We start from the raw sequence: 57,671 nt of genomic DNA on the forward strand, positions 1-57,671 counted from the left end.
ACCAAGGGTGGCTTTGCCAACGAGAACGCATTGCTCAAGTTGCTGTATGCAGGTATGTTGAAGGCGTCAGAGAAGTGGACGCATCCGGTGCAGAATTGGAACCTGACATTGTCCCAACTGAGCATCCACTTCGAAGGGCGGCTCGACGACTACGTAGATCTTTAAACGTTGGGTGACACAGAACTATGAACACCCTCGTACCTGCTTGAACAGCAACTCCACCTTGTGACACCCTTYTTACTTCAAGAATTTAATATGGAAGTGAGCCCGTAAAAACAATCCCATCAGCTACAAGACTATATTTCTTCCCTAAATTATAACGTTCTAAATATCTCTTCTCATCTTGATTGTAAGAGCTCATTGCTTTAAACCCAGTAAAGCTTCCGATATAATCGTATCCATAGTATGTTCGGTAATCACCATAGACGACTGAATCAGTCAGTAGCTCCCAACCATATCTGTCTCTAATAGTTATTGTTGTCGAGATATTATGGGGAATAGGCCAAATGCTCCTTATCCGTACTGTTTCTTTAGAGTACTCGCCTAAGACAAAAGCTTTATCGTTGGGAATATCTTTACATTGATCAATTGTGACTGTATTGAAATCTCTGTGGGGTCGCTCATGAGTGAAAGGGAGTCTTTCTATCGCGTTCACTGGTCTTAGTTCGTGAGGCCCATTACGATTAGGTCCCAATTCAATATAGCCGCGAGGTAAGGGAGCTACTTCGAGCCAGTCATTATTATTATCGACAATTTTTATCTGTGGAGTCTCATGCGTCGCCACAAAATTTGGACTATATTCATAAGTAATTTCAAATAGATAGTCGTACATGGCAGGTGTCTGTACATTTGAGAACGCGTTACTTACTGATGCTTTTAACATGGAAATAGCTTTGGTATCAGTGAGATAGGTTTCAATAAGCTTATGTCCTGATATATCACCCTTATCACTTACAGTCGCAGTAAAGTTGGATTTGGGCACTGAGCCGATACCAGTTAACTGAAGACCGTTGATTACCAAGTCATTGCCAGAAAGAATATAGTCACCTTTAAGGAGCGGTGATGCAGGTGCAATATGAATTGCTTTTACGTTACTACCATCATATCCCTTTTGAGATGTCGCGTAGTCAAATGACCTATTCATCCAAAGGTTGCCTTGAGAGTGAGCGATATAGATCAGCTTTTTACCTTGCCAAGTCAGAGCATCATTGATTAAGCGATGATTCCTTTGTGTAATCTCGGTCTCAGGAGAGTCTACCATCTCATTAAGTCGTTCAAGAAAAAAACTGATAGCTTCTTGTTTTGACTTAGAGAAAAGATCATTGAAGAATGAGATAGGAGTTGAAATAATAGCACCGAGCTTTTCAGCGATTGACCCTTCCCCGCGCCCATTCATTAACTCCCAGAAGAGTTCCCATTTATCATTCAGCCTCTGGTCCATTTCTTCGGTACGCTGGTCAAAGGTTTCGGCTAAATCGGCAATAATATTAATACCGCTACTCTCAATGTTAGATTCATTATAAAAAAGCTGGTAATCGACCTTTTCGCCTTGGTATTGGTGATAATTCAAGGTAGTTGCAACCTCATCTAATGACTTTTTTGCACCTCGTTCTGTGTTAGCTACACCATTGAAAAAAGCAACAGTATAGCCCTCAACTTTGCATGAAGACGCCAGTGCCTGGTAGGGGTGCATAATAAGAAGGAAAATGATAAAGCATAGCTTTTTATTCACAGTACTCCTCCTTAGCGTCAAGCATTATTGAGGTCGAACCATCAAGTAAATGATTATACTCAAGGTAAGCCCTAGTTCTTTTTTTGGTATTGTATGTTAACGCTTCAATAGTATTAGAAGTGTTTGTTCTATCTCTAACTGGGATGCCGACAAATCGTTTACACGCCAAGACTTTGTTGTATTCTTCGCTGATTTCAAATGCTTTTTTTCGGTTCGCGTGAGTGTCTTGACTGAAATCATAATACAGGCTTTTCTGCGCCTGACGGGCATCTTGTTTTAGGGCGTTACGTACCGGCTCTTTAACTTCAAGCGCGTTAAGGAACGCTTCAATGTCATCTCTAATCCCGTCACCATTGTCATCTTTTCCTGCAACAGAGTCGCTTCTGTCTATCAGGTGTTCATACTTCTCGTACAATAAACCTAATTGCTCATCTATTGTCTCTTTCGATTGGAGCTCAGCGGTCAGCGCTGGGGTTTTCTCTATGCGCGTCGAATCACCAGGAGCAGGCGTCTCTATCGGCGATGACCCGTCAGCAATCGGTTTGCTGTCCTCTTTGCAGCCTACTAGGGTGAGTAATATAGCGAGTACGATGTAACGCATGGTTATATCCTTTTATGAGAGAGTTAACTATGAGATAAATAATGCTTAGACACTTTGCATGAAGACGCCAGTGCCTGATGGGAGAGCATAGCAAGAAGGAAAATGATAAAGCATAGCTGTTTATTCACAGTACTCCTCCTTATCATCAAGCATTATTGAAGTCGAACCATCAAGTAAATGATTATACTCAAGATAAGCCATGGTTCTTTTTTTGGTATTGTAAGTTAAAGATTCAATAGTCTCGGACGTATCTATACTATCGTCAACTGAGATGCCGACGAACCCTTTACACGCCAAAACTTTGTTGTATTCTTCGCTGATTTCAAATGCTTTTTTCCGGTTCGCGTGAGTGTCTTGACTGAAGTCATAATACAGGTTTTTCTGCGCCTGACGGGCATCTTGTTTTAGGGCATTACGTACCGGCTCTTTAACTTCAAGCGCGTTAAGGAACGCTTCAATGTCATCTCTAATCCCGTCACCATTTTCATCTCTTCCTGCAACAGAGTCGCTTCTGTCTATCAGGTGTTCATACTTCTCGTACAATAAACCTAATTGCTCATCTATTGTCTCTTTCGATTGGAGCTCAGCGGTCAGCGCTGGGGTTTTCTCTATGCGCGTCGAGTCACCAGGGACAGGCGTCTCTATCGGCGATGATCCGTCAGCAATCGGTTTGCTGTCCTCTTTGCAGCCGACGAGGGTAAGTAATATAGCGAGTGCGATGTAACGCATGGTTATATCCTTTTTACGGGGAAGCGACTTATGAGATAAACGAGTCTTCACCTTTCTTAAAAAGACCTGATACTTTTTCCAAAGAACCTGGCAAAGCGGCCATTGAAGACGCATGTTACACCGGAATAAGTTTTTTACTTGTCTCAAAAAAGATAATACTGATTATTTGGAATGACATCTCAGGTTATTTTGTGTGTTACACGAGTTTGCTTTTAGTAGTGCTAAGGCCAGCTTTGGCATGATGGTTCAGGGCAAGATCGCGAACGTTTTTAACCATAAAAGGATCGGTTTGACGATCATCTTTGGTAGCAGATCGCCAAATCCTGCTCAGATCAGTTAAACTGCCTGTATTCCCGACAGTTAGTGACAAGGCGTCCTATGTTTAACGGCAAATCCATTCTGATCACCGGCGGTACTGGTTCTTTTGGTAAAAAGTACGTCCGCACCCTGCTTGAACGCTATCAACCACGCCGCCTCGTGGTGCTCTCTCGCGATGAGCTCAAGCAATATGAAATGCAGCAAACCTTTAACGCCCCTTGCATGCGCTATTTTATCGGCGACGTGCGTGATGGCGATCGTTTAATGCAAGCGATGCAAGGCATTGACTATGTGATTCATGCTGCTGCACTTAAGCAGGTACCTGCCGCCGAATACAACCCGATGGAATGTATCAAGACCAACATTCACGGCGCAGAGAATGTGATTCGCGCTGCGATTGCCAACGGGGTGGAAAAGGTGATTGCGCTCTCGACCGATAAAGCCGCCAGCCCCAATAATCTCTATGGCGCCACCAAACTGTGTTCAGATAAATTGTTTGTCGCCGCTAACAATATGACCGGGGGCCAAAAGACACGTTTTTCGGTGGTGCGCTATGGCAATGTGGTCGGCTCGCGCGGCTCTGTGGTGCCTTTGTTTAAGAAAAAGGCAGCGGAAGGTGCGGATCATTTGCCCATTACTCACCCTGAAATGACCCGCTTTTGGATTACCTTGCAGCAAGGGGTGGATTTCGTGCTGAAAAACTTTTCGCGCATGTATGGCGGAGAAATATTTGTTCCTAAGATCCCATCGGTTCGTCTAACGGATCTCGCCAGCGCCTATGYCCCGAACACGCCCGTCAAGGTGATAGGCATTCGCCCCGGCGAAAAAATGCATGAAGTGATGTGTCCGGCTGACGATGCCCATCTGACGCTCGAATTTGCCGACCATTACGTGATTTGTCCCACCATCAAGTTCTACGATGCCGATGATGACTACCGAGAAAATGCGTTGGGCGAAAAAGGACAGTCCGTGCCAGAGGGCTTTGAGTATCAATCAGGCACTAACCCAGATGTGTTAACCGTCGAGGCCATTTTGCAACTCGACACCGAGCAGTAAAGGAGTATGGCGTTGATCCCATACGGAAAGCAGCATCTTAGTGAGCAAGACTATGCCGCTGTGCTTGAGGTGCTAAAAAGTGATTATCTGACGCAAGGCCCGCAAGTTCCGGCTTTTGAAGCCGCCGTCGCCGAACTCACCGGGGCGGCGCATGCGGTCGCTGTTAATAGCGCCACATCTGCCCTGCATCTCGCTTGTCTGGCGTTAGGGTTAGGCCCAGGCGATCGTTTATGGACCTCGCCCATTACCTTTGTCGCGTCAGCCAATTGTGGTCGATACTGTGGTGCCGAAGTGGATTTTGTCGATATCGACCCAGACACACGTAACCTATGCCCCCAGCAGCTCGCGAAAAAACTGGCGCAAGCGGCCGCTACTCACACCTTACCCAAAGTGCTGGTGGTGGTGCATATGGCCGGTGCCAGTGCGCCAATGGCCGAGATTGCCGCGCTCGCTAAGCGTTATCAGGTGGCCATTATTGAGGATGCGTCACATGCTATGGGTGCCCACTATCAAGGCGCGGCGGTGGGTGGATGCCAGTACAGCGATATTAGCGTATTTAGTTTTCATCCGGTCAAAGTGGTTACCGCGGGAGAGGCTGGGGTTGCCACCACCCAACATGCCACATTGGCGAAAGCGCTGCGTCAGTTGCGTAGCCACGGGATCACCCGTGATGCAGAAGACAGCCACGCTGCCCTGCCACCTTGGGGTTATGAACAGCGTGCATTGGGGATGAACTATCGCCTCTCGGATATTCATGCCGCGCTTGGCCGTTCACAACTAACCCAGCTTCGTTCCTTTATCACCAGACGGTTTGCACTTGCCGAGCGTTACCATCAGGCGCTGGCGGATTTGCCCGTTAAGCGACCCATTTTAGATCCTGAGTCGGCATGGCATTTGTATTTGATTGAGCTTGATCACGCCGACACACGCCGCACCGTTTTTGAGGCTATGCGTGTGCAAGGCATTGGCGTGAACGTGCACTATATTCCTGTGCATACGCAACCTTACTATCAGGCACAGGGCTTCCAGCCCGGAGACTTCCCGCTTGCCGAGCAGTATTACGCGGGGGCACTCACTTTGCCGCTTTACCCCGATTTAACCGAGCAACAGCAAGATACAGTGATTGCTGCACTACATAGAGCCATTGAGGATGCGTGACCGATGAATGTATGTATTATTCCCGCCCGCGGTGGCAGCAAACGCATTCCCGGCAAGAACCTCAAGCTGTTTAACGGTACGCCCATTATTACTTATGCCATTGCGACAGCACGTCAAAGTGGGCTATTCGATCGCGTCTTGGTTTCCACCGATTGCGAGGATATTGCCAGTGTGGCGCGCGATGCAGGGGCTGAGGTGCCTTTTGTGCGTCCCGCCGAGATTGCCGGCGATCACGCTACGACCTTGGATGTGCTTGAGCATGCGATCCAGTGGCTCAGCCCGTCCCCACAGCAAACGCCTTTGCACGCGGTTTGCTGCCTGTATGCGACCACCCCCTTTGTCACCGCGGATGACTTGCGCCAAGGCTTAGCGTTACTGGACGGCGACACCGTCAAATACAGTTTTGCCGCCACCCGCTACGCCTTTCCGATTCAGCGCAGTATTCATGTCGATGCCGATGGCAGTGTCAGCATGTTATGGCCGGAGCACTTCACTACGCGCTCACAAGACCTACAACCGGCGTACCACGATGCGGGAATGTTTTACTGGGGCACGCCAAGTGCGTTTTTAGCGCGCGAGCCGGTTTTTGCCCCCCACTCGAAAGCTGTGTTGATCCCTCATTACCGCGTGCAAGACATTGATGAGCCGGATGACTGGCTACGCGCTGAGCTCATGTATCAACTGTTGGAGCAACAGGCCTTGCTATGAGCCATATTGCCATTCGAGTCGATGCCTCCCAAGCGATAGGCACCGGGCACGTCAGCCGCATGCACGTGTTGGCTAGCATGCTACAAGCGTCGGGTCATCAGGTAACCTTGGTATGTCGCGACCTGCCCGGCAATTTGATAGCGGTCAGCCATGAACAAGGCTTAACGGTGGCGGTGTTGCCTGCCCCCAAAAACTCGCTCGGCAACACCGATTGGCTTGGTGTGAGCCAGCAGCAAGATGCCGAAGAGACAACCGCATACGTGGCTAACCAACCGGTGGATTTGATGGTGGTGGATCATTACGCCCTCGATGCCCACTGGGAACAATCGATTCACACCCAAGTGGGCTGTCCGGTGATGGTGGTTGATGATTTAGCCAATAGGCCCCACGATTGCGCGTTTTTGCTCGATCAAAACCCTTGGCCTGACCTGACTACGCGCTACGCGTCACAGCTTTTAAATCCACAGGCCCGATGCTTGTTGGGGCCTGACTATGCACTATTGCGTCCAGCATTTGCCGCCTTGCATCACTCTCCGCCGCCGCGGGAAGATAAGGTGATCGCCTTTTTCTCCGGTACGGATCCGACCGGTGAAAGCCGCAAGCTTGTGGACGCAGTGAAACACCTAGAAGCCGTTCAACACCTAGAAGAAGGGCAGAACCTCGAGAGGCTGCCTTTTTCGCTATTAATTGTCACCGGACGGCGTAACCCAGACCGCGAAGCATTGTGTAAAGCGCCTGTCCCCGATGGGGTTAGTGTGGTGGAAGCACTGTCGGACTTTGATACCCACCTGGCACGGGCACGCTACGCATTTGGAGCCGCCGGCGTCACTGCCATTGAGCGCAGCTGCTTGGGGGTGCCTAGCACCTTGGTGTGTGTGGCGGAAAACCAACACGCCATGGCCGAGTATCTCGCCGGACAGCCGGGCTATCAATACTTAGGACGCGGTGAGCACACCCGCTGGCAAGATTACGCGTCTGCACTGCAGCATCTTGCGGCAAACTGGCATCAGCTTCCTATCCTGCCAGCGATCACTGATGGAAAAGGCGCAGAGCGTGTCGTCGCGGCCTTGGAGCATGACTTATGCAACTGATTTTTAGAGCGGTGACTCACGCGGACAGTGACACTTTATGGCATTGGCGCAATCGTCCCGCTGTCCGCCAGTTTATGTACACCCAACATGAAATAAGCCATGATGAGCACAAGGCATGGTTCAGCCATACGCTCGCCAACACGCACCGTTATTTCTATATCGTTTACAAACGCGTAGACGGCCAACCGGACAAGCCTCTTGGCGTGGTCAACCTTGACCTCGATAGCGAGAATAGGACAAGTGCGACCTGGGCTTTTTACGCCGCCCCCGATGCACCACGTGGAAGCGGCGCGCTCATGGAGTTTGGCGCATTAAGCTTAACGTTTGAAACCTTGGGCGTGACCCAGTTGAACTGTGAAGTACTCAGTCATAATCAGGGGGTAGTTCGGCTACATCAACGCTTTGGCTTTCGTGAGACGCCGCAAAGTCGGCAACGCACCTGTTCCCTGCCTGAGGGAAAAACAGTCGAGATTGTGTGCCTGTCTTTGTCCGCTGATGAGTGGCAGCAAGGCGCCAGCGCCCTTCAAACCAAACTGAATATCGACGCGGTTTATGAACAACGACATTAAGATTGCAGGCCGTTTGATCGGCCCCCAGCATCCTCCCTATATCATTGCCGAAATGTCGGCGAACCATAATGGTAGCCTTGAGCTTGCCAAACAAACCATTTCCATGRCCAAAGCCTGCGGTGCCGATGCGGTCAAAATGCAAAGCTATACCGCCGATACCATTACCCTTGATTGCGACCACGATGAGTTTCAGATCAAAGGCGGACTGTGGGATGGTTATAGCCTCCACCAGCTATATCGCTGGGCACAAACCCCGTTTGAGTGGCACAAGCCATTATTTGATCACGCCAGAAAAGAAGGCGTCACCTTATTCTCCTCTCCTTTTGATTGCTCAGCGATTGACTTGCTCGAGGATCTTAACGCACCCGCCTATAAAATAGCCTCGTTCGAGGCGATTGATTTGCCTTTGATTCGCTATGCCGCGCAAACCGGTAAACCGATGATCATCTCAACCGGCATGGCTGACGAGACAGAGATCGCCGAGGCGGTGGCGACCGCCCGTGATAACGGCTGTCGTGAGCTGGTGTTGCTTCATTGTATCAGCGCCTACCCTGCGCCGATTGAACAAAGCTATCTGCGAACCATTCCAACCTTAGCCACCCGCTATCAAACCTTGGCGGGCTTATCCGATCATTCGCTGACCAACACCGCCGCGATCGCAGCCGTCGCACTCGGCGCGTGCGTGATTGAAAAACATGTGATGCTCTCTGAAGATTCGGGAGGCCCAGATGCCGCTTTCTCGCTTACGCCACCGGCACTCAGTGCGCTTTGTGAGCAAACCCACGCGGCGTGGCAAGCGTTAGGAGAAAGTGCCCTAACCACACGAGAGGCCGAGTCGAGCAACCGTCAATTTAGGCGCTCTTTGTATGTCTGTAAGGATATCGCGCCCGGTGAGCCACTGACGGCCGCTAATGTGCGCAGTATTCGTCCGGGCTTTGGTTTAGCACCGAAACACTATGATGCCGTGCTCGGAAAGCGCGCAACACGCGCGTTAACCAAAGGCACCCCATTGTCGTGGGAAGATATCGAAGACTAGCTGGAGCATATTCATAAAAAAACCCGGCAACTGAGCCGGGTTTCGTTTCTCACTGAGAATCAGTGATTACATCTGCTTGACCATCTCGTCAGCAAACTCAGAACATTTACGCAGGCTCGCGCCTTCCATCAAACGTTCAAAGTCATAGGTCACTGTCTTATTGGCGATGGTTTTTTCCATTGACTTGATCACCAAGTCAGCCGCTTCAAACCAGCCCATATGACGTAGCATCATTTCTGCAGACAGAATGAGTGAGCCTGGGTTCACCTTATCTTGACCAGCGTATTTCGGCGCCGTGCCGTGGGTCGCTTCAAACAGCGCCACACCGTCACCAATGTTGGCACCCGGGGCAATACCAATACCGCCAACCTGCGCGGCAAGCGCATCAGATACGTAGTCACCGTTCAAGTTCATGGTGGCAATCACATCATATTCCGCGGGACGCAGCAGAATTTGCTGCAAGAAGGCATCCGCGATGGAGTCTTTGATGGTGATTTGTTTGCCAGTCTTTGGATTTTTCATCGTCATCCAAGGACCGCCATCCAACAACTCGGCACCAAACTCTTTATTGGCCACTTCATAGGCCCAATCTTTAAACGCCCCTTCGGTAAACTTCATGATGTTACCTTTGTGGACGATAGTCAGTGAGTCACGGTCGTTATCGATGGTGTACTCGATAGCGGCGCGAACCAGACGTTTGGTGCCTTCTTCTGAGATTGGCTTAATGCCTACACCGCACTGCTCAGGGAAACGGATTTTGTTGGCACCCATTTCTTCACGCAGGAACTTAATCACTTTATCCGCTTCGGCCGTGCCGGCTTTAAACTCAACACCCGCGTAGATGTCTTCTGAGTTTTCGCGGAAGATCACCATGTCAGTATCTTCTGGCTTTTTCAGTGGGCTAGGAACGCCAGTGAAGTAACGTACCGGACGCGCACAAATGTAGAGGTCGAGTTCTTGACGAAGCGCCACGTTCAATGAGCGAATACCACCGCCAACTGGGGTCGTCAGTGGCCCTTTGATTGCCACTTTGTATTCGCGGATAAAGTCGAGGGTTTCAGCTGGCAGCCACTGATCGTCACCATATACCTTGGTGGACTTCTCACCGGTGTAGATTTCCATCCATGAAATCTTACGCTCACCGTTATAGGCTTTAGCAACAGCTGCATCAACAACTTTGATCATTGCAGGGCTAACATCCATCCCGATGCCATCCCCTTCAATGTAAGGGATCACAGGGTGGTTAGGGACTACCAGTTTTGTGCCGTCGAGTGTGATCTTCTGACCTTCCGCCGGTACAACTACTTTACTTTCCATTTTAATCTCCTAGCGTCCATTTGTTATCTTTGTGTAAGATGCGAGTCGAGGATACTCGAATTCATACAACACGCCAAACAGATTATTACGTGTATAATACGGAAGTCTCATTTGCCGTTTAATCTATTTGACAGCCCTCATGCCATATAAAGCCCGCCCCCAGCCAGCGTCAAAGGCTGTTTCAAACACCCAAGCTCCATCGGCCAAGGGTGGAAAGGCTCCCCGAGCGGCCGCCCTCGCCACAAAAGTGATACTTGTTAACAAACCTTATAACATGTTGACCCAGTTTAGTGGCGAACCAGGCGACAGTACATTGGCCGACATTGTATCGGTAAAAGATGTGTACCCGGCCGGTCGACTCGATAAAGATAGCGAAGGCTTGCTGGTGCTCACCAATAACGGGGCTTTACAAGCCAGACTCACCCAGCCTTCATCCAAGTCGCCCAAAACCTATTGGGTACAAGTCGAAGGCGAGCCTAGCGATGAAGCAATTCAGGCGCTCTGTAACGGTGTCGAACTGAAAGATGGTCTCACCCTGCCCGCCGATGTCACCAAAATGGCACCACCCGCCGTTTGGGAGCGCTATCCTCCGGTTCGTTATCGCGCTAACATTCCCACCACTTGGTTAAAGGTGGTGCTGCAAGAAGGGCGAAACCGGCAAGTACGCCGCATGACCGCGCATATCGGCCACCCGACGCTGCGCTTGATTCGTGCCCAACTCGGCCCATGGCAGCTGGATGATTTGCAACCGGGCCAGTGGCGTGAGGTTGCGCCCCCGAAAGGCTTCGAGCAGTTCACTCCTAAACCCAAAGGCGCAAAAGGGAAAGCACCGCGTGGGCGCACTCGCTCGTCCAAGCGCGCACCGTCGAAGAAACGAGATAAGCGCTAGGAATACCTGAACATACCATCGTCCGATTTTCGCACACAGACCCTCCGCGCCAAGGATGGCGCGGCGGAGCCCCCAGGGATGGGTATACGGCGTGTCTGCGTGCGGGAGTCGGTCGATAAACCTAAGGGGTTCACAAGTCTTTGCGCGGCACCCAATCACAGACTAGGTCCGCCATTGATATTTAATCTCATGAACATAAGCTGCATCGGTCGCCGTCCACGCGACCATCTACTCACTTTGGATAACGGCTAACATGTGAGCCCTATCACATCTGTATCCGGCGATTTGATTCTGTTAAACTCAGCGTCCGTTTATTGATAGCAGCATTTGTGATCACCATGTCAGATAACAGCAGCAAAAAAGTGATTGTCGGAATGTCCGGCGGTGTTGATTCCTCCGTTTCTGCCTACTTGTTGAAACAACAGGGTTATCAGGTAGAAGGCCTGTTTATGAAAAACTGGGAAGAGGATGACAACGAGGAGTATTGCTCTGCTGCAGAAGACTTGGCTGATGCGCAAGATGTGTGTGACAAGCTTGGCATCGAGCTCCACACCATTAACTTTGCCGCTGAGTACTGGGACAATGTCTTCGAGCACTTTCTAACCGAATACAAAGCAGGTCGTACGCCCAACCCTGATATTCTTTGCAACAAAGAAATCAAATTTAAGGCGTTTCTCGAGTTTGCCGACGAGGTGTTGGATGCCGATTATATTGCCATGGGGCATTATGTCCGTCGCACCTTCCCCGAAAACGGTGAAAAAGCGCAAATGCTGCGTGGCTTGGACAATAACAAAGATCAAAGCTACTTCCTCTATACCCTCAGCCACGATCAGGTGGCACGTAGCCTGTTCCCTGTGGGCGATTTAGAAAAACCGCAGGTACGCCAAATTGCGGAAGAGCAAGGCTTGGTGACGGCGAAGAAAAAAGATTCAACCGGCATTTGCTTTATCGGCGAGCGTAAGTTTACTGACTTTTTGTCGCAGTACTTACCCGCGCAGCCCGGCCCTATCGAAACCACTGAGGGCGACGTCATTGGTGAACACCAAGGTTTGATGTACCACACCTTGGGTCAGCGCAAAGGCTTAGGGATTGGTGGCTTAAAGGGGGGCAACGGTAGTGAAGCCCCTTGGTATGTGGTCGATAAAGATGTCGCGCGTAATGTATTGCTCGTCGGTCAAGGCCATGATCATCCTCGACTCTATTCAGAAGGGCTCATCGCGGCGCAATTGCACTGGGTCGATCGTGAGATTGTGACCGAGACCCGCCGTTGCACGGTAAAAACCCGATACCGTCAACACGATATATCGTGTACTATCACGCCCGTTGATGACGATACAGTGAAAGTTATCTTCGACGAGCCGCAAATTGCGGTAACGCCGGGGCAATCCGCTGTCTTTTACGATGGCGATGTGTGCCTAGGCGGTGGCATTATCGAGCAACGTATTTAAGGAGCCGTGATCAGTGGCAGAGACGATTTATGATCGCACCCTGGCTTTTGCCAGCATTTGTCAGGCAGCAAAACTGGTGCAAGACGTATCTCGAAATGGATATTGTGACCAAGACGCGTTAAATACGAGCCTGAGTAGCATTATCATCACTAACCCATCTTCTACCCTAGACGTCTTTCGTGGAGAAGTGGGGAATGTCACCGGTGGCGGTGAGTCAGGCCTTCATGTTGGTTTAGAAACCCTCATTGGCCAACTCGATAATAGCCGCAACGGTAGCGAAACCATGCGCTACCTGATTAATTTGTTGGCGCTGGAGCGTAAACTGTCCAGCCGCCGTGATGCCATGGCACAACTGGGCGATCGCATTGAAACGATTGAGCGTCAAGTAAGCCATTTTGATTTGCTTGATGAGCAAATGATCAGCAATCTCGCCAGCATTTATCTCGACGTGATCAGTCCTCTCGGACCGCGCATTCAAGTGTCTGGTGACCCACAACATTTACAGCAAACTGGCGTGCAACACCGTGTGCGTGCCATCTTGCTTTCCGGTATCCGCAGTGCTGTCCTATGGCGTCAAGTAGGCGGTAAGCGCCGGCACCTTATCTTTGGTCGCAAACAAATGGTTGAGCAGGCCAAACTCATTCTAGCCCGAAGCTAATCAGATTGAACTCAGGAGACAAAAAATGGAACTGTCAGCGCTGACTGCTGTTTCACCGGTCGATGGCCGATACGGTACGAAAACGATTGCGTTGCGATCGATTTTTAGTGAATTTGGATTGCTTAAATACCGCACCATCGTGGAAATCCGTTGGCTGCAAAAACTGGCAGCGACAGACAGCATCGCAGAAGTGCCTGTTTTTAGTCATGACGCCAGTGCCCAACTCGACCGCATTGCTGCTGAGTTTGATGAACAAGATGCCGCACGTATTAAAGAGATTGAGCGCACCACCAATCATGATGTCAAAGCCGTTGAGTATTTTCTAAAAGAAAAGATTGCCGATAACGCAGAACTCAACGCGGTCAGTGAATTCATTCACTTTGCCTGCACTTCTGAAGACATTAATAACCTGTCGCATGCACTGATGCTAAAAGAAGCACGCGATACGGTAATTTTGCCAGAAATGCAACGTCTGGCGGACGCCGTCAAAGACCTATCTCAACAATTCCGCGACGTACCCATGCTTTCACGCACCCACGGTCAGCCTGCGTCGCCATCGACCATGGGTAAAGAGATGGCAAACGTGGCGTACCGCATGGCACGCCAAATCAAACAGGTTCAAAGTAGCGAAATCCTAGGTAAGATCAACGGCGCTGTGGGCAACTACAACGCGCACTTGTCAGCCTATCCAGAGATCGATTGGCATGCCTACAGCGAAGCCTTTGTGACCTCATTAGGCATTGACTGGAACCCGTACACCACCCAAATTGAGCCGCATGACTATATTGCCGAGCTTTTTGATGCCGTGTCGCGTTTTAACACCATTTTGATCGATTTTGACCGTGATATCTGGGGCTACATTGCGCTGGGCCACTTTAAGCAAAAAACCATCGCGGGTGAAATTGGCTCATCGACCATGCCGCACAAGGTTAACCCGATTGATTTTGAAAACTCGGAAGGTAACCTCGGCCTAGCCAATGCCATTTTCTCTCACCTTGGGCAAAAGTTGCCGATTTCTCGCTGGCAGCGTGATCTCACCGACTCCACCGTATTACGTAACCTCGGTGTGGGTGTGGGCTACACCATGATTGCTTACGCGTCGACCCTTAAAGGGATCAGCAAGCTGGAGGTGAACCAAGCCGCACTCGAAGCGGAATTGGATCAGAACTGGGAAGTCCTTGCCGAGCCTATTCAAACCGTGATGCGTCGTTATGGGATAGAAAAGCCCTACGAGAAGCTCAAAGAGCTGACACGTGGCAAACGGGTTGATGGCGAGGGGATGCGTACCTTTGTTGATAGTCTTGATTTGCCTGAGCACGAGAAAGCACGCTTGAAGCAAATGACACCGGCTAACTACATTGGCGATGCGGTCAAGCTCACTGACAAACTGTAAGCAAAACGCATCCAATGCTCGCGGCCTCCATATTGGGGGCCGTTTTTTTATCCCACTCGCACCACCCCGCTCGTCACGTTATACTGCCGCAAATTTCGTAAACTAAGTCGTTATGTATCAGTTTCAGTTCTCGCTCGCCGAATTTATGGCCGCACATTGGCATCAAAGCCCCACCGTTATCCGCCAAGGGTTAGCCAATTTTAACGATCCCATTGAGCCTGAAGAGGTCGCAGGACTCGCGATGGAAGAAGACATTGACTCGCGTCTAGTGACCCAAGCCAATGGCCAATGGCAAGTCGCGAACGGTCCTTTCGAGCACTTCGATGATTTCCCAGCGACGCATGCACAACTGGTGGTACAAGCCGCTAACCACTGGCACCCAGGCGTGCGTGATCTCGCTGAGGCATTTACCTCGCTACCACAGTGGCTATTTGATGATGTCATGGTGTGTTATTCCCAGCCTCAGGGCGGCGTTGGGCCTCATATTGATCAGTATGATGTGTTTATTGTGCAAGGCCAAGGGCGTCGCCGTTGGCGTGTGGGGCCAAAAGGTGATTACCAAGAAGCTAACTTAGACACCGGGCTCAAGCAGATCACCGGCTTTGACGCCATTATCGATGTGGAGCTAGAACCAGGCGATATTCTTTATATCCCGCCAGGCTTTCCACACGAAGGCGATACCCTTGAGCCCTCGCTCAGCTACTCGATTGGCTATCGCTCACCAAAAGCCCGCGAGCTACTGAGCAGTTATGCTGACCAAGTGATTGTCGAAGAAGCCGGAGACAATCATTTCCATTGGCCAGCCATGCCAGCGCAAGCCGATGCGCCTGCGGCATTGGATCCACAACATCTCGCGCAAATGAACGAGATGATGATCGCACTCATGCACGACGAGACCCGCAAAAAGCGCTGGATTGGCGAGTTTCTCTCTCAAGCCCGGCATGAGCTCGACTTACTCAGCCCCGACCCTCAGTGGCAACCTGATAGTCTCAAAGCCGCGATGCAAGACGGGCTTTGTCTGGAAAAACTCAGTGGGTTGCGCGCGTTTTATCACCCAGACCAGCCTGAAATGATTTTTATGCTGGGTGAAAGCTTTGATTTACCCGCAGGATGTGAGTCACTCACCCCAGCGTTATGCAATCAACGCTTTATTGATTGGGAAATCCTCGGCGATGCCGCCGACCATAGCCTGTTTTGGCCGATGCTGACGCTGTGGGTCAATCGCGGCTACTGGTATCCTCTCGAGGAAGCGCCAGAGTAACCGCGCATCACCAAGATTAGACTTTAAACTGGGCCGTTAGCGCACGCTGACGGCCAGCCAGCGCCTCCAATTGGCTGGCAATACTCGCCGCCGATTCGGCATGCGACAAGAGTTCATCGCTGCGTTCACGAATATGGGTCACGTTTTGCGTCACATCGCCTGATACCGCGCTTTGTTGCTCCGCCGCCGCGCTAATTTCACTGTTAAGCCCCATCATGTCTTGCATCGCAGTACGAATCTGGTCCAAGCTCGCCACCGTCTCTTGCACCTTTTCAGCGGTGTCATCCGCTAGCTGATTCCCTTCATGAATCGCCGCTACCACTGACTCTGCCCCTAACTGCAACGAATCAATCACGGTACGGATCTGGGTGATTGACTGGTTAGTACGCTGTGACAGTTCACGGACTTCGTCAGCGACCACCGCAAACCCGCGCCCTTGCTCACCCGCACGCGCCGCTTCAATCGCCGCATTTAAAGCAAGTAAGTTGGTTTGCTCTGACATGGTGTCAATCACCGTCAAGATCTCGGTGATATCCTGACTACTCTTTTGTAAGGCTTGCGCATCGTGGGTCGCGCCATTCAGCGTCTCCACCAAACGCGTCATCGCTTGCGACGAACCAGTCACAATTTTTTCACCCTTCTCCGTCGCTGTATTCACCGCGGTGGCCGCAGTTAGCGCCGATTCGGTATGACTGGCAACCTGTGAGGCCGTTTGCGTCATCTCTTCTGATGCTGTCGCCACTGCATCCAAGCTTGATACTTGTTCACGGCTACCATCTCGGGTTTGCACGGCCACGCGTGCGGCTTCTTTGGCTGTATGTTCCGCTTCTTCAACGCTATTAATCACATTCGCCATAATAGGCTGAAGCTTATCGAGGAAGCGGTTAAAGCGCCCCGCCAGTACCCCAATTTCATCACGATTTTTAAGCTGGATACGCTGCGTGAGATCGCCATCGCCGTCGGCAATCTCTGCCAATCGTTCCGCCAGTAGCTTCAGGGGTTTAACGATTTGGCGCGCCGCTAATCCGGCGATCACCAAGGCAAGCAGGGTTGCCACAACCCCTAAGCTACGTTCTGTCCACGCGGCTTGACTGCGTTGCGCGGTAATTTGTTGGCTTAATTGGTTTGCCTCAGAGAGCAAGACATCTTCCGGCAAGGTGATAAGGGCTCCCCACGTGGTGCCTGGCAAGGCAATCGGCACGTAGGTCATCAACTGGCTTTTTTGCCATACAGTCTGTGGCTGTCCCTGCGTCAGCCAGGAGCTCATCGCATCAGGGCTGGTGGGTAAATCGTCGACAGTGCCGCCGCTCACTTGGGCGTTATCAGACGCCACTAAACGGCCACCTTGGCTCAATACACTGACATTGCCAGCGCCGCCAAATAGGGCTTTATCCGCCTCTGAGATCACTGACTGTAACCCGCCAAGCGCAATATCAATGCCCAGCACTCCCAGCACTTGTCCGTCGCGCATCAGCGGTGAGGAAATGGTGACACTCAGGCTACTGCCCGCTTGTTTGGGCGCAGATACACAAGCTGCGCCTTGGTTCAATGGGCACTGATACCAATGATTCGCCGCTTGCCCATTGCCATTTTTATTGCCGTTGTTAATTTGCTTCTCGCTCAGCACGGTACCTTGCAGCTCGCCATCCCGCTTTTGCCAGCGGCTGGCAAAACGCCCTGCGGCATTCGCGCCCCGTTCTGTATCGAGCTGATAAAAGTCATCTTCTTGGTCAAGTGCATTGGGTTTAAATACCACGAACGCGGCTTGAACCGTATCGAAGTTCTCCACTGAGCGTCGCACCAGCTCATTGATTGAGCCGCGAAGTTCACCACTGTCGGTAAAGTTTTGCTCAGCGTTATACTGTAGATACACCACACTTTGCGCCAGCATTTGCGCGCGGTACACCGCCTCATCTAAAGAACGTTGCACATGGGTCGCTTGAACTTGGGCCTGACTGGTCGCAAGACGTTGAGCAGCACTACGCAGCGTTTGGGTACTCGCCTGACCGACCGTTTGCTGAAACTGGTTATTGACGTAGGTTGAGAAGGTTAATAACGTCACCGCGGTCACAGCAACGCACAAACTGGCCACGAGGGTGACCTTCCATTGAATTGAGAGGGATCGCATGACAGCTCCTTTGTCACTCTATCGACAGCCACCACTGCTATCGATTCTCATCCTTGAAACACGCATTTAACAGTAACAAAAAAGCGCAGGAAATAAACCTGCGCTTTTCATATTATTGCGTTTTTTACGATGACAAAAAACGTCGCTTATCTGTCTTTTGGATCCAAGGCATCACGAAGCCCATCGCCGACATAGTTAAAACAGAACAATGTCATGACCATAAAGGCGGCAGGGAACAGCAGCTGCCAAATCGCAATTTCCATCGTTTGCGAGCCTTCTTGTAGTAAGGCGCCCCAACTGGTCATTGGCTCTTGCACACCTAAGCCCAAAAAACTCAAGAAAGACTCAAACAAGATCATGTTCGGCACTAGTAAGGTCGAGTAAACCGCAACAATCCCAAGTACGTTTGGCACGATATGGCGCGTAATGATATGGCGCGTGCTCACCCCTGAAACGTGCGCGGCTTCGACAAACTCTTTACTCCGTAAGCTGAGTGTTTGACCGCGCACAATACGTGCCATGTCTAGCCAAGCAATACAGCCAATGGCCACGAAGATCAGCACGATATTACGGCCAAAGAAGGTTACCAATACAATCACGAAGAACATGAACGGAATCGATTGGAGGATTTCCACCAAACGCATCATCACCGCATCGGTGCGGCCGCCAATAAAGCCTGATGTGGCACCATATAAGGTACCAATCAAGACGGCGACAAAGGCGCCCATGACGCCTACCATGATCGATATACGCCCGCCCATCATGGTGCGAGTAAAGAGATCTCGGCCTAACGCATCGGTACCAAACCAATGTCCGTCTACGCCCAATGAAGGCGCCGCATGAATGGCATACCAATCGGTCGCGTCATACGCGTAGGCACTGATATACGGCCCAAGGATCACGCTCAAACCAATCAATACCAGAATCACCAAGCTCGCCATCGCGGCACGGTTACGTTTAAAACGAATCGCCGCATCCTGCCAAAGGCTACGCCCCTTGACATCGACTTCTTCAGCAAAGTTTTCGAGGGCGTCAATGTTTTCTTTTTTCGTCAGCATCATGTCACCCCTAGTAACGAATCTTAGGATCGATATACGCCAGCAGGATATCGACGATCGCGTTGAAAAGAATGGTCAGCGTACCGATCAAAATGGTACAGCCAAGCACTAATGAATAATCACGGTTAAACGCGGCGTTCACAAACAGCTTACCGATACCAGGCAAGCCGAAAATGGTTTCGATCACCACCGACCCAGTAATAATGCCCACAAACGCGGGTCCCATGTAGGACACAACCGGTAGCATCGCAGGCTTGAGCGCATGTTTAACAATAATCTTAGGGTAACTGAGCCCTTTGGCACGCGCGGTGCGAATAAAGTTACTGTTTAGGGTTTCGATCATGCTACCGCGGGTCACACGCGCAAAAGTGGCCACATACAGCAAGGACATACCGATCATTGGCAACACCATGAATTGCCAACCACCGCCTTGCCAGCCACCGGCGGGGAACCAACCAAGATTAATGGCGAAGATATAAATCAGCACTGGCGCGAGCACAAAGGATGGCATCACCACCCCTAACATCGCCGTGGACATGATGGTGTAGTCAATCCAGGTGTTTTGTTTGAGCGCAGCAATGGTGCCAATCGTGACCCCAAAAATCAGCGTAAAGATAAACGCCAACGCACCGATTTGTGCCGATACAGGAAATGCGTCAGCAATCAGCTCATTCACCGTAAAATCAATGTATTTAAACGATGGACCAAAATCCCCTTGTAGGATATTGCCCAAATAGGTGGTGTATTGCTCAAACACAGGCTTATCCAGGCCGTATTTGGCATTAATGTTTTCCATTACGGCAGGGGGCAATGGACGTTCGCTTGAAAAAGGGTTGCCTGGCGCAAACCGCATCAAGAAAAAAGAGATAGTAATTAAGACCAACAACGTTGGAATAGCTTCCAAAAGGCGCTTGGCGATAAATTTCAACATAACTGTACCGTTTCGTTTTGAGCCTCACAGCGTCCGCTACCTAGGCGATACCTACATAGCGACAACCAGCCAAGGGAACCGCGTGGTGCGGCTCCCTTATCAGCTGTGAATCAGGCGTTACTCAGCCTTGATATAAAGATCTTTTGAGTAAATCTTCTCTTCGGCGTTATTGGCAGGGAAGCCACCGACTTGTGGACTAAGCAGACGTGCTTTTACATACTGGTAAATCGGCGCAATCGGCATGTCTTTTGCCATCTGGGCTTCCGCATCCAAGTACAGTTGTGTGCGCTTGTCGTCGTCTGTGGTGGTCATGGCGTTTTCCATGATCGCATCATAAGCTTGGCTATCATAATGCACACCACCTGATGAGTTGGAGCTACGCATCAAGCTGAGGAAGGTAGACGCTTCATTGTAGTCACCACACCAACCGGCGCGCGCGACATCAAAATTACCTTCATCTTTGGTGCTCAGGTAGGTTTTCCACTCTTGGTTATTAAGTGCAACATCAACACCCAGCTTGTCTTTCCACATTTGACCGATTGCGACGGCCAGCTTTTTGTGGTTTTCGCTGGTGTTATAAAGCAGTGAGAAGTCGAGCGGGTTGTCTTCACCGAACCCAGCTTCTTTGAGCAGACGCTTGGCCTCTGCATCACGCTCTTCTTGTGTCATCTTGGCGTACGCTGGCAGCTCAGGATCAAATCCAGCGGTAATTTCAGGCGTCAAGAAATACGCAGGCTTTTGCCCTTGACCCAGTAGCGCATCGGTAATCACGTTACGGTCAATCGCGTAAGACAAGGCTTTACGCACACGGACATCATCAAAGGGTTCGCGCTTGGTATTAAAGATGTAGTAGTAGCTACACAGGTTGCCCACGATAGACAAATCTTCTGGGTGCTCGTTTTTCAGGCGACGGAAATGCTCGTTCGGGATCTCATACGTCATGTCAATTTCGCCGGCCAAGTAGCGGTTCATTTCTGCGACTTGGTTTTCAATCGGCAAATAGGTCACTTTATCGAGCGTGGTATTTTCATTGTCCCAATATTGGTCGTTACGGATTAACTCAATGCGCTCATTAATCACCCAGTTGTCCACGACATAGGCGCCATTACCCACGAAGTTCTCAGGTTTGGTCCATTGGTCACCATGTTTTTCCACCGTTTCTTTGTGTACCGGCTTCATGGTGGTGTGACCCATCATCTTCACAAGATAAGGCACCGCGGTATCTAACGTTACCTGAAGGGTGTGATCGTCCAGCGCTTCAACGCCCAATGTGTCTTTATCTTTGTCACCTTTAATAATGGCTTTGGCATTCTCCATGTGGGTGTAGCCAAGGTACCAAGAGTAAGGTGACGCTGTCATCGGATCAGCCACACGCTTAAAGCTGTACTCAAAATCTTGCGCAGTAACAGGATCACCGTTAGACCATTTGGCGTCTTCACGGAGATAAAAGGTAAACACCTTGTTGTCTTCGTTTTCCCAGCGCAAAGCGACGCCAGGGATAACATTGCCGTCTGCATCCTGGTTGACCAAGCCTTCTAGCAGGTCACGAATAACATGCGACTCAGGCACGCCTTGAGTTTTATGCGGATCCAACGACGCCACTTCGGCACCGTTACCACGCACGAGCTCTTGCTCTGCCGCCAGTTGCGGCTCGCCTGTCGCGGACTCGGCTTGTTGTTTGGTTTCAGGGTTGGATTGTGAGGTCTGTTTTTGCTCTGGTTCGCTGCATCCTGCTAGAGCCAGAGAAAGGCCAGCGCCCATAAAGAGGGTTCGGGTGATCGTGTTTAGCTTCATCGTGTAACTCCATAACAATCGCTATTGCATCCATGACAATCGACGCCACGTGGCGGAGGAATCCGTTTTGCACAATCTAAAAAGATGTACTACGCCTCGCTGCGCGATTAGAGGCAAAACATTACCAAGCAACGCTGTGTTTTGCCATAAATCTGAAGTATTTTGCCATAGAATGAGATTAAAAACTCATCTTTCACTACTTAAAAGTCGCATAAAGGAATTTCAAGCTGGTAAGACGAGGCCGCGTTAGCGCTTTATTCACCACAAGAAACAAAATACGGAACAAATTGCTATTTATACTGAATCTGGGGGCATTGGCACTAATGCTGAACTAGCTTGCGGTCGAAAAAACACACAAGCCTCTCTCTATCTTCGCAATCTCAGTGACTTTGACTGCCAATATGCGTCAAATGTTACTTAATTGTAAAGCCGATACTAAACGTTATTTGTCAAAAAAACTCAACAGAAACACATGCACGTGATGTCAGACAGCTATCACGGTCACAAAATCTGAATTGAATAAGCGGTAATGGTGTCTGTCAGAGGAAACGCTCACCGCGAATAGATGCGGGGATCAGGCACGGATGTCGAACGGAGGGAGAACGTAGAAACGGCTGCTTCGGTAGGCTTGAGTGGTGATAATGTCGCAACAAAGCCAGCTTCGCAGGCTGGCTTTGTTCTATAAACCACTATTTTTTGGCATCGTCGGGACTAAAAACGGGGCCACTATCGGATGAACGATCACTGGCCTGATCGCGCAGAACACGGTTGTCCTCACGTGCTTTTTCCATTTCTGGCATGACCTCGTTAAGCATTTCTTTGATTTTCTTGTTGCTATAGCGCTTGTGTTTCATTGTGTCCTCCTGAACTCATCAGTATTTGGCACAGTCACTCGCGGAACAACGACCGAGTCCACTCGACTGTTACGCCAGTACAAACCGCTTGTGCAATTTTTAAGCTACACCTTCATCGTCAATAAAGCAAAATATTGCCGAAAAGGCACGCCAAACATCTTTGCCCCCCACAACATCTCGACGTCTCAACCCAGAGCCATAGCGGATATCGGCCCGCTCTCGGCTTAGTTTAATAACATTTGCTGATAATAAGCGGCTGTTTAGACGAAATACCAATATTGACGCTTTTTTAAACAAACGATATTGTTATTCGGCGCTCTATCCCCCATCATTGTGTTGTTGATGAGCTGTTCCCGATCATCAACCTAATTTTTCTTCCGACAAGAGAGTAAAAAGCAAGACTATGAGACCACAAAGCTCAACCTCGCGCCCTTTATGCGCACGCGTTCGCCATGGTTACAACCCAAATAAAGGAAAAAAACCACAGGTTAACCGCTAACGCGGTGTTGATGTTAAAAACACCTCTTTAATAGCCTCCAAATGGAGGCTATTTTTTTGTCTTTATATCGCGATACTGACGACGAATCAGGGCGTAATCCTACTCACGGGCGACCGCAAAGCGAGCAAGTTAGCGTTTGCACAATGCGTTATCGCGAGCGGATTTGCGTTGCAAATTGCGAGTTCTCGCCCTCAAGCGCTACGCAATCGCGACATCACGATGCCGAACCGCTGGTATACGGGCGTTTCAAAAAGTAGGCACCCCTTTTGCAATATCTAGATTACTAGACCAACGCCATTGCTTGTCAGGGGGTATCACATGGGACAATCCACACCAATTTTGTTTAATGATCGTCACATCTTGCCCGGGGGCCGGATACCTCTTCGGATCCCAGCAGGCGACTCGTTAGACACACTCGTATTCGCGTTAAAGCATGGACTCCCTATCGGAGTGTGTATGGCGGAAACACAAGCCCAGCGCTCTCATGTGGATATTGGCACCTTTATTGAAATTGAGGACTATACCCGAAGCCAAGAAGATGGCTGCTTAGTGATCACGGCACGGGGAACCGCACGCTTTGCGATTCATGCGTTTAACCAGCAGCACAACCACATCTTGTTTGCCTCGGTCAACGCATTACCTCGGTGGCCTGATTGCCACGTCGACAAACAAAGCGAGCCTCTCGTGGAGCGCTTACAGTCGATGTTTGAGCGCTACCCTGAACTACAACAAATGCACCGAGAGACCGAGTTCTCCAATTTGGCGTGGTTATGCCAGCGCTGGTTAGAGCTGCTGCCGCTCCCCACCGGGGAAAAACAACAGTTGATGGCGAACAGTTCCTGTGTCGCCACACGGGATTATCTGTTGAGCATGATGCAAGATCCCCATTAAACCGTTTTTATTGCTGCCTTGCTATTTGCCCTTTTTATTCATCTGCTTGATTGGGCGAGGTAACGCGACGCGTTACCTCTTTTTTTTGCCTTCACCCTTTTGTCCCACTTTCCTGACTTGCTCACACTTTACTGCTCCGGTAAATACCTAGTCGCTTGAGCTTCAGGTAAACTAGGCACATTGATTTTTTCTCAGGAAACGACGCAATGATCCAACAGGTTTCAGATCAGCATTCACAACGTATCGTCGCGATCGGTGGCGGGCATGGTCTGGGGCGCGTCTTATCGGCATTGGGAATATATGGCGAGCAGGTAACAGGCATTGTTACCACAACCGATAACGGGGGATCCACTGGCCGTATCCGTGCATGCCAAGGGGGGATAGCCTGGGGCGACATTCGTAACTGCCTCAACCAATTAATCACCGAGCCCTCGGTCGGCTCCATGCTGTTTGAATATCGCTTTAAAGGGAAAGGTGAGCTGAACGGGCATAATTTGGGCAACCTGATCCTTACGGCACTGGATAACCTCTCAGTCCGTCCGCTTGAAGCCATCCAACTTATTCGCGATCTGCTAGATATCCGCCCTAATTTACTGCCGATGTCCGAGCACCCTGCTGAGCTTGCCGCGTTAACGCCAGAGGGTGAGACGGTGTCGGGAGAAACACATATTGATGAGCTAAGCGCTCCCCCGACGCGTCTCTTTTTGTCCCCAACCGTCCCCGCGACCCGCGAAGCCATTGAGGCTATCGAGCAGGCTGACTTGATTTTGCTCGGCCCTGGCAGTTTTTTAACCAGTGTAATGCCGCCGCTGCTCGTCCCCGAACTCAGCCGTGCGTTGAAACATACACAGGCCAAACTGGCGTTTATTAGAAACCTTGGCAAGGAAATCGGGCCGGCGGGTGACATGTCATTAGCCACTATGCTTGCTTGGTGCGAGCGTGCAATGGGTGGGAAAGAAATCGATATTGTGATCGGAGAACAAAACGCGTCGCAGCTCGCCACACGTTACCAACAAAAAGAGGCCAGCTTGGCCTCCTCAAATCATCATTGGCGTCATGACAGGGATAAACTACGTCAAGCTGTTGATGAAGTTTTGCTCGACGGCCATTTCTCGGTAGGTAGAGGCCGTTCCTCGTAACATCTCGGTCAGCTCATCTAAATGATGTGTCATCCACTCCTGTTGCCCTTGCTTGACGCGTGATTCACACTCACGCGCCATCTCGGCCAGATCATCCGCCCCAAAACTGGCAGCACTGCTTTTGATCGCATGGCTGATCTCGCGAACTTGCTCGATCGATGGCGAACCAGACAATTGAGAATGGTATTGGGATAGCTCGTCGCTAAATACAGTGAGCAAAACCGTCACCGTATCCTCGCCTACTTCTGATTTCAGTCGACGTAATGTTTCAGTATTTACTGTGGTGGCCATACATCCATTCCTATCATTCATGCGCCGCAGATTTTTGCCAAGCTTGTAGTTTTCGGTACAAGGTTGAAGGGCTAACTTCAAGTAACCCCGCCGCTTGCGGGATATTGCCATTACACACGTCGATCGCGACTTCAATAGCACGTTTTTCCGTTTTCCATAATGGTTCTATATCGGCTTTCATCACCACTGGCGATGCTGGCTTGACGGGCTCGTGAGTTGCTGATGCGCTGTTCGCCGTTTCCGATCGCGTGTTATCCCCTGTAGATGCAATTTCAGCACCAGAAACGCGAGCGACTGGCGATGGTAGCATCTCTTTGCTGACTTCTTCGCCGTTATGCAACACCACTATGTTACGGATCACGTTTTGCAGCTGCCGAACATTGCCTGGCCAGTCGTATCGAAGGAGCTGAGTGGTCACTTCGTCACTAAAACGACAAAAATCTTTGCCTTCTTCAGCGGAAAACAGCGCGAGTAAGGCGTTGGCAATGGCGATCACATCGTCTCCACGCTCTCTTAAAGGCGGCAACTCGAGTGGAATAACGTGCAAGCGGTAGTAGAGATCTTCCCGGAATTTCCCCTGCTGTACTTGGAGCCAGGGATCGCGGTTAGTGGCACAGACAAACCGGACATCCACCGACTTTACTTGCGAGGAGCCGACCTTTTGAAAACTCCCCGTTTGAATGAAACGTAGCAGTTTGGATTGCAAATCCATATCCATTTCGCAAATTTCATCCAAGAACAAGGTGCCACCATTGGCCATTTCTGCGGCCCCTTCACGCTCAGACGCAGCGCCAGTAAAGGCTCCTTTCACATGACCAAATAACTCACTTTCAATCAAATCTTTCGGGATAGCCGCGCAATTCAGTGCAATAATTGGCTTGTTACTTCGCGTACTGGCAGCATGAATCGCTTCTGCGCATACCTCTTTACCGGTCCCGCTTTCACCGGTAATAAACACCGTGGCTTTACTGGGCGCAGCCGATTCGATCACACGGTACACCGCCTGCATCGGCAGACTGCGACCAATAAACCCGTGGTATTCACTTTCCTGTTTGGTCGCTTTCCCCGGATGACTCGGCTTGGGTTTGAGCGACTTATTGACCGTGACACGCAACTGATCGGCTTCACAAGGCTTGATCAAAAAGTCATTGGCACCATGACGCATGGCATCGACAGCGGCATCAATCGAGCCATGAGCGGTCATAATAATCACGGGTAAATCGGGCGCGACTGCTCGCACTTTGGCAAGTACATCAATGCCCGACATATCCGGCAGGCGTAGATCTAAGATCATCAGTGCTAACTGATCGCCTTCTTGCTCGAAAAAAGCCATCGCATCCTGACCCGTCCCTACAATGGTGACATCCACATCTAAGGGGTTAAGGTAGGATTTATATAACGCCGCAACCGACGCCGTATCTTCCACCATCAATATTCGTTTACTGGGTGATAGTGCTGGCATGTATCCTCCAAGAATCGCATCGCGGCGTGTAGCGATAACTCACTCAGTTGCACGAGCGTATGCGAAATGCGTTGCATTATGCAATTGTGCCCTCATTGTAGCTGGGCGAGTCCGTTAAAACCACACGTTTTGTCGATGTAATGGCTATCTTTTATTTTTGGCACGCCAAATGCATCTATTCCAGTGACCCTCAGGGGTCACCTAGCCAACTGACGTTGTTTGTGAGTTTTCACTCACTGAAACACTGTAGCCAACCTGTCATTTAGGTTGGCTTTTTTTTACTTCACGCGGTGCTTTTTCATCCCATTAGCTGTTTACAATAAACTGCTCGCGCAGCGCTTGTAACTGATCTCGCAATTGTGCCGCGGTTTCAAACTCAAGGTTCTGCGCTGCCTCAAACATCTGACTTTCCAGTTTTTTGATTTCAGCATCAATTTGTTGTGGTGACTTCAACGCATAGTCCGCATCAGGCTCGGCAACGGCACGCAACGATTTGACTGCTGGTTTCGCGGTTTTGCCCCGTTTACCCGTGCCTATCTCCATCACGTCCATCACTTTCTTATTCAGTTTCTGTGGCGTGATACCATGCGCCTCATTATGTGCAATTTGCTTCGCCCGGCGTCGCTCCGTTTCATCAATGGCGCGTTTCATCGACTTGGTGATCGAATCGCCATATAAAATCGCTTTACCGTGAAGGTTACGTGCTGCACGGCCAATGGTTTGAATTAATGAACGTTCAGAGCGCAAAAAGCCTTCTTTATCCGCATCCAAAATCGCGACCAAAGACACCTCAGGCATATCTAACCCTTCACGAAGCAAGTTAATCCCGACCAAGACATCAAACTCACCAAGACGGAGATCCCGAATAATTTCCATGCGCTCCACCGTATCAATATCAGAATGAAGGTAACGCACTCGCACATCATGCTCTTGCATGTATTCGGTTAAGTCTTCTGCCATACGCTTGGTCAAGGTCGTCACCAGCACGCGCTCGTCTCGCTCACGACGAGCACGTACCTCAGAAAGCAAGTCATCCACTTGAGTGGCGACCGGACGCACTTCTATTTCAGGATCGATAAGCCCCGTTGGACGCACCACTTGATCAATGATATCCGCGCCCGATTTCTCAGCTTCATAGTTACCCGGCGTGGCGGAAACATACACGGTTTGTGGCGCGAGTGCCTCAAACTCATCAAATTTTAGCGGTCGGTTATCCAACGCTGAAGGCAGCCGAAACCCATAGTCCACCAAGGTCTCTTTACGCGAGCGATCGCCTTTGTACATGGCACCAATTTGCGACACGGTGACGTGCGACTCGTCGATGATCAACAGTCCATCGGCGGGTAAATAATCAAACAAGGTCGGTGGTGGTTCGCCTTCTGCACGACCACTCAAATAACGCGAGTAGTTTTCGATACCCGAGCAATAGCCCAGCTCATTCATCATCTCAATATCAAACTGCGTTCGCTGTGTGATGCGCTGCTCTTCCAGCAGTTTATTATGCTCAAGCAGTGTTTTTTTACGTGCCGATAGCTCCGTTTTTATCTGCTCCACTGCTTCGAGAATACGCTCTCGTGGAGTGACATAGTGCGTCTTAGGGTAGATGGTGCAACGAGGCATGTCTTTGACACTCACCTGCCCCGTTAAGGGATCAAACACGCTGATGGTTTCCACCTCGTCGTCAAACAGCTCCACCCGTATGGCATCTTTGTCCGATTCAGCCGGAAAGATATCGATGACTTCACCGCGAACGCGAAAAGTTCCGCGCTCAAAGGCCATATCATTGCGGGTGTACTGCAACTCAGCGAGGCGTTGTAAAATGGTACGCTGGTCTAAAAAGTCACCGCGGCGAATGTGAAGCATCATTTTTAAATACGAATCAGGGTCACCCAAGCCGTAAATAGCAGAGACCGACGCCACAATCACCACATCACGGCGTTCCATCAACGCTTTTGTCGCCGACAAACGCATCTGCTCAACGTGATCATTAATCGACGCATCTTTTTCTATGAAGGTGTCTGTCGAAGGCACATATGCCTCTGGTTGATAATAATCGTAGTAAGAAACGAAGTACTCCACCGCATTGTCAGGGAAAAACTCGCGCATCTCCCCATAAAGCTGCGCCGCCAATGTTTTATTGGGAGCCAATATCATAGTAGGGCGATTGAGCTCAGCAATGACATTGGCCATGGTGAACGTTTTTCCCGACCCTGTTACCCCCAGCAGCGTTTGATGGGCAAGACCGGCCTCTAACCCTTCACACAGACGATGGATGGCCTCAGGCTGATCACCTGATGGTTTAAAAGCAGAATGCAGCGTAAATGTTTTACTCATGAACCTATCCTGTTTGGGGCTGACCACGATGTCCAGCTTGGGGCGCTAACGCGAAAAGTCTATTGTCCTGACTCGCCCTGCGGAGTCAACGATTGCGGTTAACTACTGACAAACTGCCAATTGCGATCTTTTTCGTCTTGGACGCTTGATCTCATGAAGGTGTCTAGGTAACCTATCGTTCCTCTTTTGGCATGCAGCCATTGCAGCCAGCTTGTCTAAGCGAAAACAAAGCGCTAAGCAACAAAGCTCTGAGCGAAGACGGGCTCTAAGCTAGAACAAAGCACTAAACGCATCGAGCACGAAACAAATCAAGTGCAAAGAGCATAGAGTGCAATAAAGATAAACCTCTAAATCATGCGTTTTCGCGCGTATTTCTATTGAATATCCTCTCTTATCACTTTTTTATCCCCGATACTCAAGGGTTGAACAAATAGCGACCTGTGCATAATCCACGATCTTTTTTTTTTCAAACTGATCGCATTAAAAAAAGCACAAACATTAAAAATCAATACCTTATAGTCATTCCCATGCCGACGATAGCTGCGTCAAGCTTGTATAAAATCAGTCACATAGTCAGTTGATCAAGATCCACACACATGGTTATCCACAGAATCTGTGGGTAACCGCTGAGAGCCCTTTCATTACCGGCCGTGTAAAAAGTCAAGAAAAAAATAGCCTCTATGCTCAATCACTCGCCACTATGATGCTTTTATCAGCGTCGCTGGCTAGCTTTTCAGCAGTCGATTGAAAAGACAGATTTTATTGCTTTTCATCAGTTGACACCTTTCGAGGTGCTCGCTAACATTCGCCCCGTTCTCAAGGCAATTCCCCCTTAGTTCAGTTGGTAGAACGGCGGACTGTTAATCCGTATGTCGCAGGTTCGAATCCCGCAGGGGGAGCCACTATCTTGAGATAAGATAGACATTGCAAAAGTGAGCACCCTTTCTGCTGCGCAGAATATGTCGCAGGACTAGGCGTCCCCGTCGAATCCCGCAGGGGGGAGCCACTATCTTGAGACCTCACAGAACACAATAGCGACACGATTCCCCCATAGTTCAGTTGGTAGAACGGCGGACTGTTAATCCGTATGTCACTGGTTCGAGTCCAGTTGGGGGAGCCAAATTTATGTCTCTGTTCTCCTTGACCTATCCTACTTTCTCCGTGATCTCATCACACACTCTTACCGTGATCGAACACGCTACGCTGCCACTACCCCTAGATTAAGGTGCGCGCGTAAAGCGTCACTAACAGCTTACAGCGAACCAAGCAAAAACCCTGCTTGATGGCGGTTGTTATAGCCGCCTCAAAGGTCGATAATAGGCAGATCACAAAAACATTAAATGATTAAACAGCATGGCTGAGTATTTGTTGCTACTGGTGGGCACAGTATTGGTCAATAACTTCGTACTGGTGGAGTTTTTGGGCTTGTGTCCATTCATGGGCGTATCAAAAAAACTGGAAACAGCAATTGGGATGGGGCTTGCCACAACCTTCGTGTTGACCTTGGCATCAGTGAGCTCGTATCTGGTTGAAACCTATATTCTTATCCCACTTGATCTCGGATACCTGCGCACACTGAGCTTTATCTTAGTGATTGCCGTGGTGGTGCAGTTCACGGAAATGGTGGTGCATAAGACCAGTCCAACACTGCACCGACTATTGGGCGTATTCCTACCTTTGATTACCTCAAACTGTGCGGTACTCGGGGTGGCCTTGCTCAATGTGAAACAACAGCACAGCTTTATCGAATCGATTATTTACGGTTTTGGGGCGGCCTGTGGTTTCTCGCTGGTTCTCGTTTTATTCGCTGCAATGCGCGAGCGCATTGCAGCCGCTGACGTACCCGCGCCTTTCAAAGGCGCGTCAGTGGCAATGATTACCGCAGGATTAATGTCGCTCGCCTTTATGGGCTTTACAGGACTGGTGACTTTATCATGAGTGGAATAGTGATAGCGGTGGTTGTGCTTACCGCGCTCGCCGCCATATTCGGTGCAATCCTAGGTTTCGCCTCGATTCGCTTTAAGGTGGAGGCGGATCCTATTGTCGATCAAATTGATGCCATTCTGCCGCAAACGCAATGTGGCCAATGCGGTTACCCTGGCTGTCGCCCCTATGCCGAAGCCATTGCCAATGGTGACGAGATTAACAAGTGTCCGCCAGGTGGCCAGCAAACGATTGAAAATTTGGCTGATTTGATGGGCGTCGAAGCGACCGAACTCGCCCACGATGAAGAAAAAAGTATCAAAACCGTTGCCTTCATTCATGAAGAAGATTGCATCGGCTGCACCAAGTGCATTCAGGCCTGTCCGGTCGATGCGATTGTCGGCAGTACCAAAGCGATGCATACCGTGATCGAGCAAGATTGTACTGGGTGTGATTTATGTGTTGCCCCCTGTCCGACCGACTGTATTGAAATGATCCCCGTTCAGGACACCCCTGAAACCTGGAAATGGAAGCTTGAACAAATTCCCGTTGTAGATGTCACTGAGAGTCAGAGAGCACGCGCCTGATGGACAGCCTTATAGAACAAATAAAACATGGCCAGATCTGGGATTTCCATGGCGGCATTCATCCGCCTGAGCATAAAACTCAGTCGAATCACGGCGCCATTTTAGAAAAGATACTCCCTACCGAGCTGGTTATCCCGCTAAAGCAACATATTGGCAGCAAAGGAAAATTATGCGTGAGCCAGGGCGATCGGGTATTCGCGGGGCAAGCCCTCACTGAGACGGATATTCAACAATGTGTGCCGGTACATGCGCCGACATCGGGCACCGTGATTGCCATCGAAGATAGAACCATCGCGCATCCTTCAGGCTTGTCCGACCGTTGCGTGGTGATTCAGCCCGATGGAAAAGATGAGTGGGGACCTAAACCTGCCCTACCGGCTTATCAAACCCAGCCGCCAGAGCAATTGATCGATCATATCCGCTCTATGGGCATTGCTGGAATGGGAGGCGCTGGCTTTCCAACCGCAAGAAAACTGCAAAGTGGCTTGGCGCGTACTGAAGTACTTATCATCAACGCCGCAGAATGTGAGCCTTATATCACCGCCGACGATCGGCTGATGCAAGATTGCGCAGATGAAATCGTCGCAGGGGTACAAATTCTTAATCACATTGTTAAGCCTAAGCTGTCCGTGATTGGCATTGAAGATAATAAGCCAGAGGCTATCGCTGCGCTTAAAGCAGCGGTGAAAGCCGCTGAAGAGGACATACTCATCCAGGTAGTACCTACCAAGTACCCATCTGGCGGTGAAAAGCAGCTGATTCAAATCATTACCGGCAAAGAAGTCCCAGCCAAAGCCTTTCCCGCCAGTATTGGTGTGCTTATGCAAAACATCGGGACCACTTATGCGATCAAACGCGCCGTGCTAGATGGCGAGCCGCTGATCAAGCGTGTGGTCACTTTGACTGGGAAAACACTCAAAACCCAGCAAAACCGGTGGGCACTACTTGGCACGCCAATTGGCGAATTGTTGGCGCATCATGGTTACAAGGCTGAGAAAAAACTGCCTCGGGTGATTATTGGTGGCCCGATGATGGGCTTTACCGTCCCACATACACAAGTGCCTGTGACTAAAACCACCAACTGTGTACTGGTGCCAACGCGCAAGGAAATTGCGCCTGCCAAGCAAGAGATGGCCTGCATTCGTTGCAGTGCCTGTGCCGATGTTTGTCCCGCTCACCTGTTGCCCCAGCAATTGCAGTGGTATGCCAAAGATCAGGACTACGACAAGTGCCAAGACTATGATCTCTTCGATTGTATTGAATGCGGCGCCTGTGCCTATGTGTGTCCGAGTGAGATCCCACTGGTGCAATACTATCGCCAGGCTAAAGCGGAAATTCGTGAAATTGAAGCGGAAAAAGAAGCCGCGGAGCGCGCACGTCAACGTTTTGAAGCCAAAAAAGCGCGAATGGAACGTGAAAAACAGGAACGAGAAGAAAAACATCGCAAAGCGGCCGAGCGTCGCAAGCAAGCGGCGCAACAAAACACTGGCTCGGGTGATGCGCTTAACGCTGCGGTAGAGCGCGTGAAGGCGAAAAAAGCCGCGCAATCGGCATCGAGTGATGTCAAACCTGCTGTTGCGGCGGCGATCGCACGGGCCAAAGCGAAACAAGCCGAAGCGGCAAAAACCGGCAGTGATGAGCCAGACAACAGTGAAATGATGAAATTGCGCGAAGAGCGTAAGCGTCAAGCGCGAGAGCGTAAGGCGGCCAAAGAGGCGCAAAAAGCTTCAGCAGCTGCTGATTCACAGGCAACATCCGACAGCAACTTGAGTCAAGACGGCAAGAAAGACGCAGTCGCCGCAGCCGTTGCCCGTGCCAAAGCACGCAAAGCGGCTCAGCAAAACGATGCCAAGGCAGAGCCAACACCGGCGGCCGAGCAATCATCCGCCGCAGAAAACACGACGGCACAAACGGATGACGCCGGCGACAAAAAAGCGGCCGTCGCAGCCGCGGTTGCCCGCGCTAAAGCACGTAAAGCTGCTCAGCAAAGCGATACCAAGGAAGAGCCAACACCCGCGGCCAAGCAATCATCCGCCGCAGAACACACGACGGCACAAACGGATGACGCTGGCGACAAAAAAGCCGCTGTCGCCGCCGCGGTTGCCCGCGCTAAAGCACGTAAAGCCGCTCAGCAAAGCGATGCCAAGGCAGAGCCAACACCYGCGGCCGAGCAATCATCCGCCGCAGAAAACACGATGGCACAAACGGATGACGCTGGCGATAAAAAAGCCGCAGTCGCCGCCGCGGTTGCCCGTGCCAAAGCACGTAAAGCGGCCCAGCAAGGCGACACCAAGGTACAACCTGAGACGGCTGCCGATACGCCATCCGACGCTGCAGACACCGCGCCTGCAACCGACGAAGCTAACGACAAAAAAGCCGCTGTCGCAGCCGCCGTCGCGCGTGCTAAGGCGCGTAAAGCCGCACAACAATCACAAGAAGATAAGGAATAACCCACGTGGCGTTTTTCATTGCAAGTTCACCACACGCCCACAACAAACGTTCCACCAGCCATATTATGCTGACGGTGCTTCTCTGTGCCCTGCCCGGTTTGGCCGCACAGTGGTATTTCTTCGGCTGGGGCGTACTGGTTCAATTAACCTTGGCGGTAATCACGGCATGGTCAACCGAAGCACTGGTCATGCGATTACGTCATCGCCCCGTGATGGCTTACCTTCGCGATAATAGCGCCCTACTCACGGCGTTTTTATTGGCCGTCGCGATCCCACCGATGGCGCCTTGGTGGGTGATCGTTATAGGTACCGCGTTTTCTATTATTGTTGCCAAGCATATCTATGGCGGATTAGGACAGAACCTCTTCAATCCAGCCATGGTTGGCTATGTGGTCCTCCTCATCGCTTTTCCGGTGCAAATGACCACCTGGTTACCGCCAGAGAGTCTCGCCACCCATAGTTTGACCATTACCGATACCCTCGCGGCGATTTTTGGCGGCTATACCTTAGATGGTTTTAGCGTCAACCAATTGCGTATGACCGTGGATGGCGCCACCATGGCGACGCCTCTGGATACCATTAAAACTGCGCTCGCAGGCGGTCAAACCGTCAGTGAAGCCTTGCAACAGCCCATTTTCTCAGCGCTAGGCGGTAAAGGTTGGGCTTGGGTAAACACGCTTTACCTACTCGGTGGTTTGGTGCTTATCCAACGTGGCATTATCAATTGGCATATTCCTGTCGCGGTACTCGTCGCCTTGTTTGCTTGTTCATTACTCGGCCACTTGGTCGCACCGGATCAACTCGCGTCGCCCCTGATTCATTTGTTGTCTGGCGCGACCATGCTCGGGGCGTTTTTTATCGCCACCGATCCGGTGTCGGCCTCCACCACCGACCGTGGTCGGTTATGGTTTGGTGGCCTGATTGGGGTGTTGGTGTATTTAATACGTACTTGGGGCGGCTACCCAGATGGTGTCGCGTTTGCGGTGATCATTGCCAACTTGTGCGTTCCATTGATTGATTATTACACCAAACCAAGAACGTATGGGCATGCCACAAACCGTGCGGAGAAGAAGTCAAAGTCATGATTGATACTATAAAAAAACATGGGGGCATTCTCGCGGTCGCAGCCCTCTTGTCGACAGCACTGGTGGCGGTCACTCACGCGCTAACCGAAGACACCATTAAAGAGCAGCAGCAAATTCAATTATCAAAGGCGCTCAATCAGGTGATCCCAGAAGAAAGGCACGATAATCCGCTACATCAAAGCTGCCGCCTTATCGAAAATAAGGATGCACTGGGCACCGATGACGCCCAGCCTTTTTATGTTGCCACCCTAGGCGGTGAGGTCAGTGCCGTTGCTATTCAAGCTATTGCCCCTAATGGCTACAATGGTGCCATTAAGGTATTAATTGGCATGGATGCGACCAACCATCAGGTGCTGGGTGTGCGGGTTCTCGAGCATAACGAAACCCCAGGACTGGGAGATAAAGTGAGTTTGCGGGTATCAGATTGGATCCGTAGCTTTAGCGGCAAAACCGTCACCAGCGAAGACGATGCGCGTTGGGCGGTCAAAAAAGACGGCGGGCAGTTTGATCAGTTTACCGGCGCCACCATTACCCCGCGCGCGGTTGTTGGCGCCGTCAAAAAAGCGGCTTGGTTTGTGAGCCAACACCAAGACGCGCTGATCAACCAACCGGTTAATTGCGGAGGAGCGTCATGAATAGCGCCCACAAAGAGCTAATGAAAAATGGCTTGTGGAGTAATAACCCAGCGTTTGTGCAGCTACTAGGTTTGTGCCCACTGTTGGCGGTATCCGCTACCGTCACCAATGCACTTGGCCTTGGGATCGCGACCTTGGCCGTACTCGTCGGCTCCAATTTGATTGTGTCACTGATTAGGGACTGGGTACCCAAAGAAGTGCGCATTCCTATTTTCGTGATGGTGATTGCTTCACTGGTGACCTGCGTGCAACTGGTCATGAATGCGTATGCTTACGGCCTTTATCAATCGCTCGGTATTTTTATCCCATTGATTGTCACCAACTGTATCATCATCGGCCGCGCCGAAGCCTTTGCCTCTAAAAACCCTGTCGGCTTGTCGGTGAGTGATGGTTTTTGGATGGGCACCGGTATGACAGTAGCCTTGGTGGTATTAGGGGCTATTCGCGAAATTATCGGCAATGGCACCTTGTTTGATGGTGCCGACCTCTTGCTCGGCGACTGGGCTGCCGCGCTTAGGATTGAGATTTTTCAATTCGACACCAAGTTTCTGTTAGCCATATTACCACCGGGCGCGTTTCTCGCGGTCGGCTTTCTTATCGCGTTGAAGAACATCATTGATACACACCTTGCCAGTAAAACAGAAAAAGACGACAAGCCGGTGATTGAGCGCGCACGGGTGACGGGTAATCAATGATCCACAGGATAGGGTAAATGAATAAAGAAAAACGACGACAAATTCTGGAGCGCCTGCGCGATAACAACCCGAATCCGCAAACGGAGCTCAATTGGTCAACCCCTTTCGAGTTACTGATCGCGGTGTTACTGTCTGCGCAAGCAACCGATGTGAGTGTCAATAAAGCCACCGATAAGCTGTATCCGGTGGCCAATACGCCCGAAGGGCTACTGGCATTGGGCGTGGATGGGGTGAAGTCATATATCAAAAATATTGGCTTATTCAATTCCAAAGCGGAAAACGTGATTAAAACCTGCCGCGCCTTGATTGAGCAACACCATGGCGAGGTACCAGAAAGTAGAGAGGCGCTAGAAGCCTTGCCCGGCGTGGGACGCAAAACCGCCAATGTGGTACTCAACACCGCGTTTGGTTGGCCCACCATCGCCGTGGATACCCATATTTTTCGCGTGTCCAATCGTACCAAGTTCGCGATGGGTAAAAACGTCAATGACGTGGAAGAAAAACTGATCAAGGTGGTGCCTAAAGAATTTAAGGTCGATGTGCACCACTGGCTAATTCTGCATGGACGCTACACCTGCCTCGCACGAAAACCTCGCTGTGGCAGTTGTATCATTGAAGATTTATGTGAGTACAAAGAAAAAGTTTATCCAGATAGCTAACGCCGTCAACGGCGAGCACTGGCAAGCCAAAAAGGAGCAACGTCATGTCAAACGGCAGAATTCTACACACCATGATCCGCGTCGGTGATCTAGACCGTGCTATCAAGTTTTATACCGAAGTAATGGGAATGCGTTTGTTACGCACCAATGAAAACGAGCAGTACAAATATAGCTTGGCGTTTGTCGGCTATAGCGATGAATCAGAAGGCGCCGTGATTGAGCTGACCTACAACTGGGGCGAAAGCGAGTACGATCACGGTAACGCCTTTGGTCATATCGCGATCGGTGTGGATGATGTTTACGCGACCTGCGATCAAATTCGTCAAGCGGGCGGCAATATCACCCGCGAGCCAGGCCCTGTCAAAGGCGGTAGTACTGAAATCGCCTTCGTGACTGACCCTGATGGCTACAAATTGGAGCTTATCCAAAACAAAAGTGCCTCTGCGGGGCTGAACGGCTAACACAGCAAGACACGTCAYAAAAATAAGCCCGGCATTCGATGCCGGGCTTTTTCGTGCTGTCTATGTTGTATCGGAGGCATACACTGTCTGTGATAACCTCTGTGGCTGTCGCCTATAACAAGGTTCTTCCTAACGAAATCACCACACGGCGGTTTTTACTGCGCCCAATTGGGTCGTCGTTGTCAGCAATTGGACGGCGTTCGCCATAAGCCTCAACGGTAATCCGATCTTCAGGTAAGCCCAGCGAGGTAAAGTAGTCGCGCAATTTCTTCGCTCGTCGCTCTGACATTTGCTGATTGGCTTCACGGGTGCCACGCGCATCAGAGTAGGTCGCCACTAGCACCAAATCGATATCATCGCTGTAACGAACAAACTCGGCTATCTGCGTCAATCGTTGGCGGCTTGCTTTGGTCAACTCATCGCTGTTTTCTTGATAACGCAAGACGGTAAAGGAAATGTCCTCAAACGCATACGGCAATAACTTATTCAGACACCGGCTAAATTCATTATATGGCGAGCCAAATGCCACCGCCGATAACGCCACATCCACCTGTCGCTGCTGACGCTGCCAGTCTTTAAAGCTAAACGTGGGGAATCGTCCCGCCTCTAGCTCGCTCAGCATCGCCCAAGCCGTTTGACCGCCCACATAGCCATCAAATTGTTTGAAGAACTGGAGTTGGTCCATATAGCGTGCCGGCTCTCCGGGCATCCAGTCAGCGGGCATGGAAAGCAGTGACACCTGCGCGGTCTCACCCATGGGCCGCTGCATATCGAGTGAGAAATCGAGATTCATGTCCTTACTGGCTCGTGATGTGAACGATGCTTGCCCGTACCCTGGCACGTCATGCTCTAGACGGCACTCAATGGGCGTATCAATTGTCACGGTCCAGCTCGACTCCCCCAACGATGCCACGTATTGCTTGTTAGCAGACGCCTGGTTGGGCAAAAGAAGAGCAACACATGACACCACCACTGGGATAAAGCGCCATTTCATTAAATCAACAGGACAAAACGCCATTACAGACTCCGTACGTCGCGTGATTCTGTCTTCACGCACAGTTTACTGCTTGAAAGGTTGCGCGAGTCACCGCTGCTGCAGTGACCAAAACATGGCTTAGACAAAAACAAATGGTTATAAAGTTATCGACACGTTACACGCCGACTTTAGCTTAACGCCACTATTTGCGATAATCATCCTTTTCTTATTATTCGTAAAGTGACATCAGCATGAGCCAAGCAAGTGATCCAAATAGTCTCAAAGCCCGATTCCGTGGTTATTTCCCTGTCGTTGTCGACGTTGAGACAGCCGGCTTCAATGCCCAAACCGATGCACTGCTAGAGATTTGTGCTGTCACCTTAAAAATGGACGAGCAAGGCTGGTTATCGCCAGACAAAAAGCTGCACTTTCATGTCACCCCGTTTGAGGGCGCTAACCTTGAACCCGCCGCCCTAGAGTTCACCGGTATCCGTGACCCATATAGCCCACTACGCGGCGCGGTTGATGAAGGCGAGGCCTTGCGGGAAATCTTTAAGCTTATCCGTAAAGAACAAAAAGCAGCGGAATGCCAACGCACCATTATGGTCGCCCACAACGCTAATTTCGATCACAGCTTTGTGATGGCCGCCGCCGAGCGGGCACAATTAAAACGTAACCCGTTCCACCCTTTCGCCACCTTTGATACCGCCGCCCTGAGCGGACTGGCGCTCGGGCAAACAGTGTTGGCGAAAGCTTGCCAAACGGCGCAAATCCCGTTCGATAATAAAGAGGCGCACAGTGCGCTCTATGATACCGAGCGCACCGCTGAGCTATTCTGTGAAATCGTCAATCGTTGGAAACGCTTGGGCGGTTGGCCCCTGCCTTCCACCTCGGAGAGCACAGCGTCCCCCTCTACCTAATCACGTTGGTGTAAAGACCGTATACGCACAGTCAGGTCGGCAACAACGCAACCTTTGCGTTGCTACCGACCCTGCATGCTTGACGCCAAACGTGTTCACAAATCACAAAAAGTTCAGCTTATAGTTGTTAACAATTTGTTTGCGGTCACATTTTTGTGATCTTATTTTGGTCTTTATTTCGTTATCAGACTAACCACTATTAAACAGGCACATAAGGAGTGAGCGACAAAAAACGAGTGTAAGAATCATGTTAAATAGGGGCTGAGCATAAGTATAACTCAAATAGAGTTTTTACTTAAAACAACTGATAGAAACATTGTCAGCCCAACCAGGTGAAATATTGTGTTACCCGTTTTGAAACCAACCTTTAACAAACGTGAAATTGGTGCCACTATTTAACCTGTAGAACATCCGACCACTTCTCATGCCCACGTAAGATGGGCACTGAAGCGGCGGCCCCAAAGAACAAGAAGCTAATTAACAAAGGAGTGAGGCGCGTTATGTCATCACTATTTAAGAAATCGCTCGTGGCAACCAGTTTATCTTTGTTAGCCGTGCAAGCACACAGTGCCGGCTTCCAAGTATCAGAAACCTCGGTATCCGGTTTGGGGCGTGCTTTTGCCGGTGAAGCCGCTATCGCAGATAATGCCGCAGTGGGCGCACGTAACGCCGCTGCCCTAACCCGCTTTAACACCACCGCTTTCTCGGGCGGCTTAACCATTATTGATCCTGATGTCCACGCGAGTGTTGGAAGTGGCGGGGATGGTCTTCTTAATAAACAAGCACTACAGGCTGCAAATCTTTCAACCGAAGAAAAAGATCTTGCTCCGACCGAGTATGTGCCCAACTTCCACTTAATTCAGCCAATTGACGAACGGCTCGCCGTTGGTTTCTCTGCCTTCTCTAATTTTGGCCTATCAACTGAATATTCAAAAGATTTTGCCGCGGGCCCGGGGGCGGGAGATACCGCTCTAGTAACGATGAACTTTAACCCCAACATAGCCTACAAACTCAATGAACAATGGAGTATCGGCGCAGGGATTAGCGCCATTTATGCAGACGCGGAGTTGAATCGGTTTGCAGGGGCAGGCGCAATTGATTTTGACGGACCCGGTCCAGGTTCTGCAACTCTATCATCATTTAACATAACCGAGCCCACAGCGAGAATAGCTCACCTCAAAGGGGACGGCTGGGGCTTTGGCTGGAACTTAGGAGTTCTTTGGGAGCTAGATGAGGATAACCGTTTTGGTCTTTCCTATCGCTCGCAAACAGATATAACACTTGAAGGAGATTACGAGGGTTTGTCAACTTATGGCACCGGGACCCCTGGACAATTCGATAAGGTTAGTGGTGAACTAGAGCTTAATTTACCAGAGGTTATCGAGTTTTCTGGCTTCCACCAGCTTAACCAACAAATCGCAGTGCACTATAGTGCCATGTATGTCGGCTGGGATAGCTTCCAAGAGCTCAAAGCTACTGGGGAACAATGTAATGATTTAGTAAACAACGTTGACAATCAGTGTCTACAAAAAGACGAAAACTGGGATAACAGCTGGCGTTATGCACTGGGTGCCACCTATACCATGGACGATCACTGGGCATTCCGTGCCGGTTATGCATACGATGAAAGTCCAGTGGATGCCGAAGATCGCACACTCAGCATCCCTGACTCTGACCGTCACTGGTGGAGCCTGGGTACGACCTACACTGCGAATGAGAACCTCTCTGTTGACGCGGGTTTCGCTTACCTAGATGGCGACCAAGTTGACGGCACTGAAGACGGGTTTGCGTTCTCAGCCGGTGGCGATGCGTACATCTATGGTTTGCAGCTGAACTACTTGTTCTAATCCCGACTGCTTAACCTAAACCCAAAGAGCCGGCCTATTAAGGCCGGCTTTTTTCGATCTATGTTCCGACCTGAATGACATTAGAAGCGATGGCTGGCCGCTATGATGGAATAACGCGACCAAGCCCCGCACACAGACATGCCGTGAACCCATCCCTGGGGGCGCCGCCGCGCCCTTTTTGCCTACTTTACTGGTCGCGACTTTCAGCAACACTGACAAGCATGAAAGAAAGTAACCAAAAAAAACCGATTACCCCTCGACACGGACAAAATTTTGCGCAAACTGGGTAGCTTAATTACAAAGCCATAGATAATTACTGCAGTGAAGCTGCAGTCACCACACCCATAACAGGAATGTTTAATGAACCCGGTAGTCATTTCAGTCTGCGTCATGCTGGCATTGGCGCTTATGCGTGTAAATGTCGTTGTCGCGCTCACGTTCAGCGCCGTCCTTGGCGGCTTGGTCGGTGGCCTTAGTATTTCCGACACCATTAGTGCCTTTGAGGGCGGACTGGGTGGCGGTGCCACCATTGCCCTGAGCTATGCGATGCTCGGCACCTTTGCCGTCGCTATCAGCCGTTCTGGGATCACGGATGTGCTTGCGCACTCGGTGATCCGCAAGTTAAACGCGCGTCCAACCGATGCCAACACCGCCACCTTTAAATATGTTGTTTTAGTCCTTTTAGGCCTGTTAGCAATTTCGTCGCAAAATGCGATTCCGGTCCACATTGCCTTTATCCCTATTGTGATCCCCCCACTATTGCATGTGTTCCAACGCTTAAAGCTCGACCGTCGTCTGGTCGCCTGTGTACTCACCTTTGGCTTAATCATGCCGTATATGGTGTTACCGGTCGGCTTTGGCGGCATCTTTTTGAACAACATTTTGCTCAAAAACCTCAATGACAATGGCTTAGATGTGGTCGCGAGCCAGGTTCCTACAGCCATGTTATTGCCTGCAGCGGGTATGGTGGTTGGCCTGTTGATCGCCACCTTTATTAGCTACCGTCAGCCGCGCCAATACAGTGAAAAAGACGTCTTGAGCGCTGAGCCGGAAAACCAAGGCATTCAATCGCGCAACTTGTGGGTCGCCGCGATTGCCATTGTCGCCGCATTAAGCGTGCAACTAATGGCAGGCTCAATGATTGTGGGCTCGTTGGCTGGTTTTATGGTGTTTACCTTTGGTGGCGTGATCCGCTGGAAAGACACCCAGGATGTGTTTACCAAAGGGGTGCACATGATGGCGATGATTGGCTTTATTATGATCACCGCCGCGGGCTTTGCTGCCGTCATGAAAGCCACGGGGGGCGTCGAATCCTTGGTCGCGTCCCTATCGGGGTCAATTGGTGAGAACAAGCCGCTTGCAGCCTTTTTGATGTTAGTGGTGGGGCTTTTGGTCACCATGGGGATCGGCTCGTCATTCTCAACCATTCCCATTATTGCCACTATTTATGTCCCCCTCTCACTGGCATTTGGTTTTTCACCGATGGCGACAATTGCCCTGGTAGGCACGGCAGCCGCATTGGGCGACGCGGGCTCACCGGCATCTGACTCCACCTTGGGTCCCACATCGGGGCTGAATGCCGACGGTCAGCACGAGCATATTTGGGATACTGTGGTGCCCACCTTTATTCACTACAACTTGCCATTAATTGCGTTTGGCTGGCTCGCGGCCATGGTGCTCTAAGCGGATACGCTAAACAAACGTCACGCACAATGTCAGACATAGATGAATACAAAAAAGCCACGTCTTGGACGTGGCTTTTCAATGTTTGTCACATCAATAACCGCGTTATTCGTTGTCACTCGCATCACGGCGCTCAGCCGCTTCTTTGACCAATGGCTGTAGCTCACCTTTTTGGAACATTTCCAGAATGATGTCACAACCGCCGACCAATTCACCTTCAATCCAAAGTTGTGGGAAGGTCGGCCACTGCGCGTATACAGGCAGCTCTGCGCGGATATCTGGGTTTTGTAAGACATCCACATAAGCAAACTTCTCGCCACACGACATAAGCGCTTGAGAGGCTTGTGAAGAAAAACCACAGCTTGGCAGTTTTGGCGACCCTTTCATGTAAAGCAGAATCGCATTTTCTTCGATTTGCTGCTTGATTTTGTCCGTTGTTTCCATTGCTTCCTCGAACACTGTCTGTGAATCTTGCCTTGATTCTACTGGTTAACAAGCCGGAAAAAAATGCCTAAATCTTTTGTGGGATTAGGCATAAAAATTTTACTGCGATCCTTTTAATAAAGTAAAAACTTGCTAAACTACACTCAGCAAAACGAAAATAGTAGCCACACCCGATGCTTAGATGGTGAGTTGTTGATGTGACCATTGATGACAAACGACACGCTTGAGCGGCCGGTGATGGACTACAGGAAGCACTCTCACGATAAAAACGGAGATATAAGCAATGTCATTCCAACTACCTGAACTCCCTTTCGCAAAAGATGCGCTAGAGCCACATATCTCAAAAGAGACGCTGGACTATCACTATGACAAGCACCACAACACCTATGTAGTGAAGCTCAACGGTCTGATTGAAGGCACTGACTTTGAAGGTAAATCACTGGAAGAGATCATCAAAACCTCTTCAGGCGGTGTATTTAACAATGCTGCGCAAGTGTGGAACCACACCTTCTACTGGCACTGCCTAAGCCCTAACGGTGGCGGCGAGCCTACTGGTGACGTTGCAGAGGCAATCACTAAAGCCTTTGGCTCTTTTGACGAGTTTAAAACTCAGTTCACCAACGCCGCGGTCACTAACTTCGGCTCAGGCTGGACATGGCTGGTGAAAAAAGCAGATGGTTCAGTGGCGATCGTCAACACATCAAACGCTGAAACCCCACTGACTCACGACGGTGAAACGCCACTACTGACCGTGGACGTGTGGGAGCACGCTTACTACATCGACTATCGCAACGTGCGTCCAGACTATCTGGCTGCTTTCTGGAAGTTGGTCAACTGGGACTTTGTGGCGAAAAATTTCGCAGGCTAAGTCAGCTTACGAAAAAGTATGAAGTTAAGGGGGCGTCTATCGCCTCCTTTTTTATGCACGCTTGATACGCTAGGACTAAGCGATACAGAACATCGGACACAAAAAAGCCGCCAACTCCGTTGACGGCTTAATATGGCTATTACACGGCCATTAGCCTTGCTCTTTTTCCGACAAGATAATACGCAACGTACGACGTAGAGGCTCTGCCGCGCCCCACAGCAGCTGGTCACCCACGGTAAAGGCATTAAGGAAATCGTCCCCCATGGCCAGTTTACGCAAACGACCCACAGGCACAGACATGGTGCCTGTCACCTTCGCCGGGCTCAGATCCGTCATGGTCACATCGCGTTCATTAGGGACAACACTGACCCAGTCGTTATGAGATGCAATCATGTCTTCAATTTCATCCATTGGCACTGCTTTTTTCAGCTTAATGGTCAATGCCTGGCTATGACAGCGCATCGCTCCCACGCGAACGCACGTACCGTCGATAGGGATTGGGTTATTGTCTAACCCCAATATTTTATTGGTTTCAACCGAGGCTTTCCACTCTTCCTTGCTCTGACCATTTTCACGCTTCACGTCAATCCAAGGGATCAGTGAACCGGCAAGCGGCACGCCAAAGTTGTCACTTGGGAAGTCACTCGAGCGCATGGTTTGCGCAACTTTGCGGTCAATGTCCAAGATAGAAGTGGCAGGGCTCGCCAAATCAGTGTTGACAGCATCATTGATCACGCCCATTTGGCTGATCAGCTCGCGCATGTGCTTGGCGCCTGAGCCTGACGCAGCTTGATAAGTCTGGGCGGTCATCCACTCGACTAGGCCATTTTGGTATAGGCCACCCAAGCCCATCAGCATCAAACTCACGGTGCAGTTACCACCAACAAAGGTGCGCGTACCTTTATGAATTCCCGCTTGGATTTGTTTGAAGTTAATCGGATCCAAGGTGATGATACTATCATCTGCCATTCGTAATGATGACGCCGCATCAATCCAATAGCCTTTCCAACCTGATTCACGCAGCTTTCCGTAAACATCGTTGGTATAATCTCCGCCTTGGCAGGTGATAATAGCATCGAGGGTTTTTAGCATCTCAATGTCGTAAGCGTCTTTTAGAGTGCCCGCATCCTTACCGTAGTTCGGAGCGTCAATCCCAACCTGAGACGTACTAAAAAACACAGGTTCGATATGGTCGAAATCTTTTTCTTCCACCATACGCTGCATCAGCACAGATCCCACCATGCCACGCCAGCCAACTAAACCTACTCGCATCATAATTTTCACACTCCATGTTGTGTGACCGTCGTTTAAAGTTCGACAGTCAGTGAAAAAACGTTTTTGATACTAACACGTCTTTTCACAGTCGTCAGGTTAGCCCCTTTTTCTGCTCAATTATCCACCATTTTTTAACCGTTCCATCACTGGTACCCACCTTGATTTAACGTACATACGCCGACAAACACCGCCTCCAGACACATAAAAATCATCAACATAAAACAGACAATTAACCTTAAAGCCACAAGAAAAAAACATCTAACAATGGCAATTAACCTCGCTCGCGTTCGACTCACATAAGCGACAAAAATGTTTCCCATCTCATTGTTCTGTTAGCTAGAGTATGACGCCTCACAAATGGAACAAAGGATACTGACACACGGACAGTGATGTGAGTTTGGTTGTTGCTAGTTGCATCGCTAAATCGCGCAGGGAGTAGTCGCGCAATCACAGACGATCCACCTTCCGATAATGATATTGATACGTTCGCCCTATCGGTTGTCACCGAGTGCGACGTGAAGAAGGTTCAGTTATGACAACACATCAAATTCGATTACCATCCATCGTTCWGGTCATTCTGGCGCTTGGTGCATTTTTGGCGCTCGCGTTTTCGTTTACCGCAAAACTCGATTTACCTATCCAACTGGCATTATTTATTGGCTGGTTTGTGATCATGGGCTTGGGGCTCAAATTAGGCCACCAATACAAAGACCTTGAATCGGCAGCAACCAAAGGTATTTCCAACGGTCTTGGGGCGGTGTTAATCCTCCTGTCCGTGGGCGCTCTCGTTGGTACCTGGATTGCAGGCGGCATTGTCCCCACCATCATTTATTATGGTCTGAAAGCTATACACCCTTCTATCTTCCTTTTAGCGACCATGTTGATTTGTTCATTAACCGCTTTGGCGACAGGAACCTCTTGGGGCGCAGCCGGTACCGCGGGGATTGCAATGATGGGCATTGGTCAAGGCCTAGGCATTCCAGCGCCAATGACTGCGGGTGCGGTGCTGTCAGGGTGTTATTTCGGCGACAAAATGTCTCCGTTGTCTGATTCGGTGATCCTGGCATCATCGATGTCAGGGGTGGAAATTGTCGAGCATATTAAAGGCATGCTTCCGATTGCGCTTATCAGCTACATCATTACCGGCATTCTGTTTACCCTTGTTGGCTGGCACTATGCCGGCAATGTGGATATGAGCCAGGTAGAAATGGTGAAACAAGCGATGCAAGATCAGTTTGTCATCACCCCGATGTCATTTATTCCTGTCCTCATTGTCCTTGCCCTGCTCGCCATGCGCCTTCCATCCTTCCCGGTGATCAGCTTTGGCTCGTTACTGGGCGTGGTGTGGGCAGTCATGCTGCAAGACATGGCTCCTGTTGCGGCGATTAATACCGCCTGGGCCCCCTTCTCTGTCGCGTCAGGGGTGGATTTCATTGATGCCATTCTCAATCGCGGCGGTATGTCATCCATGCTTGGTTCTGTGGCCGTGATTGTGTTTGGTCTCGGTTTCGGTGGCTTGTTGGAAAAAGTGGGCGTACTCCATACCATCGCTAATCTCTTTGAGCGTCGCGTTAAAAGCGCGGGTAGCTTGGCCACCTCAACCATTGGTACAGCCTTTATGGGGAACATTTTTGGCTCAGCGATGTATGTATCACTGATCTTAACCCCCAAAATCTGTGCGAAAAACTACGACCGCTTGGGTTATCAGCGCAAGAACTTATCCCGTAACGCCGAGTTCGGTGGCACACTGACATCTGGGATGGTGCCTTGGAGTGACAATGGTATCTACATGGCAAGCATCTTGGGTGTCGCGACCTTGTCGTATGCGCCGTTTATGTGGCTAAGCTTTGTTTGTATCGCTGTAACTATCGTGACTAGCTACATGGGTTGGTTTGTCGACAAAGTCGAGCCAGCACAGAACGCGCACACTGACGACGCAGCGACCCTAGACGCCGCGCCCGAGCGCGCATAAAAACGCAGATCACATATTGTGGTCAATGTGTCGCTAAGCGAAGTAAAGAAAAAGCGGGACACCATCAGGTGTTCCGCTTTTTATCATATAGATCACACTGACCCAGCCATGGTCAATGGTCTGGACGCTAGTCATCATCTCGGTTCGATAAACGACGCTGAAGCTGGTCGCGCAAGTTCGGCGGCGTGCCTTTAATGGTCAGCGTATCTGTCTCTGGATCATAAAACACACGCTCTCCTAACAGCATGGCGTCAAAGTTGACCGACAAACCGCCACCGGCTCCGACAAACTTAGTGAGCTTTCGCATCGTGGTTCTATCAGCCGGGAACTGCGCTTCAAGTTCATATCCTTGCTGGTTAGCGTACTGATAAAAGTCAGTGCCGTCAGGCGTCGCTGGCAGTTCACCGGCCAGCTCTTTCACCACCACCTCATCGCCCGCTTTAAGCTGATCATTGCAATAGTCAAACACTTGCTTACGGGTATTATGCTTTTCTTCCTTGTCGAGGCGGGCATCGTCGCAGTAGTCTTCTACCGCTTGCATCAGCACCTGATTTTGCTGCTTACTATCCATTCCCACTTCCGCTTGCAGAAAGTCGAGGAAGAAATCAGCGACTTTGCGCCCCACGCGGCCTTTGATAAAGGAAAGATAGCGATTTGATTCGGCATCTGTCTCCCACGTCGATAAGTCAATGCGCGCAGCGATATCCATCTTGCTCACATCGAGATACTCGGTGGCATTCACCTCCAGTTCATCAGTGACACGTAAACTGTGCTTCGACTCGAGCACGCCGATAAACAGATAGTCCGTCGCGAGCGCTCGGTAGTGCGCCATCACTAGGGTACCGTTGTCGGCAAAAGGGTATTTTGCTAATTCAGCGCGCAAGCGCTCCACCGCTTTTTCTGACAACGTTTGAAAGTCGAGCGTGTCGGCGCGATAGGCCTTTAACCACTGCTGGAAGTCACTCTCGGTGTCAAACAAAGCAAACCCTTTGCCYGCTTTTGCATGATAAACCCGATGAATGTCTCCCATCAGGTTTTCCGTCTGCTCGGTGAGCGGCAACGGGCCGTCTCGAAGGTGAACGTTAAGCGAATCATCATCTTGCTTAACGATTTGATGCAATATTACGTTAGAAAGCGTGAGGGTCATGATTGAAAAGATTTTCAGTAAGACTAAAGTGTGAGTTATTATACGCTGCTTTGGTTTTAAGAAGAAAAGACGAATTTATGCCTGTAACTTCAAAATATGACGACGAGCAAGTGGAACGTATTATCAGCGATGTTGTCAACGTGTTAGAACAACACGATGCCTCTACGGATTTATCGCTGATGGTGATCGGGAATGTCGCCACTAACATCCTTAATCACAATATTCCTGCCGCCCAACGCCAGGCATTTGCCGACAAGTTTGCCCAGGCATTAATGGCATCCATCGATAAGCAATAATGCAAAAAGCAGCAGTCGCTAATAAGAGAAGAATAAATTTGTATGGTTGATAGCGGAACATCGTATCGTGACAAAGTATCCCAGCTAATCAGTTGGGGGCATTGGTTTAGCTTTTTTAACATCATTGCCGCTATGTTGCTGGGCACGCGCTACATCAGCCAATCAGGATGGCCTGAAACGCTATTAGGGCAAAGCTACTTGGTGTTCAACTGGGTTGGGCACTTTGGCTTTCTGGTGTTTGCGCTTTATATTCTGATTATTTTCCCGGCCAGTTTTCTTATCCCCTCCCAGCGGTTAATGCGGCTGTTTGCCGTACTGGTTGCCACCATTGGGATGATGGTGCTGCTGCTTGATATTTACGCTTACCAAACCCTGCACCTTCACCTTAACCCATTGGTGTGGGAGCTGCTGTTAAGTGGCGAAAAAACCGATATGAATGCGCATTGGCAGTACTTGTTTATTGCCGTGCCTGCTATTTTTATCTTAGAGCTGATTATTGCTGAATGGGTGTGGCGCAAACTGCGTAAACTGACGCGTAAACGTATCGGTATCCCCGTGGCTGCCGTCTTTGCGCTTTGCTTTATCTCTAGCCACCTTATCCATATTTGGGCGGATGCCTTCATATACAGCCCGGTCACCGCACAGCGCTCTACCTTCCCCGTCTCCTATCCGATGACCGCGAAAACCTTTATGGAAAAGTACGGCTTACTCGACAGGCAAGAGTATCAACGTTTGCGCGAACAACGTGGGCAGGAAACCAGCGAAGTGATCCGCTACCCTCTCAAACCACTTGCGTTCGCCCCGGATGCCAATAAGTATCAGAAAAACTTACTGATGGTGATGGTAGAGGGGCTGCGTGCGGACATGGTAAACCCGGTGACCATGCCTCACCTCCACCAGTTTGCCAATCAAAACCTGTGGTTTAAAAATCACTTTAGCAGCAGTAATGATGACATGGCGGGGTTGTTTGGCTTTTTCTACGGCTTGCCTGGCAGTTATGCGCAAAGTGCCCGTACCGAGGGACTGCGCCCCGTACTGATAGAAACACTCAAACAGCGAGACTATCAATGGGGATTGTTTAGTGGCGATCATTTTGCCAACCCCATTTATTATCAAAGCATTTTCAGCCAAGCGCTTGAACGCGACAGCCAATCGGATCAACCCGCTTGGCAGGCGGACGCCAACGCGGTTGCCTCGATGCGCAACTGGCTGGTGCACCGCGAAACCGACAAGCCATGGTTTGGTTACCTAGAACTGGCAACGGTGAATGAATACGAGCAAGGTGGGGACTACCCACAGCCTTTTCAGCCGGCGCTTGACAGTGCCATGGCAGGCGTCGATACCCAGACAAGCTTGGTGCTAAAAAACAGTTATAATAACGCCGCACATTACGTTGACGAGCAGCTTGGCCGCTTGCTTGAGCACCTAGACCAGTCAGGGCAGCTAGACAACACCGTGGTGATGATCACCGCCAATCACGGAATGGAGTTTAACGAAACCGGACTCAACAGCTGGGGCTCAAACTCAAACTACAGCCGATATCAGTTACAAGTCCCTATGATTATGCATTGGCCCAACCAAGATGCGGAGCAAATTGCGCATTACAGCAGCCACCTAGACGTGGCCCCTACATTGATGGAGTCAATGCTATCGGTCAGCTCTCCGGCGGAGACGTATAGCAGTGGAACCAACCTGTTCGAGCTTAAAAACCGTCCACGCAAGTGGGTGCTTGCCGGCGATAGCCGAGATATCGTGGTGGTACAACCGCAAAAAACCACTGTGGTGGATAAGTTTGGCAATTATAAGGTGTTTGATAAGCACTACACCCCGCTGCCAGAGGGGAAACCGCAGTTGTCACTGCTGATGCAAGTGATGCATGAACTGAAACGCTTTTATTATCCCGAAGAGCCGTCGTCGTGATTAGCAAGGCGCAGAGGAAAACGTCACTTCGCCATGCTATGTTGACGCTTTAATAGCCAAACGGTTGAAAAACCGAAAAACAATCCCCCTTGGCAATTGACACCCACTAGGCCGATTCGTAATATAGCGCTTAGTCGGTCTGTAGCGCAGCCTGGTAGCGCACTGTCATGGGGTGTCAGGGGTCGCTGGTTCAAATCCAGTCAGACCGACCAATATTTAAGCCCACCGTTCATCGAACGGTGGGCTTTTTCGTACACGGCTTTTTCTGTACACGTATGTATACTGTGCAGGCTATTTATCGGCCTGTCGCCCGATAAATGCCGCAACCACGGTATCTTCGCCTAGTTGACGAGAGAACACATAGGCACCCGCTTGGGGGATGGCTTGATGCTTGCCTGCACCAATAGCCGGATGATCTTGCCTAAACTGGCCCACTTTACGCCAATGGTTCAGCAAGTCAGCTTGCATAGCGTTGCGCTGCCATATCATGTCTGAACGAGTGCCTTGATGGAAATCGTCCCCGTAAGGGCCCAAGTCACGCCCGACTTCATCACCATAGAACACTTGTACCGCACCGGGCGCTAGCAACAGTGCGTTGGCGGCACCACGCTGCATGCTGGCGTCTTTAAAGCGACTGAAAAAGAGCTCAGTATCATGGGAAGACATATAGCTTACCGGAATGAAATCCGCCTCTTTTGCCATGGTGTCTGCATACGCTTGATAAGTGTCTTGCATTTCACTCAAACAGTACGCTCCCTTATCCATTTGCTTTTGCAAATCAAAATTAATCAACGCATCAAAGCCTTGGTCAAAGTAAGGGCTGCGATAAGCACGGTGGCCCCATACTTCTCCCATCATCCAGAACGGCTCTCCCGTTTTGTCATGCTGACGCCGCCAAGTCTCTAGCGCCGCCGAAGCTTGCGATTTCAATGCTCGCCAAACCTCGCCATCGACATGCTTGACCGTATCCACCCGAAAACCATCAATACCGAAACGCTCTACCCATTGGGTTTGCCATTCAAGTAAGTAATCACTCACGGTATAGTTATCGCGCGCTTCAACGCGGGTACCTGGGTTGTTTAGCAACCATTGCGGTGGCGTCACTGGCTGATCGGATTCCGTTTTAAAATCCGGTAGCCCGGCCAATGTCAGGGTTTTATCACTGCTCCCGGGCTGATCATAACCCGGTAACCCCGCACGCACCCAGTCTTTGCCCCACCATTGGTGCCAGTGGGTGCTCTTGTAGTCAATGGCCTCATGAAAGTCATGCCAACTTTGCCCCTTATCGGGCTGCCAATCTTGCCATTTCTCTGGCAACTCAGCGCCATTGACGACGTTAATCCCATCTTGCTGTAAGTCCGCGAGCGTGGCATAACCTGGATGGTTGACCACAGCGTCTAGGAACACTTTTAGGCCGCGCTGATGCGCTTCATCCACGAGGGTTTTGAGCACGGCATCATCACCAAAGTTGTTGTCCACTTGAGTAAAATCACGTGACCAATAACCGTGGTAAGCATAAAAAGGAAAACTGCCTTGGCTACCACCGCCGACAAAGCCATGCACTTGCTCGACAATCGGGGATAGCCAGATCACATCTGTGCCGAGCGACTGGATATAATCCAGTTTATCAATCACGCCTTGCAAATCCCCACCATGAAAAGTGCCGATGTTCTGTGCATCATCTTGATGACGCCCATAACTGTGATCGTTGCTCGGATCGCCATTGTTAAACCTGTCTACCATCACAAAATAGATATTGGCATTCCGATAACTAAACGCAGAAGAAGGCACGTCAACGGGGGCCAGCAGCACCAAGCCACCGCTGTTCGCTGCCGGTGTCAGCGTGACACTGTGATCCTTTACACGCACCACTTGGCCACTGAGTGTTTCTTTTAGCTGAGTGCCTTCAGCAAAGCTATCGCCAAGCTGCAAAGTGACAGGTCCGCCTTGATACTGCTGGCATTGCACATCCGGCAAAGGCCGTTTAAAGGTGGAGGCCGTCTTTTTCGGCTCACGTTTTACGCTTAATGTGCGCGTATCCGCTTGATAATAAAAGCCATAGTCACCGGCAAAACGAATAGTGAGGTCAAAAGTGCTGGCCGTGCCGCACCCCAGCGGTATCGGCGTATTAAACTTGGCGCTCGAGGGTGTATTCGCTTGGCACTCGCCATCCACACCGTCCACCGTGATTTGGTAAGTGTTTTTTCCCAATGCAAAGACCGCCGGTGCGTCTGCGTTGAGTGGCTTATCGGCTTGTGTGGTTGAGGTCGTCACCGTGATATGGGGAGAGGCTGCGGCTGTCATTGACAGCGAAGCGGCTATCGCGATAGCGAGCCGCTGCCAAGTAAAAACAGGGGTCATGATCGTGCTCCTTGCGATTTTCTTTTAGGGTAAAAAAAACGCAAGCGATTGACATCATTCCTGCTTCTGCGCCCTAAAACTGTGAGCCATGACAATCAAAGGATGAGCCAAGCCAGTTATCCCTTGCGCGCGTGATCGGCAATAGCATAGTGAGACATTAATCATTATCCACCCCCAACAGCTCGCCAATATCGGCAGCAGGGGCTGGACGACGATATAAATAACCTTGCCCAAAGGTGCAGCCTAGCTCTTGCAGTATGTCTTGTTGATGTAGCGTTTCTATTCCTTCTGCCACCACGCCGATCCCGAGACTATCCGCCATCGCTATCATCGCTGACACAATCGCGACTTCTTCTTCGTCGGGAGACTGGCTTTGAATATCTTTGATAAAGTGACGGTCAATTTTTAGTTTCGAGATCGGATAACGTTTTAGGTACGCCATGGACGAGTAGCCCGTCCCAAAATCATCGATCGCTATCCCGACACCTTTCTCACGCAATTGTTCGAGAACACGCAGCGCATTGGCTTGGTTTTCGATCAAGGTGTTTTCCGTGATTTCCAGCTCTAAAAAGCGTGGATCGGCGCCGGTGCGTGCGATGGCTTCGGCTACCACTTGGGTGAAAGTGACATCCGCGAGGTTACGCGGTGAAATATTCACGGCCATGGAGATCGGCGCCCCCGCATCATGCCAAGCCTTTAGTTGGCGACAGCCGGTTTCCACTACCCATCGCGTGATATCATGAATGATTGAACGCTCTTCGGCGACCTCGATAAAATGAATGGGAGACAGCAAGCCGCGCTCAGGATGATGCCAGCGCAATAATGCCTCGACACCCACAATCTGCCCCGTCACCAGATCCACTTGCGGCTGGTAAAAGAGCTCCAGTTCTTCATTTTGCACACATTGGCGTAACTCCACCGCCAAACGTAGCTTGTGGTTGGCATCAATGGTCAACGCATCATCATAGAACGCATAGGTGTTGCGGCCCGATTTTTTGGCGTGATACATGGCCGAATCGGCGAATGTGAGGAGCTCTTCCGTACTCGACGTATCGTCTGGGTATCGCGCAATACCAATGCTTACCCCGATTTGCGCATCAATGCCGCCATCGAGGACAAACAAACGGTTCATGGCATGGATCACGTTTTCAGACAAGCGAATACACGCGGTGTCATCAGTGTGAATCAAACGAAGAATGACAAACTCATCGCCCCCCAAACGTGCCAAGGTGTCACCTTCATCAAGCAAACCATGCAGGCGCTCACTGACCAACTTCAATAGTGCGTCGCCCACCGCATGGCCATGGCTGTCATTAACGAATTTAAACTGGTCGAGATCCAGAAACATCAAGGCTATCTGATTGCGCTGAACGGACTGCATGTTCATCGCTTGACGAACACGGGATGTTAGCAACAGACGATTCGGTAACCCAGTCAGCGCGTCATAATGGGCCAAATCAATCAACTTTTTCTCCGAGTCCTTAAGTTTAGTGATGTCAGAGAAGACACCAATATAGTTAACGACCTCCCCGCTATCGTCTTTCACCACGCTAATAGAAAGCAATTGGGGATATACCACGCCATCTTTACGTCGATTCCATATTTCGCCTTTCCAACGCCCTTCGTCGGCGATTTGTTGCCACATCTCACTGAAAAACGCGTGATCATGACGCCCTGAGTTCAAAATGGCTGGCGTGGCACCCAGCACTTCTTCCTCTTTATACCCAGTAATCGCGCTAAATCCGCCATTTACCGTGACAATCCTTCCCGCCGCATCGGTAATCAGCACCCCTTCACTGGACTGCTCAAATATTTTTGCATTCAGCATGAGCTTTCTCTCTACTTCAAGACGTTCTGACACATCATGAATGACAGAAAAAAGCAGCTTGGCATGGCCAATGGTGATCGGTGAAGAATGGACTTCCACTTGCCGCACCTCACCACTTTTAAGCCGATGCGAGAAGATAAAACAATTTTTCGCACGCTGTTGCGCCTGAGAAAGGCTTTCTTTAAGGGTACTATCGGTTTGAGTATTGATATCACTGATCCGCATCGACGTCAGAGCAGCATGGTCATAGCCATAAAACTGCTGCGCGCTGTCATTGGCATCAAGAATGTCGCCCGTTTTCGCATCGAGGAGCATCATCACCGCGTCGTGACGTTTAAAAATGCTTCTGAAGCGGTAACTATCATCCACCACACGCCCTATTGATTGGGCAAAACTACGCCCCGCGTTGTAGCGGCCATACAGGCCACCCAGCCAAAAAAGCAAAATAATCGTACCGACAACCCATACCGTGGGGTGAGGATGCAGCCCTTTCCATCCCGATTGCGGTACCCCCAGTAAACGCCAATCCCCCGAAGGCAAATTGACCGTGACCGCCTCAGGCGACTGGCTTAGTACCGACGTGTCACCATAAACCGTGGTAAATACCTGGTCAGATTCGCGTTTTTCCTGTAATACCGCGCGGACAGGATAGTTTTCTCCTTGCTTAAAACTGGCGGAGAACAAACCATCGATATCTAATACCGTGGATAACACCCCCCAAGGCAGACCGGAGTTTTGGTTGACTATTGACTGCCTGGCAATCAACGCCGTCCCACCTTGTATGAGCTCAACAGGGCCCGAAATGACAGGCTGTCTCGACCCATAAGCCGCACGAACACTCTCTAATTGCTCGGGAATATCATGATAATGAGTGCCCAATAAGGAGGACTCTAACGTGTTAGGGTAGACGTGGCTGATCACCCAGTTTCGCGCCGCGCCAAAATTAAGAATATAGGGGGTTTTGTCTTTGAGCTGGCCCGCAAATCGGGAAAAATCCTTTTGGTCCAAATCAGGGTTAAGGCTGATGTAAGTAGCGAGTCCGTGACTTAAATCCAAATTCTGTGTCACTTTCAGCTCAATACGCGAGCGATAAGCCAGCAGCGCCCGTTGCACCTCTTTCACTTCTTGGTCATGCGCTTGTTGGTAGAGCCAAAACTCCACTGAGGCCACTGAGAAAGCAAAGACCAAAATGGAAATAAGCACATTATAAACAAACCCCACTCGCGCGGAGCGGCGTGCAACTTTATCAAGCGCTGAGGGAACAGCTTGCTGCATGACGTGATATAACCTTATTTCGCGCGGCTAGCGGAGCGAAAAATAACCAAATTTCAGATGTAGCACGTGATTATAAAGGGCGTGAATAGTTTCGCCAGTATTACTATTAGGTTTCACAACATTGCGCATAAACAGTATGCTTGATGGGGCTTTTCTATCAAGCGGTTACGCCTCTCACTTAACGTAACCACACCAACGCCGATGGCAAACAAGGAGTGTGCATGGCAATCACCATCGAGTACGGCGTACTATTGGTCAGCTTAGGACTGATCGCAGGGATTATTAATACGCTGGCGGGCGGCGGCTCGAACTTAACCTTACCCGCGTTGATGGTGATGGGCATGCCGGCTGATGTCGCTAACGCCACCAATCGTGTAGCGGTTTGGTTACAGTGTGTATCTGGCATGTCAGGCTTTCGCCAACACAATAAGCTAGAGACACAAGACATTATCCCCGTTTTGATCCCCAATTTACTCGGTGGCCTTTGCGGTGCATTAGCCGCCGCTTGGCTCCCGACCAGCTGGGTGAAACCCTTGTTGCTTGGTACCTTACTGACCATGACGCTGGTGATGCTGATTAAACCTGCGACCTTTGGCCCCCCAGAGGGAACACCGACAAAACGCGTGAAAGATACGCCCATGGCTTGGTTGGGTCTCTTACTGGCTGGCTTCTATGGCGGCTTCGTGCAAGCCGGGGTAGGATTTGTACTACTGGCAGCGCTGTGCGGCACACTGCACTACGACTTAGTGCGTGGCAATGCGCTCAAGCTGGCCTGTACGCTCGCTTTTACGACGTTATCCTTAGTGGTTTTTATTGCCGATGACCTGGTACGCTGGGTTCCCGGATTAATATTGGCATTGGGCGCCATGCTAGGGGCACGGGTTGCGGTACGCTTTGCCATTTCCGCCAACCCCAAGGTGCTAAAAATCTTCTTATTTGTGATGACCTTGATCGGCTGCATCGCCGCCTATGCGTTCTAACGCCCGGCCTGTGTGTCAGGTGGCCGCATGACCAGGCGC

At 50.4% G+C, this 57,671-nt stretch carries 47 protein-coding genes, 3 tRNA genes and 1 pseudogene; 33 read left to right on the forward strand and 18 right to left on the reverse strand.

Annotated elements, in window-relative coordinates; genetic code table 11:
* Window positions 1-165: pseudogene (locus tag BZG23_RS16490) on the forward strand (IS256 family transposase); the annotation flags it as partial.
* An 85-nt stretch (window positions 166-250) separates the two neighbouring features.
* Here BZG23_RS16490 and BZG23_RS10355 read toward each other — a convergent pair.
* From BZG23_RS10355 to BZG23_RS10365, 3 genes are all read right to left on the reverse strand, one after another.
* On the reverse strand, window positions 251-1,732 hold the full coding sequence (locus tag BZG23_RS10355; RefSeq protein ID WP_241837206.1) for a hypothetical protein: 1,482 nt from the start codon (window positions 1,730-1,732) through the stop codon (window positions 251-253).
* On the reverse strand, window positions 1,725-2,333 hold the full coding sequence (locus BZG23_RS10360; protein WP_077606870.1) for a chromosome partitioning protein ParA: 609 nt from the start codon (window positions 2,331-2,333) through the stop codon (window positions 1,725-1,727). The genes BZG23_RS10355 and BZG23_RS10360 overlap by 8 nt, the downstream gene beginning before the upstream one ends.
* Before the next feature lie 120 nt (window positions 2,334-2,453).
* Window positions 2,454-3,062, reverse strand: coding sequence for a chromosome partitioning protein ParA (locus BZG23_RS10365; RefSeq protein ID WP_077606871.1), 609 nt, complete (start codon window positions 3,060-3,062; stop codon window positions 2,454-2,456).
* 378 nt (window positions 3,063-3,440) lie between these two features.
* Between BZG23_RS10365 and pseB the strand changes: the two genes are divergently transcribed.
* From pseB to pseI, 6 genes are read left to right on the forward strand one after another with little or no spacing between them, the layout of a single operon-like run.
* On the forward strand, window positions 3,441-4,436 hold the full coding sequence (gene pseB, locus BZG23_RS10370; RefSeq protein WP_077606872.1) for a UDP-N-acetylglucosamine 4,6-dehydratase (inverting): 996 nt from the start codon (window positions 3,441-3,443) through the stop codon (window positions 4,434-4,436).
* A 12-nt stretch (window positions 4,437-4,448) separates the two neighbouring features.
* Window positions 4,449-5,594 carry a UDP-4-amino-4,6-dideoxy-N-acetyl-beta-L-altrosamine transaminase gene (pseC, locus tag BZG23_RS10375; protein WP_077606925.1) on the forward strand — a complete coding sequence of 382 codons (1,146 nt, stop codon included), beginning with the start codon at window positions 4,449-4,451 and terminating at the stop codon, window positions 5,592-5,594.
* 3 nt (window positions 5,595-5,597) lie between these two features.
* Complete coding sequence (gene pseF / locus BZG23_RS10380; RefSeq protein ID WP_077606873.1) at window positions 5,598-6,302, forward strand: pseudaminic acid cytidylyltransferase; 705 nt, start codon at window positions 5,598-5,600, stop codon at window positions 6,300-6,302.
* Window positions 6,299-7,393, forward strand: a complete 1,095-nt coding sequence (gene pseG / locus BZG23_RS10385) for a UDP-2,4-diacetamido-2,4,6-trideoxy-beta-L-altropyranose hydrolase (RefSeq protein WP_077606874.1) — start codon at window positions 6,299-6,301, stop codon at window positions 7,391-7,393. The genes pseF and pseG overlap by 4 nt, the downstream gene beginning before the upstream one ends.
* A complete protein-coding gene (gene pseH, locus BZG23_RS10390) occupies window positions 7,384-7,962 on the forward strand; it encodes a UDP-4-amino-4,6-dideoxy-N-acetyl-beta-L-altrosamine N-acetyltransferase (protein WP_077606875.1) in 579 nt (192 codons plus the stop codon). Before pseG ends, pseH begins: the two co-directional genes overlap by 10 nt.
* Window positions 7,946-8,998, forward strand: a complete 1,053-nt coding sequence (gene pseI, locus BZG23_RS10395; protein ID WP_077606876.1) for a pseudaminic acid synthase — start codon at window positions 7,946-7,948, stop codon at window positions 8,996-8,998. The genes pseH and pseI overlap by 17 nt, the downstream gene beginning before the upstream one ends.
* Before the next feature lie 66 nt (window positions 8,999-9,064).
* Here pseI and icd read toward each other — a convergent pair whose 3' ends face one another.
* Window positions 9,065-10,315 (reverse strand): NADP-dependent isocitrate dehydrogenase, encoded by a 1,251-nt coding sequence (gene icd / locus BZG23_RS10400; RefSeq protein ID WP_046075328.1) that lies wholly within the window; start codon window positions 10,313-10,315, stop codon window positions 9,065-9,067.
* A gap of 274 nt (window positions 10,316-10,589) precedes the next feature.
* Here icd and BZG23_RS10405 point away from each other — a divergent pair, with 274 nt between their 5' ends.
* The 5 genes from BZG23_RS10405 to BZG23_RS10425 all read left to right on the forward strand — a co-directional run bounded on the left by BZG23_RS10405 (window position 10,590) and on the right by BZG23_RS10425 (window position 15,964).
* Window positions 10,590-11,204, forward strand: a complete 615-nt coding sequence (locus BZG23_RS10405) for a pseudouridine synthase (protein WP_443216286.1) — start codon at window positions 10,590-10,592, stop codon at window positions 11,202-11,204.
* Window positions 11,205-11,542: 338 nt separating this feature from the next.
* Window positions 11,543-12,652: a tRNA 2-thiouridine(34) synthase MnmA gene (mnmA, locus tag BZG23_RS10410; protein WP_069361249.1), complete on the forward strand. Its 1,110-nt coding sequence runs from the start codon at window positions 11,543-11,545 to the stop codon at window positions 12,650-12,652.
* A gap of 13 nt (window positions 12,653-12,665) precedes the next feature.
* Window positions 12,666-13,310, forward strand: a complete 645-nt coding sequence (gene hflD / locus BZG23_RS10415; RefSeq protein ID WP_046075327.1) for a high frequency lysogenization protein HflD — start codon at window positions 12,666-12,668, stop codon at window positions 13,308-13,310.
* A gap of 25 nt (window positions 13,311-13,335) precedes the next feature.
* A complete protein-coding gene (purB, locus tag BZG23_RS10420; RefSeq protein ID WP_077606878.1) occupies window positions 13,336-14,703 on the forward strand; it encodes an adenylosuccinate lyase in 1,368 nt (455 codons plus the stop codon).
* A gap of 112 nt (window positions 14,704-14,815) precedes the next feature.
* A complete protein-coding gene (locus BZG23_RS10425; RefSeq protein WP_077606879.1) occupies window positions 14,816-15,964 on the forward strand; it encodes a ribosomal protein uL16 3-hydroxylase in 1,149 nt (382 codons plus the stop codon).
* A 16-nt stretch (window positions 15,965-15,980) separates the two neighbouring features.
* Here BZG23_RS10425 and BZG23_RS10430 read toward each other — a convergent pair whose 3' ends face one another.
* From BZG23_RS10430 to BZG23_RS16605, 5 genes are all read right to left on the reverse strand, one after another.
* Window positions 15,981-18,092: a methyl-accepting chemotaxis protein gene (locus BZG23_RS10430; RefSeq protein WP_077606880.1), complete on the reverse strand. Its 2,112-nt coding sequence runs from the start codon at window positions 18,090-18,092 to the stop codon at window positions 15,981-15,983.
* Window positions 18,093-18,238: 146 nt separating this feature from the next.
* Window positions 18,239-19,150, reverse strand: a complete 912-nt coding sequence (oppC, locus tag BZG23_RS10435; protein ID WP_046075323.1) for an oligopeptide ABC transporter permease OppC — start codon at window positions 19,148-19,150, stop codon at window positions 18,239-18,241.
* 10 nt (window positions 19,151-19,160) lie between these two features.
* A complete protein-coding gene (gene oppB, locus BZG23_RS10440) occupies window positions 19,161-20,081 on the reverse strand; it encodes an oligopeptide ABC transporter permease OppB (RefSeq protein ID WP_046075322.1) in 921 nt (306 codons plus the stop codon).
* Window positions 20,082-20,198: 117 nt separating this feature from the next.
* Complete coding sequence (locus BZG23_RS10445) at window positions 20,199-21,875, reverse strand: ABC transporter substrate-binding protein (RefSeq protein ID WP_077606881.1); 1,677 nt, start codon at window positions 21,873-21,875, stop codon at window positions 20,199-20,201.
* 689 nt (window positions 21,876-22,564) lie between these two features.
* On the reverse strand, window positions 22,565-22,729 hold the full coding sequence (locus tag BZG23_RS16605) for a hypothetical protein (RefSeq protein ID WP_156146677.1): 165 nt from the start codon (window positions 22,727-22,729) through the stop codon (window positions 22,565-22,567).
* 817 nt (window positions 22,730-23,546) lie between these two features.
* Between BZG23_RS16605 and BZG23_RS10450 the strand changes: the two genes are divergently transcribed.
* Both BZG23_RS10450 and yvcK read left to right on the forward strand, forming a co-directional pair.
* Window positions 23,547-24,119: an LON peptidase substrate-binding domain-containing protein gene (locus tag BZG23_RS10450; protein ID WP_077578076.1), complete on the forward strand. Its 573-nt coding sequence runs from the start codon at window positions 23,547-23,549 to the stop codon at window positions 24,117-24,119.
* A 206-nt stretch (window positions 24,120-24,325) separates the two neighbouring features.
* Window positions 24,326-25,258, forward strand: coding sequence for a uridine diphosphate-N-acetylglucosamine-binding protein YvcK (gene yvcK / locus BZG23_RS10455; protein ID WP_046075319.1), 933 nt, complete (start codon window positions 24,326-24,328; stop codon window positions 25,256-25,258).
* Here the strand turns inward: yvcK and BZG23_RS10460 are convergent.
* The 3 genes from BZG23_RS10460 to uvrB all read right to left on the reverse strand — a co-directional run bounded on the left by BZG23_RS10460 (window position 25,190) and on the right by uvrB (window position 29,345).
* Window positions 25,190-25,549, reverse strand: coding sequence for an Hpt domain-containing protein (locus tag BZG23_RS10460; protein ID WP_046075318.1), 360 nt, complete (start codon window positions 25,547-25,549; stop codon window positions 25,190-25,192). The two genes, yvcK and BZG23_RS10460, sit on opposite strands and share 69 nt — an antisense overlap.
* Before the next feature lie 13 nt (window positions 25,550-25,562).
* A complete protein-coding gene (gene luxO, locus BZG23_RS10465; RefSeq protein ID WP_241832499.1) occupies window positions 25,563-27,011 on the reverse strand; it encodes a quorum-sensing sigma-54 dependent transcriptional regulator LuxO in 1,449 nt (482 codons plus the stop codon).
* 306 nt (window positions 27,012-27,317) lie between these two features.
* Window positions 27,318-29,345, reverse strand: a complete 2,028-nt coding sequence (gene uvrB / locus BZG23_RS10470; RefSeq protein ID WP_077606883.1) for an excinuclease ABC subunit UvrB — start codon at window positions 29,343-29,345, stop codon at window positions 27,318-27,320.
* Between the two features lie 826 nt (window positions 29,346-30,171).
* On the opposite strand from uvrB, the gene BZG23_RS10475 reads away from it, so the two are divergent.
* The 10 genes from BZG23_RS10475 (at window position 30,172) to gloA (ending at window position 37,840) form a co-directional block, all read left to right on the forward strand.
* Window positions 30,172-30,247: transfer RNA gene (locus tag BZG23_RS10475), tRNA-Asn, on the forward strand.
* 142 nt (window positions 30,248-30,389) lie between these two features.
* A tRNA-Asn gene (locus tag BZG23_RS10480) sits at window positions 30,390-30,465 on the forward strand.
* A gap of 233 nt (window positions 30,466-30,698) precedes the next feature.
* Entirely contained in the window at window positions 30,699-31,283 is a 585-nt protein-coding gene (gene rsxA, locus BZG23_RS10485; protein WP_046075315.1) for an electron transport complex subunit RsxA, read from the forward strand.
* Complete coding sequence (gene rsxB, locus BZG23_RS10490) at window positions 31,280-31,855, forward strand: electron transport complex subunit RsxB (RefSeq protein WP_077606884.1); 576 nt, start codon at window positions 31,280-31,282, stop codon at window positions 31,853-31,855. The genes rsxA and rsxB overlap by 4 nt, the downstream gene beginning before the upstream one ends.
* Window positions 31,855-34,305 carry an electron transport complex subunit RsxC gene (rsxC, locus tag BZG23_RS10495; protein ID WP_077606885.1) on the forward strand — a complete coding sequence of 817 codons (2,451 nt, stop codon included), beginning with the start codon at window positions 31,855-31,857 and terminating at the stop codon, window positions 34,303-34,305. The genes rsxB and rsxC overlap by 1 nt, the downstream gene beginning before the upstream one ends.
* A gap of 5 nt (window positions 34,306-34,310) precedes the next feature.
* Window positions 34,311-35,390, forward strand: coding sequence for an electron transport complex subunit RsxD (gene rsxD / locus BZG23_RS10500; RefSeq protein WP_046075312.1), 1,080 nt, complete (start codon window positions 34,311-34,313; stop codon window positions 35,388-35,390).
* On the forward strand, window positions 35,387-36,025 hold the full coding sequence (rsxG, locus tag BZG23_RS10505) for an electron transport complex subunit RsxG (protein ID WP_077606886.1): 639 nt from the start codon (window positions 35,387-35,389) through the stop codon (window positions 36,023-36,025). The genes rsxD and rsxG overlap by 4 nt, the downstream gene beginning before the upstream one ends.
* Window positions 36,022-36,720: an electron transport complex subunit E gene (locus BZG23_RS10510; RefSeq protein ID WP_046075310.1), complete on the forward strand. Its 699-nt coding sequence runs from the start codon at window positions 36,022-36,024 to the stop codon at window positions 36,718-36,720. The genes rsxG and BZG23_RS10510 overlap by 4 nt, the downstream gene beginning before the upstream one ends.
* A 17-nt stretch (window positions 36,721-36,737) precedes the next feature.
* Window positions 36,738-37,379, forward strand: coding sequence for an endonuclease III (gene nth, locus BZG23_RS10515; RefSeq protein WP_046075309.1), 642 nt, complete (start codon window positions 36,738-36,740; stop codon window positions 37,377-37,379).
* A gap of 44 nt (window positions 37,380-37,423) precedes the next feature.
* Window positions 37,424-37,840: a lactoylglutathione lyase gene (gloA, locus tag BZG23_RS10520; RefSeq protein WP_046075308.1), complete on the forward strand. Its 417-nt coding sequence runs from the start codon at window positions 37,424-37,426 to the stop codon at window positions 37,838-37,840.
* Window positions 37,841-37,952: 112 nt separating this feature from the next.
* On the opposite strand, the gene motY is transcribed toward gloA, so the two are convergent.
* On the reverse strand, window positions 37,953-38,834 hold the full coding sequence (gene motY / locus BZG23_RS10525) for a flagellar protein MotY (RefSeq protein WP_077606926.1): 882 nt from the start codon (window positions 38,832-38,834) through the stop codon (window positions 37,953-37,955).
* A 233-nt stretch (window positions 38,835-39,067) separates the two neighbouring features.
* On the opposite strand from motY, the gene rnt reads away from it, so the two are divergent.
* The 3 genes from rnt (at window position 39,068) to BZG23_RS10540 (ending at window position 43,266) form a co-directional block, all read left to right on the forward strand.
* Window positions 39,068-39,736: a ribonuclease T gene (gene rnt, locus BZG23_RS10530; protein ID WP_046075307.1), complete on the forward strand. Its 669-nt coding sequence runs from the start codon at window positions 39,068-39,070 to the stop codon at window positions 39,734-39,736.
* Between the two features lie 500 nt (window positions 39,737-40,236).
* On the forward strand, window positions 40,237-41,583 hold the full coding sequence (locus BZG23_RS10535) for an outer membrane protein transport protein (protein WP_077606887.1): 1,347 nt from the start codon (window positions 40,237-40,239) through the stop codon (window positions 41,581-41,583).
* 360 nt (window positions 41,584-41,943) lie between these two features.
* Window positions 41,944-43,266, forward strand: coding sequence for a Na+/H+ antiporter family protein (locus BZG23_RS10540; protein WP_046075305.1), 1,323 nt, complete (start codon window positions 41,944-41,946; stop codon window positions 43,264-43,266).
* Between the two features lie 105 nt (window positions 43,267-43,371).
* On the opposite strand, the gene grxD is transcribed toward BZG23_RS10540, so the two are convergent.
* Window positions 43,372-43,710: a Grx4 family monothiol glutaredoxin gene (gene grxD, locus BZG23_RS10545; protein ID WP_046075304.1), complete on the reverse strand. Its 339-nt coding sequence runs from the start codon at window positions 43,708-43,710 to the stop codon at window positions 43,372-43,374.
* Between the two features lie 283 nt (window positions 43,711-43,993).
* On the opposite strand from grxD, the gene sodB reads away from it, so the two are divergent.
* Window positions 43,994-44,578 carry a superoxide dismutase [Fe] gene (sodB, locus tag BZG23_RS10550; protein WP_046075303.1) on the forward strand — a complete coding sequence of 195 codons (585 nt, stop codon included), beginning with the start codon at window positions 43,994-43,996 and terminating at the stop codon, window positions 44,576-44,578.
* Window positions 44,579-44,728: 150 nt separating this feature from the next.
* On the opposite strand, the gene asd is transcribed toward sodB, so the two are convergent.
* Window positions 44,729-45,850 (reverse strand): aspartate-semialdehyde dehydrogenase, encoded by a 1,122-nt coding sequence (gene asd / locus BZG23_RS10555; RefSeq protein ID WP_108743728.1) that lies wholly within the window; start codon window positions 45,848-45,850, stop codon window positions 44,729-44,731.
* Between the two features lie 535 nt (window positions 45,851-46,385).
* On the opposite strand from asd, the gene nhaC reads away from it, so the two are divergent.
* Window positions 46,386-47,825 carry a Na+/H+ antiporter NhaC gene (gene nhaC / locus BZG23_RS10560; RefSeq protein ID WP_077606889.1) on the forward strand — a complete coding sequence of 480 codons (1,440 nt, stop codon included), beginning with the start codon at window positions 46,386-46,388 and terminating at the stop codon, window positions 47,823-47,825.
* Window positions 47,826-47,952: 127 nt separating this feature from the next.
* Here the strand turns inward: nhaC and yejK are convergent, their stop codons facing one another.
* On the reverse strand, window positions 47,953-48,972 hold the full coding sequence (yejK, locus tag BZG23_RS10565; RefSeq protein WP_077606890.1) for a nucleoid-associated protein YejK: 1,020 nt from the start codon (window positions 48,970-48,972) through the stop codon (window positions 47,953-47,955).
* A 77-nt stretch (window positions 48,973-49,049) separates the two neighbouring features.
* Here yejK and BZG23_RS10570 point away from each other — a divergent pair, with 77 nt between their 5' ends.
* The 3 genes from BZG23_RS10570 to BZG23_RS10580 all read left to right on the forward strand — a co-directional run bounded on the left by BZG23_RS10570 (window position 49,050) and on the right by BZG23_RS10580 (window position 51,400).
* Window positions 49,050-49,268 carry a YejL family protein gene (locus BZG23_RS10570; RefSeq protein ID WP_046075299.1) on the forward strand — a complete coding sequence of 73 codons (219 nt, stop codon included), beginning with the start codon at window positions 49,050-49,052 and terminating at the stop codon, window positions 49,266-49,268.
* A gap of 42 nt (window positions 49,269-49,310) precedes the next feature.
* Window positions 49,311-51,188, forward strand: coding sequence for a DUF3413 domain-containing protein (locus BZG23_RS10575; protein ID WP_077578069.1), 1,878 nt, complete (start codon window positions 49,311-49,313; stop codon window positions 51,186-51,188).
* Between the two features lie 135 nt (window positions 51,189-51,323).
* Window positions 51,324-51,400 (forward strand) — tRNA-Pro (locus BZG23_RS10580).
* 79 nt (window positions 51,401-51,479) lie between these two features.
* On the opposite strand, the gene BZG23_RS10585 is transcribed toward BZG23_RS10580, so the two are convergent.
* Both BZG23_RS10585 and BZG23_RS10590 read right to left on the reverse strand, forming a co-directional pair.
* Entirely contained in the window at window positions 51,480-53,549 is a 2,070-nt protein-coding gene (locus tag BZG23_RS10585) for an alpha-amylase (RefSeq protein WP_077606891.1), read from the reverse strand.
* A 157-nt stretch (window positions 53,550-53,706) separates the two neighbouring features.
* On the reverse strand, window positions 53,707-56,652 hold the full coding sequence (locus BZG23_RS10590) for a bifunctional diguanylate cyclase/phosphodiesterase (protein ID WP_077606892.1): 2,946 nt from the start codon (window positions 56,650-56,652) through the stop codon (window positions 53,707-53,709).
* A 221-nt stretch (window positions 56,653-56,873) separates the two neighbouring features.
* Between BZG23_RS10590 and BZG23_RS10595 the strand changes: the two genes are divergently transcribed.
* Entirely contained in the window at window positions 56,874-57,632 is a 759-nt protein-coding gene (locus tag BZG23_RS10595) for a sulfite exporter TauE/SafE family protein (RefSeq protein WP_077578066.1), read from the forward strand.
* Window positions 57,633-57,671: the final 39 nt, after the last annotated feature.

The organism is Salinivibrio sp. ML290 (assembly GCF_001995695.1).
Lineage (GTDB): Bacteria > Pseudomonadota > Gammaproteobacteria > Enterobacterales > Vibrionaceae > Salinivibrio > Salinivibrio siamensis.

Excerpts from the sequence above, each read along its gene's own strand:
- BZG23_RS10360 (WP_077606870.1), bottom strand. The coding sequence starts at position 2,333 with ATGCGTTACATCGTACTCGCTATATTACTCACCCTAGTAGGCTGCAAA.
- BZG23_RS10365 (WP_077606871.1), bottom strand. The coding sequence starts at position 3,062 with ATGCGTTACATCGCACTCGCTATATTACTTACCCTCGTCGGCTGCAAA.
- pseF (WP_077606873.1), top strand. The coding sequence starts at position 5,598 with ATGAATGTATGTATTATTCCCGCCCGCGGTGGCAGCAAACGCATTCCC.
- pseG (WP_077606874.1), top strand. The coding sequence starts at position 6,299 with ATGAGCCATATTGCCATTCGAGTCGATGCCTCCCAAGCGATAGGCACC.
- pseH (WP_077606875.1), top strand. The coding sequence starts at position 7,384 with ATGCAACTGATTTTTAGAGCGGTGACTCACGCGGACAGTGACACTTTA.
- icd (WP_046075328.1), bottom strand. The coding sequence starts at position 10,315 with ATGGAAAGTAAAGTAGTTGTACCGGCGGAAGGTCAGAAGATCACACTC.
- BZG23_RS10405 (WP_443216286.1), top strand. The coding sequence starts at position 10,590 with ATGTTGACCCAGTTTAGTGGCGAACCAGGCGACAGTACATTGGCCGAC.
- mnmA (WP_069361249.1), top strand. The coding sequence starts at position 11,543 with ATGTCAGATAACAGCAGCAAAAAAGTGATTGTCGGAATGTCCGGCGGT.
- purB (WP_077606878.1), top strand. The coding sequence starts at position 13,336 with ATGGAACTGTCAGCGCTGACTGCTGTTTCACCGGTCGATGGCCGATAC.
- BZG23_RS10425 (WP_077606879.1), top strand. The coding sequence starts at position 14,816 with ATGTATCAGTTTCAGTTCTCGCTCGCCGAATTTATGGCCGCACATTGG.
- BZG23_RS10430 (WP_077606880.1), bottom strand. The coding sequence starts at position 18,092 with ATGCGATCCCTCTCAATTCAATGGAAGGTCACCCTCGTGGCCAGTTTG.
- oppC (WP_046075323.1), bottom strand. The coding sequence starts at position 19,150 with ATGCTGACGAAAAAAGAAAACATTGACGCCCTCGAAAACTTTGCTGAA.
- oppB (WP_046075322.1), bottom strand. The coding sequence starts at position 20,081 with ATGTTGAAATTTATCGCCAAGCGCCTTTTGGAAGCTATTCCAACGTTG.
- BZG23_RS10445 (WP_077606881.1), bottom strand. The coding sequence starts at position 21,875 with ATGAAGCTAAACACGATCACCCGAACCCTCTTTATGGGCGCTGGCCTT.
- BZG23_RS16605 (WP_156146677.1), bottom strand. The coding sequence starts at position 22,729 with ATGAAACACAAGCGCTATAGCAACAAGAAAATCAAAGAAATGCTTAAC.
- BZG23_RS10450 (WP_077578076.1), top strand. The coding sequence starts at position 23,547 with ATGGGACAATCCACACCAATTTTGTTTAATGATCGTCACATCTTGCCC.
- yvcK (WP_046075319.1), top strand. The coding sequence starts at position 24,326 with ATGATCCAACAGGTTTCAGATCAGCATTCACAACGTATCGTCGCGATC.
- BZG23_RS10460 (WP_046075318.1), bottom strand. The coding sequence starts at position 25,549 with ATGGCCACCACAGTAAATACTGAAACATTACGTCGACTGAAATCAGAA.
- luxO (WP_241832499.1), bottom strand. The coding sequence starts at position 27,011 with ATGCCAGCACTATCACCCAGTAAACGAATATTGATGGTGGAAGATACG.
- uvrB (WP_077606883.1), bottom strand. The coding sequence starts at position 29,345 with ATGAGTAAAACATTTACGCTGCATTCTGCTTTTAAACCATCAGGTGAT.
- rsxA (WP_046075315.1), top strand. The coding sequence starts at position 30,699 with ATGGCTGAGTATTTGTTGCTACTGGTGGGCACAGTATTGGTCAATAAC.
- rsxB (WP_077606884.1), top strand. The coding sequence starts at position 31,280 with ATGAGTGGAATAGTGATAGCGGTGGTTGTGCTTACCGCGCTCGCCGCC.
- rsxG (WP_077606886.1), top strand. The coding sequence starts at position 35,387 with ATGATTGATACTATAAAAAAACATGGGGGCATTCTCGCGGTCGCAGCC.
- BZG23_RS10510 (WP_046075310.1), top strand. The coding sequence starts at position 36,022 with ATGAATAGCGCCCACAAAGAGCTAATGAAAAATGGCTTGTGGAGTAAT.
- nth (WP_046075309.1), top strand. The coding sequence starts at position 36,738 with ATGAATAAAGAAAAACGACGACAAATTCTGGAGCGCCTGCGCGATAAC.
- gloA (WP_046075308.1), top strand. The coding sequence starts at position 37,424 with ATGTCAAACGGCAGAATTCTACACACCATGATCCGCGTCGGTGATCTA.
- motY (WP_077606926.1), bottom strand. The coding sequence starts at position 38,834 with ATGAAATGGCGCTTTATCCCAGTGGTGGTGTCATGTGTTGCTCTTCTT.
- rnt (WP_046075307.1), top strand. The coding sequence starts at position 39,068 with ATGAGCCAAGCAAGTGATCCAAATAGTCTCAAAGCCCGATTCCGTGGT.
- BZG23_RS10535 (WP_077606887.1), top strand. The coding sequence starts at position 40,237 with ATGTCATCACTATTTAAGAAATCGCTCGTGGCAACCAGTTTATCTTTG.
- BZG23_RS10540 (WP_046075305.1), top strand. The coding sequence starts at position 41,944 with ATGAACCCGGTAGTCATTTCAGTCTGCGTCATGCTGGCATTGGCGCTT.
- grxD (WP_046075304.1), bottom strand. The coding sequence starts at position 43,710 with ATGGAAACAACGGACAAAATCAAGCAGCAAATCGAAGAAAATGCGATT.
- sodB (WP_046075303.1), top strand. The coding sequence starts at position 43,994 with ATGTCATTCCAACTACCTGAACTCCCTTTCGCAAAAGATGCGCTAGAG.
- asd (WP_108743728.1), bottom strand. The coding sequence starts at position 45,850 with ATGCGAGTAGGTTTAGTTGGCTGGCGTGGCATGGTGGGATCTGTGCTG.
- BZG23_RS10570 (WP_046075299.1), top strand. The coding sequence starts at position 49,050 with ATGCCTGTAACTTCAAAATATGACGACGAGCAAGTGGAACGTATTATC.
- BZG23_RS10575 (WP_077578069.1), top strand. The coding sequence starts at position 49,311 with ATGGTTGATAGCGGAACATCGTATCGTGACAAAGTATCCCAGCTAATC.
- BZG23_RS10585 (WP_077606891.1), bottom strand. The coding sequence starts at position 53,549 with ATGACCCCTGTTTTTACTTGGCAGCGGCTCGCTATCGCGATAGCCGCT.
- BZG23_RS10590 (WP_077606892.1), bottom strand. The coding sequence starts at position 56,652 with ATGCAGCAAGCTGTTCCCTCAGCGCTTGATAAAGTTGCACGCCGCTCC.
- BZG23_RS10595 (WP_077578066.1), top strand. The coding sequence starts at position 56,874 with ATGGCAATCACCATCGAGTACGGCGTACTATTGGTCAGCTTAGGACTG.